Origin of the sequence: Micromonospora sp. C41, assembly GCF_018070485.1 — a bacterium.
In the GTDB taxonomy this organism is placed as follows: domain Bacteria; phylum Actinomycetota; class Actinomycetes; order Mycobacteriales; family Micromonosporaceae; genus Micromonospora; species Micromonospora chalcea.
Window position 1 is genome coordinate 1 of record NZ_JAGPXP010000018.1, and the last position, 54,785, is coordinate 54,785.

At 74.0% G+C, this 54,785-nt stretch carries 57 protein-coding genes (1 of these 57 running past the window's edge); 33 read left to right on the forward strand and 24 right to left on the reverse strand.

Annotation, left to right across the window (positions count from 1 at the left end; translation table 11 throughout):
* Positions 1-561: 561 nt before the first annotated feature.
* Positions 562-2,154: an NAD(P)/FAD-dependent oxidoreductase gene (locus KBX43_RS19605; RefSeq protein WP_210886350.1), complete on the reverse strand. Its 1,593-nt coding sequence runs from the start codon at positions 2,152-2,154 to the stop codon at positions 562-564.
* A 72-nt stretch (positions 2,155-2,226) separates the two neighbouring features.
* Here KBX43_RS19605 and KBX43_RS19610 point away from each other — a divergent pair, with 72 nt between their 5' ends.
* The gene (locus tag KBX43_RS19610; RefSeq protein WP_064448757.1) at positions 2,227-3,660 is read left to right on the forward strand and encodes an aldehyde dehydrogenase; all 1,434 of its coding nucleotides are present in this window, start codon (positions 2,227-2,229) and stop codon (positions 3,658-3,660) included.
* A gap of 60 nt (positions 3,661-3,720) precedes the next feature.
* On the opposite strand, the gene KBX43_RS19615 is transcribed toward KBX43_RS19610, so the two are convergent.
* Positions 3,721-4,125 (reverse strand): ChaB family protein, encoded by a 405-nt coding sequence (locus KBX43_RS19615; RefSeq protein ID WP_210869986.1) that lies wholly within the window; start codon positions 4,123-4,125, stop codon positions 3,721-3,723.
* A 142-nt stretch (positions 4,126-4,267) separates the two neighbouring features.
* Between KBX43_RS19615 and KBX43_RS19620 the strand changes: the two genes are divergently transcribed.
* The 3 genes from KBX43_RS19620 to KBX43_RS19630 are packed head-to-tail and all read left to right on the forward strand — an operon-like array spanning position 4,268 to position 6,284.
* Positions 4,268-5,290: a YihY/virulence factor BrkB family protein gene (locus KBX43_RS19620; RefSeq protein ID WP_113973173.1), complete on the forward strand. Its 1,023-nt coding sequence runs from the start codon at positions 4,268-4,270 to the stop codon at positions 5,288-5,290.
* Between the two features lie 57 nt (positions 5,291-5,347).
* A complete protein-coding gene (locus KBX43_RS19625; protein WP_043325035.1) occupies positions 5,348-5,764 on the forward strand; it encodes a DUF2795 domain-containing protein in 417 nt (138 codons plus the stop codon).
* Between the two features lie 58 nt (positions 5,765-5,822).
* Positions 5,823-6,284 carry an SRPBCC family protein gene (locus tag KBX43_RS19630; RefSeq protein WP_030499861.1) on the forward strand — a complete coding sequence of 154 codons (462 nt, stop codon included), beginning with the start codon at positions 5,823-5,825 and terminating at the stop codon, positions 6,282-6,284.
* Between the two features lie 17 nt (positions 6,285-6,301).
* On the opposite strand, the gene KBX43_RS19635 is transcribed toward KBX43_RS19630, so the two are convergent.
* Positions 6,302-6,973, reverse strand: coding sequence for an alpha/beta fold hydrolase (locus tag KBX43_RS19635; RefSeq protein WP_064448759.1), 672 nt, complete (start codon positions 6,971-6,973; stop codon positions 6,302-6,304).
* Between the two features lie 46 nt (positions 6,974-7,019).
* Here KBX43_RS19635 and KBX43_RS19640 point away from each other — a divergent pair, with 46 nt between their 5' ends.
* From KBX43_RS19640 to KBX43_RS19660, 5 genes are all read left to right on the forward strand, one after another.
* Positions 7,020-7,667, forward strand: a complete 648-nt coding sequence (locus tag KBX43_RS19640) for a helix-turn-helix domain-containing protein (protein WP_210869988.1) — start codon at positions 7,020-7,022, stop codon at positions 7,665-7,667.
* 164 nt (positions 7,668-7,831) lie between these two features.
* Positions 7,832-8,842: a sporulation protein gene (locus KBX43_RS19645; RefSeq protein ID WP_210886354.1), complete on the forward strand. Its 1,011-nt coding sequence runs from the start codon at positions 7,832-7,834 to the stop codon at positions 8,840-8,842.
* Positions 8,843-8,946: 104 nt separating this feature from the next.
* Positions 8,947-9,168 carry a hypothetical protein gene (locus KBX43_RS19650; RefSeq protein ID WP_018788305.1) on the forward strand — a complete coding sequence of 74 codons (222 nt, stop codon included), beginning with the start codon at positions 8,947-8,949 and terminating at the stop codon, positions 9,166-9,168.
* Between the two features lie 130 nt (positions 9,169-9,298).
* Positions 9,299-9,562 (forward strand): hypothetical protein, encoded by a 264-nt coding sequence (locus KBX43_RS19655; RefSeq protein ID WP_030270328.1) that lies wholly within the window; start codon positions 9,299-9,301, stop codon positions 9,560-9,562.
* Positions 9,563-9,727: 165 nt separating this feature from the next.
* Positions 9,728-9,940: a hypothetical protein gene (locus KBX43_RS19660; protein ID WP_030499856.1), complete on the forward strand. Its 213-nt coding sequence runs from the start codon at positions 9,728-9,730 to the stop codon at positions 9,938-9,940.
* 1 nt (position 9,941) lies between these two features.
* On the opposite strand, the gene KBX43_RS19665 is transcribed toward KBX43_RS19660, so the two are convergent.
* Complete coding sequence (locus KBX43_RS19665) at positions 9,942-10,388, reverse strand: hypothetical protein (RefSeq protein ID WP_030499855.1); 447 nt, start codon at positions 10,386-10,388, stop codon at positions 9,942-9,944.
* 162 nt (positions 10,389-10,550) lie between these two features.
* Between KBX43_RS19665 and KBX43_RS19670 the strand changes: the two genes are divergently transcribed.
* Positions 10,551-10,913 carry a DUF6401 family natural product biosynthesis protein gene (locus tag KBX43_RS19670; RefSeq protein ID WP_064448772.1) on the forward strand — a complete coding sequence of 121 codons (363 nt, stop codon included), beginning with the start codon at positions 10,551-10,553 and terminating at the stop codon, positions 10,911-10,913.
* A 76-nt stretch (positions 10,914-10,989) separates the two neighbouring features.
* On the opposite strand, the gene KBX43_RS19675 is transcribed toward KBX43_RS19670, so the two are convergent.
* A complete protein-coding gene (locus tag KBX43_RS19675) occupies positions 10,990-11,850 on the reverse strand; it encodes a hypothetical protein (RefSeq protein ID WP_043325037.1) in 861 nt (286 codons plus the stop codon).
* A gap of 200 nt (positions 11,851-12,050) precedes the next feature.
* On the opposite strand from KBX43_RS19675, the gene KBX43_RS19680 reads away from it, so the two are divergent.
* The 3 genes from KBX43_RS19680 to KBX43_RS19690 all read left to right on the forward strand — a co-directional run bounded on the left by KBX43_RS19680 (position 12,051) and on the right by KBX43_RS19690 (position 16,281).
* Positions 12,051-14,204: a SpoIIE family protein phosphatase gene (locus KBX43_RS19680; RefSeq protein WP_210886358.1), complete on the forward strand. Its 2,154-nt coding sequence runs from the start codon at positions 12,051-12,053 to the stop codon at positions 14,202-14,204.
* 9 nt (positions 14,205-14,213) lie between these two features.
* Positions 14,214-14,891, forward strand: coding sequence for an HAD family hydrolase (locus KBX43_RS19685; protein WP_166456366.1), 678 nt, complete (start codon positions 14,214-14,216; stop codon positions 14,889-14,891).
* 100 nt (positions 14,892-14,991) lie between these two features.
* Positions 14,992-16,281 carry a cation:proton antiporter gene (locus KBX43_RS19690; protein ID WP_210886374.1) on the forward strand — a complete coding sequence of 430 codons (1,290 nt, stop codon included), beginning with the start codon at positions 14,992-14,994 and terminating at the stop codon, positions 16,279-16,281.
* A 12-nt stretch (positions 16,282-16,293) separates the two neighbouring features.
* On the opposite strand, the gene KBX43_RS19695 is transcribed toward KBX43_RS19690, so the two are convergent.
* Positions 16,294-17,232, reverse strand: coding sequence for an NAD(P)/FAD-dependent oxidoreductase (locus tag KBX43_RS19695; protein WP_043330356.1), 939 nt, complete (start codon positions 17,230-17,232; stop codon positions 16,294-16,296).
* A gap of 101 nt (positions 17,233-17,333) precedes the next feature.
* Here KBX43_RS19695 and KBX43_RS19700 point away from each other — a divergent pair, with 101 nt between their 5' ends.
* Complete coding sequence (locus KBX43_RS19700) at positions 17,334-17,558, forward strand: DUF3072 domain-containing protein (protein WP_043330357.1); 225 nt, start codon at positions 17,334-17,336, stop codon at positions 17,556-17,558.
* A gap of 4 nt (positions 17,559-17,562) precedes the next feature.
* Here the strand turns inward: KBX43_RS19700 and KBX43_RS19705 are convergent, their stop codons facing one another.
* Positions 17,563-18,063: a metallophosphoesterase gene (locus tag KBX43_RS19705; protein ID WP_210886377.1), complete on the reverse strand. Its 501-nt coding sequence runs from the start codon at positions 18,061-18,063 to the stop codon at positions 17,563-17,565.
* An 89-nt stretch (positions 18,064-18,152) separates the two neighbouring features.
* Positions 18,153-19,967, reverse strand: coding sequence for a glycoside hydrolase family 15 protein (locus KBX43_RS19710; RefSeq protein WP_210886380.1), 1,815 nt, complete (start codon positions 19,965-19,967; stop codon positions 18,153-18,155).
* A gap of 112 nt (positions 19,968-20,079) precedes the next feature.
* Here KBX43_RS19710 and KBX43_RS19715 point away from each other — a divergent pair, with 112 nt between their 5' ends.
* On the forward strand, positions 20,080-20,667 hold the full coding sequence (locus KBX43_RS19715) for a general stress protein (protein ID WP_113973176.1): 588 nt from the start codon (positions 20,080-20,082) through the stop codon (positions 20,665-20,667).
* Positions 20,668-20,706: 39 nt separating this feature from the next.
* Here the strand turns inward: KBX43_RS19715 and KBX43_RS19720 are convergent, their stop codons facing one another.
* Positions 20,707-21,294, reverse strand: coding sequence for a DUF1684 domain-containing protein (locus KBX43_RS19720; RefSeq protein ID WP_210886383.1), 588 nt, complete (start codon positions 21,292-21,294; stop codon positions 20,707-20,709).
* 114 nt (positions 21,295-21,408) lie between these two features.
* On the opposite strand from KBX43_RS19720, the gene KBX43_RS19725 reads away from it, so the two are divergent.
* Positions 21,409-21,891: a MarR family winged helix-turn-helix transcriptional regulator gene (locus KBX43_RS19725; RefSeq protein ID WP_043325045.1), complete on the forward strand. Its 483-nt coding sequence runs from the start codon at positions 21,409-21,411 to the stop codon at positions 21,889-21,891.
* Positions 21,892-21,902: 11 nt separating this feature from the next.
* On the forward strand, positions 21,903-22,889 hold the full coding sequence (locus KBX43_RS19730; RefSeq protein ID WP_069089910.1) for a pirin family protein: 987 nt from the start codon (positions 21,903-21,905) through the stop codon (positions 22,887-22,889).
* Positions 22,890-22,933: 44 nt separating this feature from the next.
* On the opposite strand, the gene KBX43_RS31935 is transcribed toward KBX43_RS19730, so the two are convergent.
* Positions 22,934-23,062 (reverse strand): hypothetical protein, encoded by a 129-nt coding sequence (locus tag KBX43_RS31935; protein ID WP_255292629.1) that lies wholly within the window; start codon positions 23,060-23,062, stop codon positions 22,934-22,936.
* A gap of 139 nt (positions 23,063-23,201) precedes the next feature.
* Between KBX43_RS31935 and KBX43_RS19735 the strand changes: the two genes are divergently transcribed.
* On the forward strand, positions 23,202-24,791 hold the full coding sequence (locus KBX43_RS19735; protein WP_064448763.1) for a phospholipase D-like domain-containing protein: 1,590 nt from the start codon (positions 23,202-23,204) through the stop codon (positions 24,789-24,791).
* On the opposite strand, the gene KBX43_RS19740 is transcribed toward KBX43_RS19735, so the two are convergent.
* Positions 24,740-25,477, reverse strand: a complete 738-nt coding sequence (locus KBX43_RS19740) for a hypothetical protein (RefSeq protein ID WP_166456371.1) — start codon at positions 25,475-25,477, stop codon at positions 24,740-24,742. The genes KBX43_RS19735 and KBX43_RS19740 overlap by 52 nt on opposite strands.
* Positions 25,478-25,765: 288 nt before the next feature.
* On the opposite strand from KBX43_RS19740, the gene KBX43_RS19745 reads away from it, so the two are divergent.
* Together KBX43_RS19745 and hrpB are read left to right on the forward strand one after the other, a co-directional pair.
* Positions 25,766-26,587, forward strand: a complete 822-nt coding sequence (locus tag KBX43_RS19745; RefSeq protein ID WP_043325049.1) for a SigB/SigF/SigG family RNA polymerase sigma factor — start codon at positions 25,766-25,768, stop codon at positions 26,585-26,587.
* Positions 26,588-26,726: 139 nt separating this feature from the next.
* Positions 26,727-29,231, forward strand: coding sequence for an ATP-dependent helicase HrpB (gene hrpB, locus KBX43_RS19750; RefSeq protein ID WP_210886386.1), 2,505 nt, complete (start codon positions 26,727-26,729; stop codon positions 29,229-29,231).
* Between the two features lie 3 nt (positions 29,232-29,234).
* Here the strand turns inward: hrpB and KBX43_RS19755 are convergent, their stop codons facing one another.
* The gene (locus KBX43_RS19755) at positions 29,235-29,960 is read right to left on the reverse strand and encodes a PP2C family serine/threonine-protein phosphatase (RefSeq protein WP_043325052.1); all 726 of its coding nucleotides are present in this window, start codon (positions 29,958-29,960) and stop codon (positions 29,235-29,237) included.
* Between the two features lie 214 nt (positions 29,961-30,174).
* Between KBX43_RS19755 and KBX43_RS19760 the strand changes: the two genes are divergently transcribed.
* Positions 30,175-32,781 carry a glycoside hydrolase family 9 protein gene (locus KBX43_RS19760; RefSeq protein ID WP_210886389.1) on the forward strand — a complete coding sequence of 869 codons (2,607 nt, stop codon included), beginning with the start codon at positions 30,175-30,177 and terminating at the stop codon, positions 32,779-32,781.
* A gap of 44 nt (positions 32,782-32,825) precedes the next feature.
* Positions 32,826-33,146, forward strand: a complete 321-nt coding sequence (locus KBX43_RS19765) for a multidrug efflux SMR transporter (RefSeq protein WP_043325054.1) — start codon at positions 32,826-32,828, stop codon at positions 33,144-33,146.
* 12 nt (positions 33,147-33,158) lie between these two features.
* On the opposite strand, the gene KBX43_RS19770 is transcribed toward KBX43_RS19765, so the two are convergent.
* The gene (locus tag KBX43_RS19770; RefSeq protein ID WP_210886392.1) at positions 33,159-33,680 is read right to left on the reverse strand and encodes a DinB family protein; all 522 of its coding nucleotides are present in this window, start codon (positions 33,678-33,680) and stop codon (positions 33,159-33,161) included.
* Between the two features lie 338 nt (positions 33,681-34,018).
* On the opposite strand from KBX43_RS19770, the gene KBX43_RS19775 reads away from it, so the two are divergent.
* The gene (locus KBX43_RS19775) at positions 34,019-35,275 is read left to right on the forward strand and encodes an MFS transporter (RefSeq protein WP_210886395.1); all 1,257 of its coding nucleotides are present in this window, start codon (positions 34,019-34,021) and stop codon (positions 35,273-35,275) included.
* A 23-nt stretch (positions 35,276-35,298) separates the two neighbouring features.
* Positions 35,299-35,832 (forward strand): GNAT family N-acetyltransferase, encoded by a 534-nt coding sequence (locus tag KBX43_RS19780; RefSeq protein ID WP_210886398.1) that lies wholly within the window; start codon positions 35,299-35,301, stop codon positions 35,830-35,832.
* Position 35,833: 1 nt separating this feature from the next.
* On the opposite strand, the gene KBX43_RS19785 is transcribed toward KBX43_RS19780, so the two are convergent.
* The 5 genes from KBX43_RS19785 to KBX43_RS19805 are packed head-to-tail and all read right to left on the reverse strand — an operon-like array spanning position 35,834 to position 40,401.
* Entirely contained in the window at positions 35,834-36,091 is a 258-nt protein-coding gene (locus KBX43_RS19785; protein WP_043325056.1) for a UBP-type zinc finger domain-containing protein, read from the reverse strand.
* On the reverse strand, positions 36,088-37,668 hold the full coding sequence (locus KBX43_RS19790; RefSeq protein WP_210886401.1) for a Na+/H+ antiporter: 1,581 nt from the start codon (positions 37,666-37,668) through the stop codon (positions 36,088-36,090). Before KBX43_RS19790 ends, KBX43_RS19785 begins: the two co-directional genes overlap by 4 nt.
* Before the next feature lie 37 nt (positions 37,669-37,705).
* A complete protein-coding gene (locus tag KBX43_RS19795) occupies positions 37,706-38,680 on the reverse strand; it encodes a TIGR03885 family FMN-dependent LLM class oxidoreductase (RefSeq protein ID WP_255423753.1) in 975 nt (324 codons plus the stop codon).
* Between the two features lie 32 nt (positions 38,681-38,712).
* Positions 38,713-40,125, reverse strand: coding sequence for an NADP-dependent succinic semialdehyde dehydrogenase (locus tag KBX43_RS19800; protein ID WP_210886404.1), 1,413 nt, complete (start codon positions 40,123-40,125; stop codon positions 38,713-38,715).
* Between the two features lie 12 nt (positions 40,126-40,137).
* On the reverse strand, positions 40,138-40,401 hold the full coding sequence (locus KBX43_RS19805; RefSeq protein ID WP_043325060.1) for a DUF6343 family protein: 264 nt from the start codon (positions 40,399-40,401) through the stop codon (positions 40,138-40,140).
* 164 nt (positions 40,402-40,565) lie between these two features.
* Here KBX43_RS19805 and KBX43_RS19810 point away from each other — a divergent pair, with 164 nt between their 5' ends.
* Both KBX43_RS19810 and KBX43_RS19815 read left to right on the forward strand, forming a co-directional pair.
* Positions 40,566-41,159, forward strand: a complete 594-nt coding sequence (locus KBX43_RS19810; RefSeq protein WP_043325061.1) for an antibiotic biosynthesis monooxygenase — start codon at positions 40,566-40,568, stop codon at positions 41,157-41,159.
* Between the two features lie 100 nt (positions 41,160-41,259).
* Positions 41,260-42,102, forward strand: a complete 843-nt coding sequence (locus tag KBX43_RS19815) for a GDSL-type esterase/lipase family protein (RefSeq protein ID WP_210886408.1) — start codon at positions 41,260-41,262, stop codon at positions 42,100-42,102.
* A gap of 44 nt (positions 42,103-42,146) precedes the next feature.
* Here the strand turns inward: KBX43_RS19815 and KBX43_RS19820 are convergent, their stop codons facing one another.
* From KBX43_RS19820 to KBX43_RS19830, 3 genes are all read right to left on the reverse strand, one after another.
* The gene (locus tag KBX43_RS19820; protein ID WP_210886410.1) at positions 42,147-42,887 is read right to left on the reverse strand and encodes an EcsC family protein; all 741 of its coding nucleotides are present in this window, start codon (positions 42,885-42,887) and stop codon (positions 42,147-42,149) included.
* 39 nt (positions 42,888-42,926) lie between these two features.
* Positions 42,927-43,073: a hypothetical protein gene (locus KBX43_RS19825; RefSeq protein WP_166456378.1), complete on the reverse strand. Its 147-nt coding sequence runs from the start codon at positions 43,071-43,073 to the stop codon at positions 42,927-42,929.
* A gap of 93 nt (positions 43,074-43,166) precedes the next feature.
* Entirely contained in the window at positions 43,167-44,012 is an 846-nt protein-coding gene (locus KBX43_RS19830) for a peptidase M23 (RefSeq protein WP_210886414.1), read from the reverse strand.
* A 393-nt stretch (positions 44,013-44,405) separates the two neighbouring features.
* Here KBX43_RS19830 and KBX43_RS19835 point away from each other — a divergent pair, with 393 nt between their 5' ends.
* The 3 genes from KBX43_RS19835 to KBX43_RS19845 are packed head-to-tail and all read left to right on the forward strand — an operon-like array spanning position 44,406 to position 46,501.
* Positions 44,406-45,326, forward strand: coding sequence for a proteasome assembly chaperone family protein (locus tag KBX43_RS19835; RefSeq protein WP_043325065.1), 921 nt, complete (start codon positions 44,406-44,408; stop codon positions 45,324-45,326).
* Between the two features lie 37 nt (positions 45,327-45,363).
* Positions 45,364-46,161: an exodeoxyribonuclease III gene (locus KBX43_RS19840; protein WP_043325066.1), complete on the forward strand. Its 798-nt coding sequence runs from the start codon at positions 45,364-45,366 to the stop codon at positions 46,159-46,161.
* 25 nt (positions 46,162-46,186) lie between these two features.
* Positions 46,187-46,501, forward strand: a complete 315-nt coding sequence (locus KBX43_RS19845; protein ID WP_043325067.1) for an antibiotic biosynthesis monooxygenase — start codon at positions 46,187-46,189, stop codon at positions 46,499-46,501.
* 110 nt (positions 46,502-46,611) lie between these two features.
* On the opposite strand, the gene KBX43_RS19850 is transcribed toward KBX43_RS19845, so the two are convergent.
* Entirely contained in the window at positions 46,612-47,319 is a 708-nt protein-coding gene (locus tag KBX43_RS19850) for a class F sortase (protein WP_247677566.1), read from the reverse strand.
* 332 nt (positions 47,320-47,651) lie between these two features.
* Positions 47,652-48,233: a hypothetical protein gene (locus KBX43_RS19855; RefSeq protein ID WP_043325069.1), complete on the reverse strand. Its 582-nt coding sequence runs from the start codon at positions 48,231-48,233 to the stop codon at positions 47,652-47,654.
* Between the two features lie 79 nt (positions 48,234-48,312).
* Between KBX43_RS19855 and trmB the strand changes: the two genes are divergently transcribed.
* From trmB to KBX43_RS19875, 4 genes are all read left to right on the forward strand, one after another.
* Complete coding sequence (gene trmB, locus KBX43_RS19860) at positions 48,313-48,999, forward strand: tRNA (guanosine(46)-N7)-methyltransferase TrmB (protein WP_210886417.1); 687 nt, start codon at positions 48,313-48,315, stop codon at positions 48,997-48,999.
* Between the two features lie 61 nt (positions 49,000-49,060).
* Positions 49,061-51,565: an RNA helicase gene (locus KBX43_RS19865; RefSeq protein WP_043325071.1), complete on the forward strand. Its 2,505-nt coding sequence runs from the start codon at positions 49,061-49,063 to the stop codon at positions 51,563-51,565.
* A 119-nt stretch (positions 51,566-51,684) separates the two neighbouring features.
* Positions 51,685-52,332, forward strand: coding sequence for a hypothetical protein (locus tag KBX43_RS19870; protein ID WP_043325072.1), 648 nt, complete (start codon positions 51,685-51,687; stop codon positions 52,330-52,332).
* A gap of 266 nt (positions 52,333-52,598) precedes the next feature.
* Positions 52,599-53,858, forward strand: coding sequence for an Nramp family divalent metal transporter (locus KBX43_RS19875; RefSeq protein ID WP_210886431.1), 1,260 nt, complete (start codon positions 52,599-52,601; stop codon positions 53,856-53,858).
* A 56-nt stretch (positions 53,859-53,914) separates the two neighbouring features.
* On the opposite strand, the gene KBX43_RS19880 is transcribed toward KBX43_RS19875, so the two are convergent.
* A protein-coding gene (locus tag KBX43_RS19880) for an ABC transporter substrate-binding protein (RefSeq protein ID WP_043325074.1) crosses the window boundary here: on the reverse strand, positions 53,915-54,785 show its 3' portion. 74 nt of this gene lie beyond the right edge of the window; 871 of the gene's 945 nt are visible here — the last part of the coding sequence; its start codon lies beyond the right edge, outside the window; the stop codon is at positions 53,915-53,917.

Consider the following 54,785-nt stretch of genomic DNA (forward strand, 5'->3'; position numbering starts at 1 on the left):
CCCCGCCACCCCGCCACAGGCGCGATCTTGCAGTTTGGTGCCCGGCAAAGCCTGGCAAAACCGGCACCCCTCGGGCGCCAACTGCAAGATCGCGCGGGACGTGGGCGTGCGGCGCGGCGGCTGGCGAGGAGCGGGCTGGCCGAACACTCCCGTGACACACCCGCGCGACGATCAGGCACCTAACCGCAGTCAGTACGTCAGCGGGCACGAGACCGCGGCCACGCCAGGCGCGGCCCGCAGATCTTGGTACGAAAAGGCCCCCATGAGGGCCCTTTCGTACCAAGATCTACACCAGTTCCCGGGATGCGGGCTGCTGATTTCACTTGGCGAGATTGGGGCGGGAAGCGGTACCCCGCCTGTCGGTGGGCGAGCTTCCGGTGCCAGGCGTCCTGCGGTTGGCGGGGTCAGGCGGTCAGCCGCAATGGGTGCGACCGGAGGTCAGCCAGGGCGAGCGGACGTCGGCGGAGGTCAGCCGCAGCGGGTGCGCTGACGCGGGCCGGACCCCACTCCCGCGAGGGCGCGGAGGACGGCAGCGGCGAGGGTGGTGCCGCGCAGGCGCGGTCAGCGGTAGACGGCGCGGTGGGCGGCGGCGATCGTGCGGGCGTACACCGCGCCGGTGACGGCCCGGTCGCGGGCCAGCGCGGCCCGCGCCGCGTTCGCCCCCGGCGCGCCGTGCACACCGCCGCCGGGGTGGGCGGAGGCGCTGGCCAGGTAGAGCCGGTCCACCGGGGTGTCGGCGCGGCCCAGGCCGGGGATCGGCCGCAGGAACAACTGCTGGTACGCGGCGGCAGTGCCACCGCCGAGCGCGCCGCCCACCAGGCTCGGCTCGGCGGCCTCCAGGTCGGCCGGGGCGGCCACGTGCCGCCCGACGACCGAGGCCCGGAAGCCCGGCGCCGCCTCCTCCAGCACCTCCTCCATCCGCTCCACGTGCCCCGCGACGTCCTCGGCCCGCCAGTCCCGGCGGAACGGCAGGTGCGTGTAGGACCAGAGCGACTCGGTGCCCGGCGGCGAGTGGCTCGGGTCGGCCACCGACATCTGCCCGACCAGCAGGAACGGGTCCCGGGGCAGTTCTCCGCGGGCCAGTTCGGCCGCGTACGTGGTGAGCCCGTCGAGGTCCGCGCCCAGGTGCACGGTGCCGGCGCCGGCCAGTTCCCGGTTCTTCCACGGCACCGGCGCGGACAGCGCCCAGTCGACCTTGAGCGTGGAGCCGTCCCACTTGAAGTGCGCCAGGTCCTCGACCATCCGGGGCGGCAGCGCCGCCGCGCCGACCAGGTCGAGGAAGAGCGCCGGCGCGGGCACGTCGGCGAGCACCGCGCGGCGGGCCCGCCAGTCGGTTCCCCCGGCGGTACGGACGCCCATCGCGCGGCCCCGGGCGGTGAGCACCCGCTCGACCCGGGCGCCGTACTCGATCCGCCCGCCCCGCTCGACCAGCCGGGCCACCAGCGCGTCGGTGATCCGCTGGGCGCCGCCGACCGGCACCGGCCAGCCCACCTGCTGGCCGAGCATGGCGAGCAGCCAGCCGTACACGCCGGAGCCGGCCTCCTCCGGGGACAGGTCGGTGTGCAGGGCGCAGCCGGCCAGCAGGACCGTGCCGCCCTCGCCCTCAAACAGTTCCGCGCCGAGCTTGCGGACGGGCAGCAGGAGGCGGCGGGCCAGGCGGAGCGCGCCGCCGACCCGGAGTTGCCGCAGCAGGCCCAGCCCGCCGCGTACCGGCGGGAACGGGGTGGTGATGGTCTGCAGCATCGGCTCGGCCACCTGGCGCCAGTCGGCGTACGCGTGCCGCCAGCGCTCCCCGTCGCCGGGCGCGAACGCCTCCAGCGAGGCCGCTGTGGTGTCCAGGTCGCGGTTGACCACGGCGGCCCGGCCGTCTGGAAGCAGGTGCGCCAGCACGTCCGGGGCGTGCGTCCAGGACAGGCCGTGCCGTTCCAGGCTCAGCCCGTCCAGGACCGGAGATGCGTACCCGAGCGGGTAGAAGGAGCTGTAGAGGTCGCTGAGGTAACCGGGCGCTGTCACGTACGCGGAGCGGACGGCCCCACCGGGCGCCTCGGTGGCCTCCAGGACGGTGACGTCCCAGCCGGCGTCCACCAGCAGGTTCGCGGCCACCAGCCCGTTGTGCCCGGCTCCGATGACGACGGCGTCGGCGGTCGAGGTCATCGGATCCGCCTACCCGGCCGGTCACCGGGCGAAACGCGTTTGCCCGGCCCAGGCCGGGGCAAGCAGGGCCGCATGTACACGGTTGCGCAGCTCATAGGTGGAGTGTGGGGTGCCGGCGGCGAGGGCGGCGAGCTTGTCGTCCACGATCCGGCGGACGGGTCGCCGGTGACCCGGACGCCGGTGGCGACCGCCGACGAGGTGGCCAAGGCGGTGGAGGCGGCCCGGGGCGTGGCGGCGGAATGGGCCGCGACCCCGACCGCGGAGCGGGCCGCGGCGCTGCACCGGGCCGCGGACGCGGTCGAGGCGGCGGCCGGAGAGCTGGCCGAGGCGACCACCGCGGAGATGGGCAAGCCCCTGGAGGACGCGCGGGGCGGGGTGGCGGCGGGCATCGGCACGCTGCGACAGTACGCCGAACTGGCGCCGGTCCGGGGCGGCCGGACGCTGCACGGCGCGCACGACGCGCTGGACTTCATGGCCCCCGAGCCACGCGGCGTGGTCGCCGCGATCACCCCGTGGAACGACCCGGTGGCGGTGTCGTGCGGCCTGCTCGGCGCGGCCCTGGTCACCGGCAACGTGGTGGTCCACAAGCCGAGCGAGCGCACCCCGGCCACCGGCTGGCTGCTCGCCCGCGCGCTGGACTCGGCGTTGCCGGCCGGGGTGCTGTCGCTGCTCAGCGGCGGCGGCGAGGTGGGGGCCGCGCTGTCCGGGCAGGACGTCGACGTCGTCGCCCACGTCGGTTCCACTGCGACCGGCCGGGCGATCGCCGCCGCGGGCGCCCGTACCGGCGCGAAGGTGCTGCTGGAGAACGGCGGCAGCGACCCGCTGGTGGTGGACGCGGACGTCGACCCGGTCTGGGCGGCCGAGCAGGCGGCGCTCGGGTGCTTCGCCAACGCCGGTCAGATCTGCGTGGCGGTGGAACGCGTCTACGTGCACCGGGACGTCGCCGAGGGCTTCCTGGACGCGCTCGTGGCGCGCGCCGAGGCGCTCACCGTGGGCCCCGGCCGTGACCCGGAAACGCAGCTCGGCCCGCTGGTGGACCGGCGGCACCGGGACCACGTGCACGGGCAGGTGACGGCCGCGCTCGCCGACGGCGCCCGGGTACGCGCCGGCGGTGTGCTGCCGGAGGGGCCGGGCGCGTTCTACCCGGCGACAGTGGTCGAGGGGTGCCGGCACGACATGGCGCTGGTCCGCGAGGAGACGTTCGGGCCGGTCGCCGCGGTGGTGGTGGTCGACTCGTTCAGCGAGGGGCTGCGCTGCGCGGCCGACTCCCCGTACGGTCTGGCCGCCACCGTGCTGACCGGCTCGATGAGCCACGCCCAGCGCGCCTGGCGGGAACTGCCGGTCGGCACCGTGAAGATCAATTCGGTGTTCGGCGGGGCACCGGGGGGCGCGGCCCAGCCGCGCCGGGGCAGCGGTCAGGGCTTCGGGTACGGCCCGGAACTGCTGGACGAGTTCAGCACCGTCAAGGCGGTGCACCTTCAGGCGCCGGGCGGCGGCCACTGGTGAGACGGCACGACACGAGCCCGGGACCGAGGCGGTCCCGGGCTCGACGCGTACCCCCAGGGGTCAGCGACCCCCGCGGGCCTTGCGGGTCGCGTTGTTGTTTGCCTTCTCGATCGCCTTGACCAGTTCCGGCTTGGTCATCCGGGACCGGCCGCGCACGTCCAGTTTCTTCGCCACCTCCATGAGGTGGCCCTTGCTGGCGTTGGCGTCCACCCCGCCGGCCGTCGGCGCGCGCCGGGCCGGGCCGCCGCCTTCGGCCTGCTTGTCGCTGGGCCCCTTGCGGCCCTTGGGCTCCCAGTGGTCGCCCACCTTCTCGAACTCGTGCTTGACCGCGGCGTAGGCGGTGCGGTGCGCCCGCTCCCCCTCGCCGTACGTCTCGACCGCCGAGTCGTGCGTCTTCTCCCAGGTCCGCTGCGCCTTCGCCGGGGAGCGCCGCAGCGTGCTGGGCAGTACCTCGCGCCCGGGCATCTCGTCCTCCTCCTGGAGTCTCGATCGGCTGCCTGGTGTGGTTCCCTCCCGTCCGGCGGGCAAACCGGCGCCCCGGTTTGTCGATTTCCCCCCGGGGGTACCGCCCGGCCACGCCCGGTGGCGGAGCCTGGAGGAGGCGGACATGACCGTGACGACACCACAGACGGTCGGCGGCCGGACGCGGTCCCGTCTCCCCCGCCGGATCCGCCAGCTCAACTGGCGTACCTGGCGCGGCGTGCTGGTGCGCAGCGGCAAGGGTTTCGTCACCGACAACTGCGCCGACTGGGCGGCGGCGCTCACCTACTACGGGGTGCTGGCGCTGTTCCCGTCCACGATCGTGGTGGTGGCGCTGGTCGGCCTGGTCTCCGACGGCCCGCGCACCGTCGACACCGTGATCGACCTGGCCGGGGAGATCGGCGCCGGCTCGGTGGTCGGCAACGACGCGTTCGTGGGTGTGGTGCGCAACGTGGTCGAGCAGCAGGGCTCGGCGAAGGTGCTGCTCAGCTTCGGTCTGCTCGGCGCGCTCTGGTCCGCGTCCGGGTTCATCGGCGCGTTCACCCGCGCCTCCAACGCGATCTACGGGGTGCGGGAGGGCCGGCCGTTCTACCGCCTGCGCCCGTTGCAGATCGGCATGGCCGCGGTGACGATCGTGCTGCTCGCGGTGGTGGCTACCGGGTTGATCGTCAGCGGCCCGGTCACCGACGCGGTGGGTGACCTGCTGCACGCCGGCGCGGTGGCCCGCACCACGTGGTCGGTGGCGAAGTGGCCGCTGCTCGCCGTGGTCGCCATGACGCTGCTGTCGCTGCTGTTCTGGATCGCGCCGAACGTGCAGCAGCCGCGGTTCCGCTGGCTCACCCCGGGCGGCGCGCTGGCGCTCGTGGCCTGGGTGCTCGCGTCCTTCGGCTTCGGCCTGTACGTGGCCAACTTCGGCTCGTACGACGTCACCTACGGCAGTCTCGGCGCGGTCATCGCGTTCCTGGTGTGGCTCTACCTGTCCAACTGCGCGTTGATGCTCGGCGTGCAGGTCAACGCCGAGCTGCAGCGCGGGCGGGCGATGCAGGCCGGCGTCGAGGACCCGGACGACCCGGTGCTGCCGCCGCGCGCCCCGGCCGACGACGAGAAGGCGGACGGGCAGCGGCCGGCCGACCGGTTGCCGCCCGGATGACCGGCTCTCCCGGCCGGCGCCGGTTTACCGGCGGTCCCCCGGGGCATCTCCCAAGGCATGGAACGTGGCAGCAGCAAGCACTCGCCCAGGGTCGACGACCAGATGAGCAGCGAGGTCAGCGGTCTCGTCCAGAGCGCCGGCACCGGCGGTTCGCGGGCCGAGGAGTTCCGGATCCCGGAGCCCGCCGGCGAGGACCAGCCGGAGGCCACCACGGCGCCGGCCGGGGAGCTGCGCAGCGGCACGCCGCAGGGCATGAGCTCCGAGGACGTCGAGGCGCGCAGCCGTCTGGGGCGGTTCATCACGATGACCGCCCTGCCCGGCGACCGGGAGGCGCTGCTGGCGAACGCGCGGGAGAACGAGGCGCCGACGGACATCGTCGCCGCCCTGGAGACCCTGCCCGCGGACGCCCACTACCAGACGATCTCCGAGGTGTGGGCCGCACTCGGGCACAGGAACGAGACGACGCGCTGGTGAGCGGGCCGGCCCACGGCCCGTACGAGACACACACCGGCGGAACAGGAGGAACCCCGACATGAGTGGCGTTACCGAGCACGTGGACGTGGACGTCCCGATCCGGACCGCGTACGACCAGTGGACCCAGTTCGAGGAGTTCCCCCACTTCATGGACGGCGTGCAGGAGGTGCGGCAGCTCTCCGACACGATGACCCACTGGACCGTCGAGATCGCGGGCGTGAAGCGCGAGTTCGACGCCGAGATCACCGAGCAGCTGCCGGACGAGCGGGTGGCCTGGCGCTCCACCGGGGGCACCCAGCAGGCGGGCGTGGTGACCTTCCACCGCCTCGACGAGGGGCACACCCGGGTCACGCTGCAGATGGAGTTCGAGCCGCACGGCGCGGTCGAGCAGGCCGGCGACAAGCTCGGCGTGGTCGACCGGCGCGCCAAGGGCGACCTGGAGCGGTTCAAGCAGTTCATCGAGCGGCGCGGTCAGGAGACGGGCGCCTGGCGCGGTGCGGTCGACCGGCCCATCCCCTGAGGCAACCTCCCCCGCCCTCAGCGGTCCAACGCGGCAGCCAGCGCCTCGGGCCGGCTGAGGGCCAGCAGATGCCCGCCGGGCAGGCGCTCGGGCGTGACGCCGAGCCGCTGCTGGGCCACCCGGGTCTGGAACTCGGCCGGGAAGAACCTGTCCGCGCCGCCGCTCAGGACCTCGGTCGGCACGTCGGGCCACGCATCAAGCGGCCAGGGCTGCGCGAACGGCGTGCCCGACTGCGGTGACCCACCCGCCATGGCCTGGTCGGTGATGTCCTGCGGCACGTCGTGGAAGAAGTACACCAGCGGATCGAACGGCCCGTCGGGAGAGCGGCCCTCGCGCCTGTCGCACTCCCGGCGGGCCTGGTCCTGCCCGGTGTTGGTCCACCAGTCGCCGCCGGTCTCACCGGGCGCCGGGATCATCGCGTTGACCAGGACCAGCCGTGAGACCGGCAGCCGACTGCAGACCAGTGGCGCGGTCAGGCCGCCCATCGACTGGGCCACCACCACCAGGTCCCCGCGGTCACCGGCCGCCTCGACCACTGTTTCCGCGTACTCCGGCAGTCCCGCGCTGTCGTCCGCGGCCGGGAGGTCGACGGCGATCGCCTCGTGGCCGCGCTGCTCCAGCAGGGGAACCAGGCGGTGCCAGTACCAGGCGTCGCCGCCGGCTCCCGGGATCAGGATGTACGTCGTCACGGTGCGAATTTAGCACCAGAGAGTGCTGTAGCGATACCATCAGCGGATGGCGCGCGCATACGACGATCCCTGCGGTCTGGCCCGGGCGCTCAACCTGGTCGGCGACAGATGGGCGTTGCTGATCGTCCGTGAGTTGCTGCTCGGACCGAAGCGCTTCACCGACCTGCGGCGCGGCCTGCCCGGCGCCAGTCAGAGCATGCTCACCGCCCGGCTCGCCGAGTTGGAGGAGACGGGAGTGGTGCGCCGGCGGCGTCTCGGGCCACCGGCGGGCGTCCGGGCGTACGAGCTGACCGAATGGGGGCGGGACCTCGAACCCGCCCTGCTGGGGCTGGCCAGGTGGGGCAGCCGGGGTCCGCTGACCTCGTCGGCGCAGCTGAGCGTCGACGCGCTGGCCCTCGCCATGAAGACCACCTTCGACCCGGCCGCGGCGCGCGACTTCGCCGTACGGTGTCAGCTTCTTCTCGACGGCGACAGCCTGCTCGTCACCGTCGAGGACGGACGCGTCGACGTGGTACGCGCCGACGCCGCCGATCCCGACCTGGTGATCCGGGCCGGCGCCGGGACCTTCCGCTCGCTCATCTTCGGTGGCGTGCCGTTGCATGCCGCCGACGTCGTCGTCCGGGGCGACGGCGAGGTCGCGGCCCGCCTGCTGCGGCTGTTCCGGCGCCCCACGCCGGCCGATGGCCCACAGTGACGAAGCGAATGCTTTCAGCTACCTCTCAGGTGGCGTTGGTAGTCTCCCCGCGCGGCGTGATCCATTATGGACGCCGTTGATCTCGTTGCGGCACAAGGGTTCCAGGTGAATCTCTCCCCGGATCCCGGGTGCCGCACGTCCGGTGGCCGTCAAGGGAGATGTTCGTGGTGTTCAAGAGGATGCTGGGCGCGTTCGGGGTGGGCGGCCCCGCTGTCGACACGGTCCTGGCCAATCCGGGTACCCGCCCGGGGCTGATGCTGGGCGGGCAGGTGAACCTGACCGGCGGCAGCCACGACGTGGAGATCGACCACATCACCGTCGGGCTGGTCACCCGGGTGGAGATGGAGGGCGCCGAGCAGGAGTACGACGCCCTCGTGGAGTTCCACCGGGTCCAGGTCGCCGGCGGTCTGCGCCTGTCCGAGGGACAGCAGATGTCGCTGCCGTTCCAGGTGGCGATGCCGTGGGAGACGCCGGTGACCGACCTGTACGGGCAGCGCCTGCACGGCATGACGATGGGACTGCGCACCGAGGTGGCGATCCGCGGCGCCGTGGACAAGGGCGACCTCGACCCGGTGTACGTGCACCCGCTGCCGGTGCAGGAACGCATCCTGGAGGGCTTCGGCCGGCTCGGATTCCAGTTCAAGGGCGCCGACCTGGAACGCGGGCACATCTCGGGCCTGCGCCAGAGCCTGCCGTTCTACCAGGAGATCGAGTACTACGCCGCCCCGCAGTACGCCCACGCCGTCAACGAGGTCGAGCTGACCTTCGTCGCGAACGAGTACGGCGTCGACGTGGTGCTGGAGTTCGACAAGCGCGGTGGCCTGTTCTCCGGCGGCCATGACTCCTTCGGCCGCTACCACGTCGCGCACACCGACGCCGACCAGGTCGACTGGGCCGCTCAGGTCGACGCGTGGGTCCGCCAGGCCCTCGACGGCTACCAGAGCATGCACGCCGGCCACGGCTACGGACAGCCCGCCTACGGCCCACCCGGCTACGGGCACGCCGCGTACGGCCACCACAAGGAGGAGCACCACGAGCGGCACGGCGGCCCGGGCATGGGTGCCGTCGCCGCGGGCGTGGTCGGCGGCGCCGCGCTCGGCTTCGCCGGCGGGATGCTCGCCGACGAGGTGTTCGACTCCTTCGGCGACGACGAGGGCGGCGACGAGGAGGAGTGAGCCCGGGGATCCACAGTGGATCTCTGGTACCGCTTCATGATCTAATTCCGTCAGGTTTGTCCGCAACCGGTCGGATTGCCCGACCGGAAGTCGAAGGAGTGTGCATGCCCGTCACCGCCGACCTCACCAAGCTGGTCGACAAGGCCTACCAGGACAAGACCCTCACCGAGATCGTCGACGCCCCGGTGTCCGCCCTCGCCGGGGTCAGCGACGGCGACGCCAAGCTGCTCAAGGACGCCTTCAACATCACCACCGTCGGCGACCTCGGCCGCAACCCGTACTTCCGCACCGCCAACGCCCTGGTGGCCCTCACCGGCGCCAAGTAGCGCCATCGCCGATGCCCGGTGGCCCGGGAAGCGTTCCGGGCCACCGGGCATCGGGATCGAAACGAGCCGGGACCGCGGCTGTCGCCGTGCCCGGCCGTTTGCGATCATCCGGTCCGGGTACCGCAGGGGAATGACCGACAACGACCGCCACGTGTGGCGCGACGAGGACCGCACTCCCCTGCACGAGCTGGACCAGGCCATCGCCCGGTCGGCCACGGACGGCCAGGGCGACGACGTCACCGCCAACGACGCCGGCGAGGAGGCCGCGTTCGGGCACGGCCCGGAGGCGGTGGACCGGGGCGCCGGCCCGGAGGCCGAGCGGCGCGAGATGACCGATGCGGACCGGGCCTACCGGCCGTCGACGATCGGGCGGACCGGCCCGGACAGCATGTGATCCCCGGACGGCTGCGGGCACCCGCGCCGATGCCCGTGGCCGCCGGATTCATGCTCGGCCGATACGACAAAAAGTGCGGTACGGACAGCCAGGAAAACGGACAGCCCATCCAGAATCGGCCGAACGGCTGACGGCACTCCCCCTGTCGCGCGCAAGACTTTCGGGATGCAACAGGGCTCCGGTTTCCTCTCCAACCGTCAGCGCAAGCTCGCTTGGCTGGGCTTCCTGCTCGCCGCGATCCAGGCTCCGGTCTCCGCCCGGTTCACCGAGGACAGCTCCTGGCTGTTCAGCCTGGTGGTCGCGCTGATGGTCGCGACCGTGATCATCGCCGACGACGGCGCGCGCCGCCGTCCGGCCGACGCCCGCTCCTCCGACTGAGTCAGCGTGTGCCGGGGCGCGCCTCGTGCCCCGGCATCCCCCGGCTGCGGCGGCGTTCCTTCATCTCGGCCTCGTAGAGGTGCCGCCGGCCCTCGACCAGCTCGTCGCGGGCCTGCCGGTCCAGCTCCCGGAAGAGCGCGTAGTACCCGTCGTCGAAGTCCTCGACGATCTGGAACGTCCACCGCCCGGCGATGACGTTGCGCCCGAGCAGCTCCCGGTCGATCCGCTCGGCCAGGCCCGGGTGCCCGGCGCGGCGGAACATCTCCACGGCGTCGTCGAGCATCAGATCGGCGTGGCCGATCAGCTGATGCAGCTCGTAGAGGTGCCCGCGTGCCCGCTCGACGCACTCCAGGGCCTCGCTGAGCCTGCCCAGCGCCTCGACCGTGGCGTCACTCACCCCGTCGGGGCGGCGGTGCGCCCGGTCCGGTCCGTCGGCCAGATGTCCCATGGTGTCCCTCCGTGGGGCTGCTGCGTGCTCCTCGTGCCGGACTTCTGCCCCCGCACGGGCGACTCAATCCCCGCGGACGACGTGGCCGCTCTCCCGGACGACCCCGCAGTCCGCCGGTCGGCCGAGGTCGGTCCGCACCGGGCGGCGTTAGCCTCGGACACCATGCGCGTGCCGAACAACCGGGTCGCGACCCGCTCCGCGGCAGTGGCCGCGCGGTCGACCCTCACCACGCTGACCGCCGCCGTCGGCACCGCCGGCCTCGCCGCGGCCCACGCGAACCCCGGGCTGCTCGCCGAGGTCGACCAGCACGCCGCCGGGGTACGCGACAGCCTCCACGGCGACCGCCACCCGCTCACCGTGGCGGCGCTCGCCGGATACGCCGAGGGGCTGCGCGACGCGGCGGCGGAGCACGGCTGGACGCCGCCGGCCGAGCCGGTGGACTGGTCCGCGCCGGACTGGGTGCTCACCCGCCTGCTGGCGGTCTGCCTGCTGGCCCGCGGACTCGACCCGCGTCACCTGGCCTGACCGGCAGCCGGCCGGACCCGGACACGGTTTCGGGGCGCCCGCCACCATCCCGCGGACACCCCGTCACCCGTTGCCGTCAGCCTCCCGGCCGGCGGAACTGCTGCGTCTCGTCGCCCATCTCGCCGGAGCGGTACGTACCCGCGCCCGACATCGACGACTGCGGCGCGGCCGGCGTCGGCTGCCCGCCCCGGTCGGCCATCTTGCGTTCGTAGTCGCCCCGGCCGGCCTGCTGCGCCTGCCGCTGCTGCCGGATCGCCCGGGACTCCTCGGCGGCCCGGTGCAGCCAGCCGTCCCAGCGGTCCTGCATCGGCTTGACCAGACCACCACCGACACCGACGATCAGGATGCCGGCCACGGTGGCGAGGAAGGCCACGAGCACCGGTGTGGTCACCGTGGTGGCGATACCCACCTGGTTCAGCGCGGCGATGATGCCGAGCGCCAGGATGAAGATCGCTGTCACGTCGGCCAGCACCCGGCCGTACGAGAGCCCGCCGAGCGCGCCGGAGACCAGGTCCCGGACGGCGTTGGCGATGGCGGCGGCGATCACCACGATCACGATCGCCACGAAGGCTCGCGGCAGCCAGGACACCACCCCGCGGATCAGGTCGCTGATCGCGTTCGGCCCCCACACCCCGAAGGCGAACTGCAGGGTGAACAGCAGGACCGCGTAGTAGGCCAGTTTGGCCAGGATGTCGCTGGCGTCGTACTTGGTGCGTTCCAGGGCCCGTTTGATACCGCCCCGTTCCACGGCGCGGTCGAACCCGACCCGTTCCAGTGCCGCGTCCACGATTTTGAGTACGGCTCTAGCGATGAGCCAACCCACGACGAGAATCGCGATGAACGCGATCGCCCGCGGTACGAAGAGCAGCACCGACCTCCAGAAGTCGGTCCAGGCCGCACCGATGTCGACCTGCCCGACCGCGAGGGTTTTCGGCATGATGTCCCTCCTGTCGCGTGAACTGCGCCGCCCGCATACCCGGTGACCTGGGCAGCACTCCGAGCCGGACCGGGCCAATTTCCCGACATGGGTGATCGAACCGGCCGTGACCTGCCCGAACGTCCGCGCCGCCGGAAGCCGGGACCCGCCACGAACGCATGATCGGAACCAGCCCGCCACGCTCCGGTTAGGCTGCGGTCATGCCAGGCACCGTCGGTCGGGTTCCCACACCGCCCGCCCCCGCACCGGGAGCGCCCGCCGATCCCGTCGTCCACGGGCCGCCCGCGCAGACCGGTCATCCGTGGGCCGGCACGCCGCTGGGCGCACCGCAGGGCTGGGATCCGGCGGTACGCGCCGTGATGGACGTGGTGCTCGCCTCCCCGGTGCCGATGGCGCTGCTCCTCGGCGACGACCTCGTCGTCTTCTACAACGACGGGTACGCCGAGCTGATCGGCGACCGGCACCCGCACGCGCTGGGCCGGCCGGCGGCCGAGGCGTTCGCCGAGGTGTGGCGTGATCCCGGCGCCGGCGAGGCGCTGGAGCGCGTCTACCGGCACGGTGAACCGTTCCTGCAGCGGGAGGCGGTGCTGCCCGCCGACCGGCAGGGTCCGGCCGAGCCGGCCGTGTTCACCCGCGGGCACTGCGCGGTACGCGACTCCACCGGCCGGATCGTCGGCGTGCTCACCGTCTCGGCGCAGACCACCCAGCTGACCCAGCAGTTGCAGAGCCTGAGCGACTTCGCGGCGGCGCTGTCCGGCACGCTCACCCTGGACGACGTGGCCCGGGTGACGCTGCGCTACTGCCTGCACTCCTTCGACGCGGACCGGGTGTCGTTCGCGGTGGACGAGGGCAGCGCCTGGCGGTTGGTCCGCCGCATCCGCGGCGAACTGCTCGACGAGGCCGACGAGCGGCTGCCCCCGCTGTGGCGGCGGATGTCCGCCGAGTCGGCGCTGCCGGCGGTGGTGTCCGCGCGCAGCGGCGTGGCCTCGTTCACCGCCGACGGCCAGCCGCTGCGCGGCGTCGCGGCGGACCGGCACGACGAGAAGATCCGCGCGCTGGCGGCGCTGCCGCTGCGCACGAGTGTGGTCCGTGGCTCGCTCACCATCGGTTACCGGGAGCCGCGTCCGTGGTCCCCCGCGGAACGGGCGCTGCTCGCCGCGTCGGCGGAGCTGGTCGGCCAGGCCGCCGAGCGGGCCCGCCGCTTCGAGACCCAGCACGGCACCGCCCAGATGCTGCAACGCAGCATGCTGCCGGAGCGGCTGCCGGACCTGCCCCGGCTGCGTATCGCCGCCCGGTACGACCCGGGCGTGGACGGCAACGCCGCCGGCGGCGACTTCTACGACGCGTTCCTGCTGCCCACCGGCGCGCTCGGGGTGGTGCTGGGCGACGTGGCCGGGCACGACGTGCAGGCCGCCGCCCGGATGGGCCAGGTGCGCGCCGCGCTGCGCGCGCTCGCCCTGGTCGACCCTCGCCCGGACGCGGTGCTCGACGGCCTGGACCGGCTGGTCGCCAGCCTCGGCGTCGAGGGCGGCACCCAGGAGCTGTTCGTCACAGTGGTGTTCGGCGTGGTCGATGCGGACCGGGAACTGGTCACGCTGGCCAGCGCCGGGCATCCCGCGCCGCTGATCCGGCGCGCCGGACCCGACGCGGCGGTGGCCGAGTTCGTCGACGTGCCGCCCGCTCCTCCGCTGGGCCTGGGCGGGCGGGCGCGTACCGCCACCGTGCCGTTCCGCCCCGGTGACACCCTGCTGCTCTACAGCGACGGCGTGGTGGAGCGCCGCTGGCAGGACGTGGCCGCCGGGATGGCGGGGCTGGGCGCGGCGGTGACCGGAGCGGCCGGCGGGGACCCGCGCGCGCTGTGCGCTGTCGCGACCGCCGCGGTGCCGGGCGCCACCGAGGACGACGTGGCGGTGCTCGCGGTGGAGTACGCGGTCCGGCCGAGCCGGTCGGCGAGCATGGAGGTGCCGGCCGAGCCGACCGCCCCGAGCCGGGTCCGGCACTGGATGACCGCGCAGCTCACCGAGTGGCAGGTGCCCGAGGCGGTGATCGGCGCGGCGGTGCTGTGCACGAGCGAGCTGACCACGAACGCGCTGCTGCACGCCGGCACCGCCGCCCGGGTCGAGGTCGACCTGTCCGCGGAGCGGCTGCTGGTGTCGGTGGCCGACTCGGGCACCCGGGGTCAGGTGACCCGCGCCCAGACCGACACGCTCAGCAGCCGGGGGCGTGGGCTCGGCCTGATCGAGGAGCTGAGCGACGCCTGGGGGACCGACCCGACCGTACGCGGATCGACTGTGTGGTTCGAGATCCTCATCCCGGCGGACGGACCGCGCGTCGGCGACGCCCCGGCCGGGTAGGAGCCGGACATGACCGACGACAAGCGCCGCGGTGTCCTCTTCGACGTGGACGGCACCCTGGTCGACACCACGTACCTGCACACGGTGAGCTGGTGGGAGGCGCTGCGCCAGGGCGACCACCGGGTGCCGATGGCGCGGATCCACAGGTCCATCGGCATGGGCTCGGACAAGCTCCTCGACCACCTGCTCGGCGCGGAGCGCGACCGGGACGCCGACGGCCGGCTGCGCGACGCGCACGACGCGCTCTACGGCGAGTACTGGGAGCGCCTCACGCCACTGCCCGGGGCGCGGGAGCTGCTGCGCGCCTGCGCGGAGCGCGGGCTGCGGGTGGTGCTCGCGACCTCGGCCGCCGAGCACGAGGTGACCGCGCTACGGGCCGCGCTGGACGCCGACGACGTGATCGACTCGGTCACCTCGTCGGCTGACGCGCGGGAGAGCAAGCCGGCGCCGGACATTCTGGTCGCCGCGCTGGAGCAGTCGGGGCTGGCCGCCGAGCGGGTGGTGTTCGTCGGCGACTCGGTCTGGGACGTCGCCGCCGCCGGCAAGCTCGACATCCCCTGCATCGGGCTGACCTGCGGCGGCACCGGCCGCGCGGAGCTGGCCGGCGCGGGCGCGGTCGCGGTGTACGACGACCCGGCCGCGCTGCTGGACGCCCTGTCCGACAGCGCCATCGCCTCGCTCGGCTGAGCGGCGGTCAACCGGCGGGCGCGCGCAGGCTTAGCCGGGTCCGCTTCGGGGCACTGCTGGACTCCACCGCCCGGCCGCCGGGCGTCGGAAGGGTGGTGCCGTGGAACCGGTCGATGTCGCGTTCGCTCTGCTGGGCGTCGGTGCGCTGCTGGCCGGGGTGCTGCCCCGGGTGCTGGAGCGACGGCCGCTGTCGATGCCGATCGCGTTCCTCGGGCTCGGCATGCTCGTCTTCGTGCTGCCCACCGGTCTGCCCACACCGGATCCGCTGCGTTGGCCGGAGCTGACCACCCACCTCACCGAGGTCGGCGTGATCGTCGCGCTGATGGGCGCCGGCCTGAAGATCGACCGTCCGTTGAGCTGGGCCCGCTGGTCGTCGACGTGGCGGCTGCTGGCGATCGCCATGCCGCTGTGCATCGCCGCGGTGGCGCTGCTCGGCTGGTGGTGGGCCGGGCTGGTGCCGGCCGCGGCGCTGCTGCTCGGCGCGGCGCTCGCGCCCACCGACCCGGTGCTCGCCTCCGACGTGCAGGTGGGCGAACCGACCGATGTGGAGGACTCCGAGGACGAGGTGCGCTTCGCGCTCACCTCGGAGGCGGGCCTGAACGACGGGCTCGCCTTCCCGTTCGTGTACGCGGCCATCGCGATCGCCACCACCGGGCTCGCGCCGTCCGGCTGGCTCGGCGAGTGGTTCGCGGTGGACGTGCTCTACAAGCTCGCCGCCGGGGTGGGCGGCGGGTTGCTCGTCGGCTGGCTGCTCGGCAAGCTGTTCTTCCGCGCCCCGAGCAAGCTGCGGCTGGCCCGGCACTCCGAGGGGTTCCTCGCGCTGGCCGCGACGTTCCTCGCGTACGGGCTGGTCGAGGTGATCGGCGGGTACGGCTTCCTGGCCGTGTTCGTGGCCGCCCGGGCGATCCGGGCCGCCGAGCGCACCCACGAGTTCCACTCCGTGCTGCACGACTTCGCCGAGCAGGTGGAGCGGCTGCTCACCGTGCTGTTGCTGCTGCTGTTCGGCGGCGCGGTGATCGGCGGGCTGCTCGCGCCGCTGACCTGGCCGGCCGCGCTGGCCGGGTTGGCCCTGGTGCTGGTGATCCGGCCGCTGGCCGGGTGGCTGTCGCTGCGCGGCGCGCCCGGCAAGCCGGCCGAGCACTGGGTGATCTCGCTGTTCGGCATCCGCGGCGTCGGCTCGTTCTACTACCTGGCGTACGCCACCAGCAAGACCGACTTCCCGCAGGCGGAGCTGGTCTGGGCCACAGTCGGTCTCGTGGTGGTGGTCTCGGTGGTGGCGCACGGGATCGCCGCGACACCGGTCATGCAGTTGCTGGACCGGGGGGGTGAACGCACCGGCGAGGACACGCGGGCCGGGTCGGCGGCGCAGCCGGTGGGCGCCACCGGCTGAGCGCGCCCCGGTTCAGCCCAGCCGGGCGGCGAGCGCGCGGCCGAGGTCCCGGCCGGAGCGCCAGGCGGTCTGCACGCGCGGGCGGCCGAACGCGTCGCCGGCCAGGCCGATGCCGTCGTCGTCCAGGTGGAACGTGGCATCCCCGGCGTGCGCGGCCGGGGTCGCGTACGTCCAGCGGTGCACGTGGGTCGACAGCGCCGGCTCGGGCAGCCCGAGCAGGTCGCGTACCGCCTGCTCGATCGCCTCGCGGGCGGCGGTGGGCTGGAGCAGGTGCCGGGCGGCGAACCCGGCGGTGGTGTGCGCTACGAGCACCGGCGCGCCGTCGCCGCGCCGGTCGCCGTCGTCGCAGACCAGGCTGAGCACCGGGTGGTCGTTGACGAACGCGCCCCGGAAGTCCGCCCAGCGGCGGGCCGGGAAGTGCAGCACCCCGGTCAACGCGGACGACCACCGCTGCGCGGCCACCGCCCGGGTCGCCTCGGCCAGCGCCGGGTCCAGCAGCAGCGCGGCCTGCGGGCCGGGCATGGCGAGCACCACCGCCTCGGCCTCGGCGCCGTCGGCCCGGGGGCCCGGCTCGACTGTCATCACCAGCCGGTTGTGGGTCACCGGAAGGTCGCCGGCCAGGTGTTCGACGAGCGAGCGCAGCCCGCGTGGGGCGGCCCACCGCATCGGGCCGGTGACCTGCTCGCGTCCGCCCGGCCCGTACGCGGCGAGCGTGTCGGTCCACTCCCGCGCCAGCCCGGCCGCCCGCCACCGGTCCACCACGGCGGCGAAGTCCGGGTCGTCGACGGTGAAGTACGCGGCGCCCAGGTCGGCCGGGCGGCCGTCGAAACGCTTGCTGGCCATCCGCCCGCCGGTGACCCGGGCGCGCTCGCGCAGCCGTACCGGGATCCCGGCCCGCGCCAACTCGGTCGCGCACGCCACTCCGGCGATGCCCGCGCCGACCACCACCACGCCCGCCCGGTCCGTCGTCACCAGGTGATCGTAGGCGGCGGCCGGCATGAACCCGGCGGCCCGGGGGTAGTGGAACACCTGTTCGAGGAGAGGTGATGAGCATGGCCGACCGCGCCAGCACCAACGGCAGGAACGTGAACCCGGACGCCGCCGTCAAGGACCCGGACGACTGGGTCACCGGCGACGAGCCGCCCACCGCCGCGCAGGAGTCGTACCTGCACACGCTGGCGCAGGAGGCGGGCGAGCCGGTGCCGGAGGGCCTGACCAAGGCCGAGGCGTCCCGGCGGATCGACGAGTTGCAGGCGGAGACCGGCCGGGGCCGCTGAGCGGTCAGCGCGGGGGCAGGCGGTGCAGCTCGACCCGGTCGAGCCGCCCCGCCGCCACCCGCGCGGTCAGGTACGTGGCGTGCGGCTGCGCCCGCCGGTCGGTCGGCGAGCCGGGGTTGAGCAGCCGCAGGCCGCCCGGGGCGACGCTGTCCCAGGGGATGTGCGAGTGCCCGAAGACGAGCAGGTCGCAGTCGCCGTACGCGGCGGCGCAGCGCTCCTCGCGGCGGGTCTTCGGGCCGGTCTCGTGCACCACGGCGACGCGCAGGCCGTCCAGCTCGACCCGGGCCACCTCGGGCAGCCGGGCGCGCAGCTCCGGCCCGTCGTTGTTGCCGTACACGCCGACCAGCCGGCGCGACCGCGCCTCCAGCGCGTCCAGCAGCGCCACGTCCACCCAGTCCCCGGCGTGCACCACGACATCCGCGGCCTCCACGGCCGCCCACAGCGGCCCCGGAAGATCCCGCGCCCGCTTGGGCACGTGCGTGTCCGCCATGATCACCAGCTCCACCCCCTCATCCTCCCCCACCCCCCTCTTTCCCGCGCCGATCATGAGGTTGGCGGCACTCGGGGAGATCGACTACGCCGTCAACTTCATGATCAACGCGGAGAGGCGGCGCGGGCGGGGGCGGGGGCGGCGGCGCGGGCGGCGGCGTCGGTGATGCGGCCGGCGGCGGTGATCAGGCCGATGTGCGAGTACGCCTGCGGGAAGTTGCCCATCTGCTCGCCGGTGTCCGGGTCGACCTGCTCGGCGTACAGGCCGAGGTCGTTCGCGCGGGCGGCGAGCCGTTCGAACAGCCGCCGCGCCCGGTCCAGTTCCCCCGCCTCGGCCAGGCCGGCGGCCAGCCAGAACGAGCAGATCACGAACCCGGCCGGGTCGCCGTCGAAGCGGCGCAGCAGCCCGTCGCGCGACAGCCGCCGCTCCAGCAGGTCCATCGTGGCGCGCATCCGCTGGTCGCCCGCCGGCAGGAAGCCGACCAGCGGCATGACCAGCACCGAGGCGTCCAGGTCGTCGGAGCCGAACACCCCGGTGTACGCGCCGACCCGCTCGTTCCAGCCCCGGGCGAGCACCGCCGCCCGCACCTCGTCGCGCGTGGCGGCCCAGCGGGCCACGTCGGCCGGCTCGCCGATGCGGGAGCCGAACCGGACCGCCCGGTCCAGCGCGGTCCAGCACTCGACCTTGGAGGAGACGTAGTGCCGCTGCGGGCCGCGCGCCTCCCACATGCCGGCGTCGGGCCGGTGCCAGCCGCGTTCGGCCTGGTCGGCGAGCGTGCGCAGCAGGTCACGCACCTCCGGTGACATGGGGTCGAGGTAGTAGCGCATCAGCCAGGCCGCATCCAGCACCTCGCCCAGCACGTCGTTCTGCCGCTGCCGCCAGGCGTCGTTGCCGACGAGCACCGGCCGGCTGCCGGCGTACCCGGCGAGGTGGTCGAGGTCGTGCTCGGTCAGGTCCCGCTCCCCCTCGACGCCGTACATGATCGGCACCGGCTCGTCGCCGATCCGGCCCATCGCCCGCGCCACCCAGGTGAACTGCCGGTCCGCCTCGTCCGGGCAGGCGGCCCGCCACAGCGCCTGGAGGGTGAGGCTGAAGTCGCGCAGCCAGACGTAGCGGTAGTCGTAGTTGCGGTCGCCGCCGAGCCGCTCCGGCACCGAGGTGGTGGCCGCCGCGACGACCGCGCCGCTGGGCGCGTACGTCATGCCCTGCACCGCGAGCGCGCTGCGCCGCACCTCGTCGCGGTACTCGCCCTGGTAGTCGTGCAACGCCGACCAGGACCGCCACCCGGCCACCGTCTCGGCGATCACCTCGGCGGCGTCGGGCAGCGCCGGTTCGGCGCCGGCGTACGTCGGGGCGTACCCGAGGGTGAAGCGGTGCGTGCTGCCGGCGCGGGCGGTGAACCGCCCGGTGGCGGCGCCCCCGGCGATGGTGAGCGGGACGTCGGCGCGCAACTCCAGGCGGCAGGCGCCGGCGGTGGCGCGGATCACGCCGTCGCGTTCGGTCAGGTAGGCGCCGACGCGGCCGTACTCGAAGCGGGGCGCGTAGTCGACGCGCATCGCCACCTCGCCGGTAAGCCCTTCCACCAGCCGGGCCAGCACCCGCGGCGAGCGCATCCCGATGTCGTGACCGCGCGCGCCGGGCTCCAGCGCCAGCGCGTCGGTGACGGCCACCGTGCCGGTCGCGGTGGCGAAGACGGTACGCAGCACGAGCGCGTCGTCCAGGTAGGAGCGCGTGCTCGTCGACTCCCCCTCCGGGCGGATGCTCCAGTGCCCCGCGTCCTCGTCGAGCAGGCGGCCGAACACCGACGGCGCGTCGAACCGGGGCGGGCACCACCAGTCGACCGAGCCGTCGCGGTCGACCAGGGCCGCGCTGCGCCCGTCGGCGAGGAAGCCGTGCTCGCTGATGTGTCGGGTCGGCACGGGTGTGGCTACCCGGCGCGGGGCGTCGGCATGCCTCGCCACATCGGTCCGGGCCGGTGCGTTACCGCTGCCCGGCGACGGGAACGCGGCGGGTTGACGAAGGAGGATGCTCATGACCAGACCCTCGACTCCGACCACGGCCTGGCAACCCGGCATGCCGGGCAGCGACAACCTCCCGTCCGGCCCGGGCGGTCGCCCGACGCCGCCGAGCGGGGACGGGCACGGACCGCAGACCGGTTCGGCGACCGTCACAATCGGCTCGTACCCGGACTATCCGTCCGCCCAGCGGGTGGTGGACTATCTGGCCGACAACCGGTTCCCGGTGGAACGTACCTCGATCGTCGGTACGGACCTCACGCTCGTGGAGACCGTGATGGGACGGCTCACCACGGGCCGGGCGGCCCTGCTCGGGGCCGGCACCGGCGCCTGGTTCGGTTTGTTCATCGGGTTGCTCTTCGGCATCTTCACCGCCGGCAACTGGCTCGCGGTGATCCTGGTCGGCCTGGTGATCGGCGCGATCTGGGGTGCCGTGTTCGGCGCTGTCGCGCACGCGATGAGCGGCGGTCAGCGTGACTTCACGTCGGCCAGTTCGCTGCGGGCCGCCCAGTACGCGGTGACGGTGGACGCGGAGATGGCCGGGCAGGCCCAGCAGCTGCTCAGCCGGATGCACCTGACACCGACGGGCGCCACCGCCCGCTGACCGGCAGGGCGATGAGGGGAGGGCCGGGCGGCCCTCCCCTCATTCGTGGTACGCGCGCTCGCCGGCGCGCAGCGGCACGTCCACCCGGTTCTCCGGCGGGGCCAGCGGGCAGGCCCACCTGTCGTCGTAGGCGCAGCTGGGGTTGTAGAGGTAGTTCGCGTCCAGCCGGACCCGGTCGCCGGGCAGCACGGTCAGGCCGCGGCCGAACGTGCCCTTCACCGTGTCGGTGAGGTACCGGCCCCCGCCGTACGACCCGTCGCCGCAGGTGGCGTCACGCACGGGCAGGAAGAGCCCGCCCCCGTACGCCTCGATCCACCAGAGCGTGAGCGGTCCCCACGGCGTGTCGGCGACGGCCACCCGCCGGTACGCGACCACGCCGTCCGGGCCGCCGGTGTCGATGCGCAGCTCGCCGGAGGCGGCGCGCAGCGGCGCCTCGACCACTGCCGACGGGTCGGGCGGGTACCAGCGCAGCCCGGTGAAGCCGGGCCGGTCGGCGGGCGGCACCGGGCTGCTGGGGTGGGTGCGGAACAGCTCGTCGCGGGCGGCCCGGAAGCCGGCCAGGTCGAGGTCGGACAGGTAGAGCGCCGCCACCCGCTCCCGCCAGTCGAGCAGGTCGAGATCGTCCATTCCCCGACCCTAGCCGGGCGGCCCGTTCAGGTTTTAAGAAGCCCCCTAAGGCGCGCTGGTCCGCGCATGCCAGGGCCACTTGTTTAAATTTTAAATAGTGCTACTCTCGGAGCCATGACGGAGAGCCTGGACGCCGAGCGGATGGCCTGCTGGCGCGCGTACATCGAGTCGAGCCAGCGGCTGTTCACCCGGCTCGAGGACGACCTGCGCGCCGACAGCGACCTGAGCTTCGCCGACTACCACGTGCTGGTGCTGCTCTCCGAGGCGCCCGGCCAGCGGCTGCGCATGGGGGAGCTGGCCGACCGGCTGGTGTTCTCGCCGAGCCGGCTGACCTACCAGATCACCACGATGCGCAAGCGCGGACTGGTGGCGAAGGAGGCGTGTCCGGCCGACCGGCGCGGCAGCGAGGCAGTGCTCACCGCGGCCGGCCTGTTCGCCCTGCGCGAGGCCGCGCCGCACCACCTGCGCTCCGTGCGCGCCCACCTGATCGACGACCTCGACGACGCCGAGGTCGCCTGCCTCACCCGGGTCTTCGAGCGGCTCGGCCGGCGCCTGCGCGCCGACCGCACCGCGTCGTCCGTCCCGGCCGACAAGTAAGGAGCCCCGCGATGCCCGCGATCACCGTCGACGACGTCCTCGTCCTGCCCCGCCTGCCGAAGCTCGGCGAGGCCACCGAATACCGCTCCGTCCGCCGGGTCACCACTGCCCCCAGCGGGTACGAGGGCGAGGGCTTCCCGGTCCGCCGGGCCTTCGCCGGCGTGCCGATGACCGAGCTGGACCCGTTCATCCACCTCGACCAGATGGGCGAGGTCGACTACGCGCCGGGCGAGCCGAAGGGTACCTCCTGGCACCCGCACCGCGGCTTCGAGACGGTGACCTACATGATCGACGGGATCATGGACCACCAGGACTCGACCGGTGGCGGCGGCACCATCACCGACGGCGACACTCAATGGATGACGGCCGGAAGTGGCCTGCTTCACATCGAGGCGCCGCCGGAGCACCTGGTGATGAGCGGCGGGCTGTTCCACGGCCTGCAGCTCTGGGTCAACCTGCCCAGCATCGCCAAGATGAGCGCGCCCCGCTACCAGGACATCCGCGGCCGGGAGTCGGCGCTGCTCACCACGCCCGACGGCGGCGGCCTGATCCGGGTCATCGCCGGGGAGGTCGCCGGGCACCAGGGTCCCGGCTCGACGCACACGCCGATCACCATCGCGCACGTCACGTTGCAGCCCGGCGCCGAGCTGAGCCTGCCGTGGCGGTCGGACTTCAACGCGCTGGTGTACGTGCTGGCCGGCCGCGGCACCGTCGGCACCGACCGGCGGCCGATCCACCTCGGCCAGCTCGCCGTGCACGGGCCCGGCGAGGCGCTGCGGATCACCGCCGACCGGACGCAGGACTCCAACGCCCCGGCGCTGGAGCTGTACCTGATGGGCGGCCAGCCGATCCGCGAGCCGGTGGCGCACTACGGCCCGTTCGTGATGAACACCCGCGCCGAGCTGATCCAGGCGGTCGAGGACTTCCAGGCCGGCCGGCTCGGGGTGATCCCGACCGGGCGGGTGCCGCACAGCGACGGCCAGGGCGACCGGCCCTGACCTGCCACGGGCGCCCCGGTTCGCCGGGGCGCCCGGCCGCGGTCTCAGGAGACGGCGAAGATCCCGGCCACCCCGAGGATCACCATCAACAGGACCGCCACCAGCGCACCCCGCTCCCCCTCCACCGCCTGGTCGCGGTCGTCGGTCACGGTGTTCGTCGTCTCGGCGGGCATGTCGGTGCCTCCTCGGTGTCGCGATCCAGGGGTCCGGCGTCCCCCTGGCGCGCGGCACCCACGCGACCTGCTGCTCGCCGTGCGGGGTCCTGCCGGGGGTCCTACCGTGTGAGGACGTCGTCGACCTCGGGGGTGGAACGTGACTCTGCGGGACTGGTTCCTCACCGCACAGGAACGCGCCAACCCGGGGTCTGAGTTACCCGTCTGGACCGATGGAAACCTCGCCGAGCCGTTGATTCACGGAGCCGCGTACTTCGACCGCCTGGTCAGCGAGGTGGAATCGCTCACCGCGGGCGATCATCTGTTCTTCACCGACTGGCGCGGCGACCCGGACGAGCGGATGCGCCCGGACGGCCCGACCGTGGCGCAGTTGTTCGCGCGGGCCGCCCAGCGCGGGGTGATCGTCAAGGGCCTGATCTGGCGCTCCCACCTCGACACGCTGTCCTACAGCGAGGCGGAGAACCGCGACCTCAGCGAGGCGATCCGGGCGGCCGGCGGCGAGGTGCTGCTCGACCAGCGGGTCCGGCGCGGTGGCTCGCACCACCAGAAGCTGGTGGTGCTGCGCCATCCGGGCGACCCGAGCCGGGACATCGCGTTCGCCGGCGGCATCGACCTGTGCCACAGCCGCCGCGACGACGCCGGCCACGCCGGCGACCCGCAGCCGATCGGCATGTCCCCCCGGTACGGCCCCACGCCGCCCTGGCACGACGTGCAGCTCGCGGTGCGCGGGCCGGTCGTCGGCGCGCTCGACACCACGTTCCGGGAGCGGTGGACCGACCCGATGCCGCTGGACTCGGAGAACCCGATGGCCTACCTGCGGGACCGGCTGCGCGGCTCCGACCTGCGCCCGGACCCGCTGCCCGAACAGCCCGCCGACCCGCCGCCCTGCGGGCCGCACCACGTGCAGGTGCTGCGCACCTACCCGGCGGTGCGGCCCCGCTACTCGTTCGCCCCGGACGGCGAGCGCACCGTGGCCCGCGGCTACACCAAGGCGGTACGCCGGGCCCGGCGGCTGATCTACCTGGAGGACCAGTACCTCTGGTCGACCGAGGTGGCCGAGCTGTTCGCGCAGGCGCTGCACGAGCATCCGGACCTGCACCTGGTGGCGGTCGTGCCCCGGCACCCGGACGTGGACGGCCGGCTCGCGCTGCCGCCGAACATGGTGGGCCGGGAGCAGGCGCTGTCGCTGTGCCACCGGGCCGCGCCGGAGCGGGTGCACGTGTTCGACGTGGAGAACCGCGACGGCACGCCGGTCTACGTGCACGCGAAGGTCTGCGTGGTGGACGACGTGTGGGCCAGCGTGGGCAGCGACAACTTCAACCGCCGCTCCTGGACGCACGACAGCGAGTTGTCCTGCGCGGTGCTCGACGACACCCGGGACACCCGCGCGCCGGCCGACCCGGCCGGGATGGGCGACGGCGCCCGGGTGTTCGCCCGCGACCTGCGGCTGCGGCTGTGGCGCGAGCACCTGGACCGTGATCCCGGCGGCACGCAGGACGACGACCTGCTGGACCCGGCGGACGCGGTGGCCGCGATCACCACGGCGGCGGAGGAACTGGACCGCTGGCACGCCGGGGGCCGGGCCGGTCCCCGTCCGCCGGGCCGGTTGCGGCCGCACCGCCCGGAGCGGCTGCCCTGGCGTACGCGGCTCTGGGCGCTGCCCGCGTACCGGCTGGTCTACGACCCGGACGGCAGGCCGCTGCGCGCCCGGCGGGCCGGCACCTGGTGACGGTCGCTCACCTCGTCGGGCACGTTCGGACGGGCCGGATAGGCGAACGAGACCCGGGGCGAGTAGAACCCCCAGCACACGTGCAGCGGGTTGGCCGGCCGCAGCGCGTGGACCGGATGGTCCGGCGCCGGGAACTCCACCGACTCGACCTCGAACGGTGACACCGGCTCGGCCACGTACGGATAGTCGGTGACGATCAGCTCGCCGTCGCGGCCGGTGAGGTAGCGGTGGTGGCCGTTGTGGACCTCGGTGCCGGTGTGCCCGACCCGGGCGGTGACCCGGATCAGCAGCGTGCCGTCGCCGGCCCGGGTCTCGGCGGTGAGCCGGTCGCCCCGCAGGTCCAGGCGCGTCTCCCCGGCGGCGGCGGGCGCGCCCCGTGCGGCGGCGTACCGCCGGACCCGCTCGCTGGAGGAGAAGTAGTGGGTCCACCAGCCACCCGGCGTCCCGCCGTCGGGCGGATCCATGTCCGTCAGTGAGACACCCAGGTAGGTGAGCGAGTACGCGCCGAAGCCGGAGGTCTGTGTCTCGTCGTCGACCACGTACTGGTTGACGAAGACCTGACGCTGCGGGTGCGGACGCAGACCGGCGGGCAGCAGGGTCTCGACCACGCCGGGATCCGCCGGGAGCCAGCTGAACAGCAGCGTCCGGGCGTTGATGACGAGTTGCGGCGCGGCGGGATCCAGCACGGTGCCTCCGTTGACGTGTCGCTACGGACGGTACGGGCGGTCCCGTCGGCGGGACAACGACAGAAAGGCGACACTTCGCCCACCTGTCGGATTCCGCGTTGACCGATCAGGGCGCGCTATGCCCGGAAAAACGAGGTCCATACCCCGCCACACCTTAAGTACATCGTACTTTCGGCTAGATTTCGGCAGCACGATCGGGCTATGGTGGCTCCCGAACGTACTACCGTCACCTAAACCTGAGCGTCACGTCTTTTTTCTTCCGCGGACGAGGTGCAGGGAGGACCACCCATGACCGCCCACACGATCAGCGCCCCGGCGACCACGCCGGCCGGCTCCGCGAAGCTCGACCCCCGCTCGCTCACCGACAGCGCCGCCGACCTGCTCGCCGCCATGGCCGCGCTGCCGGCCGGCCACCCCTCGCGGCCCGCGCTGCGCGACCGCGCCATCGAGGCGTGGCTGCCGCTGGCGAACCACCTGGCCCACCGCTACAGCGGCCGCGGCGAACCGAACGACGACCTGGCGCAGACCGCCGCGATCGGCCTGATCAAGGCGATCGACAAGTTCGACCCGTCGCGCGGCGTCGACTTCGCCGGCTACGCGATCCCCACCATCATCGGTGAGCTCAAGCGCCACTTCCGCGACCGCACCTGGGACATCCGCGTCCCCCGCCGGTTGCAGGAGCTGCGCCTGGCGATCTCCGACGCCAACAGCACGCTGCTCCAGACGCTCGGCCGCTCGCCGACGGTCGCCGACATCGCCGCCCACCTCAAGCTCACCGAGGAAGAGGTCCTCGAAGGCCTGGAGGGCGCCCGCGCCTACAACGCGGTGTCGCTGTCCACGCCGACCGGCGACGGCGAGCGGGCCACCGAGCTGGGCGACCTGCTCGGCGGCGAGGACGGCGAGTTCGAGCTGGCCGAGACGCGCGTCGCCCTCGGCCCGGCGCTGGCCACGCTCGACCAGCGCGAGCAGAAGATCCTCACGCTGCGCTTCTACGGCAACCTGACCCAGTCGCAGATCGCCGAGCAGATCGGCGTCTCGCAGATGCACGTGTCCCGGCTGCTGGCCCGGGCCCTGACCAAGCTGCGCGGTCAGCTCGACGGAACGTACTAGCAGGTGGCGGCGGCCGGGTCGGCGGACCCGGCGCAGCGGTCCACCCGGCCCGGTCGGCGGTGCGCCGGCCGGGCCGTTCCGTGTCCGCCCACCGGGGCCGGTGCGACAGCCCGCCGGGGGCGGGTGCGAGAGTGGGTCGGTGCTCGCCGACGTCGCCCTCGACCTGCCGGTCCGGCCGGTGCTGCCGGCACTCGTTGAAGCGCTGCGCGACCGGGGCGCCGCCGTGCTGGTGGCGCCGCCGGGCACCGGCAAGACCACCACCGCGCCACTCGCGGTCGCCGACGCCGTCGCCGGACGGGTGGTGATCGCCCAGCCCCGGCGGGTCGCCGCACGCGCCGCCGCGCACCGGATGGCCGCGCTGCTCGGCGACCGGGTCGGCGACCGGATCGGCTACGCGGTGCGCGGCGAGCGCCGGGCCGGGCCGCGTACCCGGATCGAGGTGGTCACCACCGGTCTGCTGGTGCGCCGTCTGCACCACGACCCGGAGCTGCCCGGCGTGGACGCGGTGCTGCTCGACGAATGCCACGAACGGCAGCTCGACGCCGACCTGGCGCTGGCGTTCAGCGTCGAGGCGCGCGGCACGCTGCGCCCGGACCTCTGGCTGCTGGCCATGTCGGCCACCCCGCAGGCGGACCGCTTCGCCGCGCTGCTCGGCGCGGGCGACCCCGCCCCCGTGGTACGCGCCGAGGCCGCCCTGCACCCGGTCGAGCGGGTGTGGGCGCCGCCGCCGCGCCCGGTGACGCCACCCGGCGGTGGCCGGGTCGATCCCGCGCTGCTGGACCACGTGGCCGCCACGGTCCGCCGGGCGCTGCGCGAACGCGACGGCGACGTGCTGGTCTTCCTGCCCGGCGCGGGTGAGATCGGCGCCGTCGCGCGCCGCCTGGCCGACCTACGCGACGTCACGGTGCTGCCGTTGCACGGACGGCTGCCCGGCCCGGCCCAGGACGCGGCGCTCACCCCCGCCGCCGGGCGGCGCGTGGTTCTCGCGACGGCGGTGGCGGAGAGCAGCCTGACCGTGCCGGGCGTCCGGGTCGTGGTGGACGCCGGCCTGAGCCGGGTGCCCCGCACCGACCTGGCCCGAGGGCTGGGTTCGCTGGTGACGGTGCCGGTGTCCCGGGCGGCGGCGACGCAGCGGGCGGGCCGGGCCGGGCGGGAGGCGCCGGGCGCGGTCTACCGCTGCTGGTCCGAGGCGGCACACGAGCGGCTCGCCCCGCAGCCCGAGCCGGAGATCGCCACCGCCGACCTGACCGGGTTCGCGCTGGAGCTGGCGGCCTGGGGCACCCCGGACGGCGCCGGCCTGGCGCTGCCCGATCCGCCGCCACCGGCCGCGCTGGCCGTGGCGCGGGAGACCCTGGGCACGCTCGGCGCGGTGGACGACGACGGCCGGATCACCGCGCGCGGCCGGGCGGTCGCGGCGGCAGGCACGCATCCCCGGCTGGCGCGGGCCCTGCTGGACGGCGCGCCCCGGGTCGGCGCGGACCGGGCCGCCGAGGTGGTGGCGATCCTCGGCGAGGACACGCTGGGCGGGACGGGGGACGACCTGCCCGCCCGCTGGCGGCGGCTGCGCGACGGCGTCGACCCGGCCGCCACCGCGCGCTGGCGCACCGAGGTACGCCGCCTGCGCGCCGCTCTGCCCGCCGACGACGCCGAACGGAAGCGCCTGCCCGACGATCTGGCCGCCGGGCTGATCGCCGGACTCGCGTACCCGGAACGGCTGGCCCGGACGCGGCGGCCGGGCGGGTCCGCGTACCTGATGGCCGGCGGGACCGCCGCGGAGCTGACGCCCGGGTCGGGGCTGGCCGGAGCGGCGTGGCTGGCCGTCGCGGTGGCCGACCGCTCCCCCGGCGCGCCGGCCGCGCGGGTCCGGCTGGCCGCGCCGATCGACGAGGCGACCGCCCGGGAGGCCGGGGCGGCGCTGCTGCGCTCCGGGCGGGAGGTGGCCTGGACCGGCGGCGACGTGGTGGCCCGGGAGGTGGACCGGCTCGGCGCGATCGAGCTGCGCGAGCGGCAACTGACCGCGCCGGAACCGGAGCTGGTCGCGGCGGCGCTGCTGGACGGGCTGCGGCAGGAGGGGCCGGGACTGCTGCGCTGGACGCCGGAGGCGACCGGGCTGCGCCGCCGGATGGCGTTCTGCCGCCAGGCGCTCGGCGGGGACTGGCCGGACGTCTCCGACGCGGCGCTACTCGACCGCGCCCCCGACTGGCTCGGGCCGGAGCTGGTCCGCGCCCGCCGCCGGGCCGACCTGAGCCGGGTGGACGTGGTGGCGGCGCTGCGCCGGCTGCTGGACTGGCGGCAGGCCGCCCGGCTGGACGAGCTGGCCCCGGAACGACTCGCGGTGCCCAGCGGGTCGCGGGTACGTGTCGACTACGCCGATCCGGCCGCGCCGGTGCTGGCGGTGAAGCTCCAGGAGACGTTCGGCTGGCGGGACGTGCCGCGCATCGCCGACGGGCGGGTGCCGGTGCTGCTGCACCTGCTCTCCCCCGCCGGGCGGCCGGTGGCGGTCACCGCCGACCTGGCGTCGTTCTGGCGCACCGGCTATCCGCAGGTGCGGGCGGAGCTGCGGGGCCGCTACCCGCGTCACCCGTGGCCGGAGGACCCGACCACCGCCGAGCCGACCCGCCGGGCCGCTCCGCGCCGCCGGTGAGGGCTACTCCTCGACGACGTCGGCGATCACGACGGTGATGTTGTCCGGGCCGCCGGCCCGCAGCGCCAGGTCGATCAGCCGGGCCGCGCAGGCGTCCCGCTCCATCTGCTCGTTGAGGACCTCGGTGAGCGTGTCCGCGCGGACGACGTTGGAGAGGCCGTCGCTGCACAGCAGCCAGCGGTCGCCCGCGCGGGGCACCATCGTCGCGTACGACGGGGAGACCTGGTCGCCCTGCAACGCCTGGGTGACCACGGCCCGCCGGGGGTGGCTGCTGGCCTGCTCGGCGGTGATCACGCCCTGGTCGACGAGCATCTGCACGAACGTGTCGTCGCGGGTGACCTGCTTGAGCACGCCCTCGCGGAACAGGTAGGCGCGGGAGTCGCCCACGTGCGCCAGCGCCAGGCAACTGCCGGTACGGGCGAACAGCAGCGCGGTGAGCGTGGTCCCCATGCCCTGACGTTCCGGGTCCTCCTCCACCGCCTGGCGGATCCGCGCGGTGGCCAGCTCGATCGCGCCCTGGAGCGCGGCGACGAGCGCGTCCTCCGGCGTCTCCACGTCCAGCGGGGCGATCGCGTCGATCGCGATACGGCTGGCCAGGTCGCCGGCCGCCATGCCGCCCATGCCGTCGGCCACCGCGACCAGCCAGGGGCCCGCGTGCTGGGCGTCCTGGTTGCCGCTGCGAATCAGCCCACGGTCGCTCGCTCCGACGGAACGAAGCTTCAGGGTCATGGGTCGCAGCCTGCCAGGTCGAGGGCTCGGTTGTCTGTAGGAGATCACCGACATCGTACGTGGCGCGCCGGACCCCTCCGCGAGCGGGCGCTCGGCCGAGCATCGGGCCGGATCGATTGACAGCGACGGAACGCGGTGGAAACATCGGCCTGATATTGGGAGCGCTCCCAGTTCCCGGTCTCCCCCACCACCCCCGAGCACGGAAGGAACCTCCGTGACCCGATCCCGACGTCGGCTCGCCGCGCTCGCGGCCACCACGCTGGCGCTCACCGGCCTCACCGCCGGCCCGGCCCTTGCCGAGGTGCCGCCGGACGCCCCCGAACAACTCCGCAACGGCGACTTCAGCGCCGGTGTCTCCCCCTGGTTCTCCTACGGCACCGGCGACCTCGCTGTCGTCGACGGCCGGCTCTGCACCACCGTCGCGGCCGGCACCGCCAACCCGTGGGACGCCGGCATCGGCCAGGACGCGGTGCCGCTGATGCAGGGCGCCGAGTACGAGCTGTCCTTCGACGTCTCCGCCACCCCGGGCGCGGCCGTCAAGGCGGTGCTCCAGCTCGGCAGCGCCCCCTACACCACGTACGCGAGCGTCGACGCCACCGCCACCGGCACCTCGAAGCGCGTCACCACCACGTTCACCTCCCCGGCCGAGAACCCCACCGCCCAGCTGATCTTCCAGGTCGGCGGCAGCGCCGAGGCGCAGACGTTCTGCCTGGACAACGTGTCGCTGCGCGGCGGGGAGCCGGCGCCGCCGTACGAGCCGGACACCGGGCCCCGGGTCCGGGTCAACCAGGTCGGCTACCTGCCCGGCGGGCCGAAGCACGCCACTGTGGTCACCGAGGCCACCGACGCGCTGCCCTGGCAGCTGAAGTCGGGCAGCGGCGCGGTGGTCGCCAGCGGCCGGACCACGCCGCGCGGCACCGACGCCGCCTCCGGGCAGAACGTGCAGACCGTCGACTTCTCCGCGTACCGCAAGCCGGGCACCGGCTACACGCTCACCGTGGACGGCGAGACCAGCCACCCGTTCGACATCTCCGGCACGCTCTACGACCGGCTGCGCGCCGACTCGCTGCAGTTCTTCTACGCCCAGCGCAGCGGCATCGAGATCGACGGCGATCTGATCGGCGAGGAGTACGCCCGCCCGGCCGGCCACCTCGGCGTCGCGCCGAACCAGGGCGACACCGACGTGCCGTGCCAGGCCGGCGTCTGCGACTACTCGCTGGACGTGCGCGGCGGCTGGTACGACGCGGGCGACCACGGCAAGTACGTGGTCAACGGCGGCATCGCCACCTACCAGCTCCTGAGCACCTTCGAGCGGACCAAGACCGCCGAGACCGCCGACGGCGGCGCCGCCCTGGGCGACTCCACGCTGCGGCTGCCCGAGCGCGGCAACGACGTGCCGGACGTGCTCGACGAGGCCCGCTGGGAGCTGGAGTTCCTGCTGCGCATGCAGGTGCCGGCCGGCAAGCCGCTGGCCGGGATGGTCCACCACAAGATCCACGACCGGAACTGGACCGGCCTGCCGCTGCAGCCCCAGGACGACCCGGAGCCGCGTGAGCTGCACGCGCCGTCCACCGCCGCCACGCTGAACCTGGCCGCCGTCGCCGCGCAGTGCCAGCGGCTGTACGCCCCGTACGACGCCGCCTTCGCCACGCGCTGCGGCACCGCCGCGAAGACCGCGTACGCCGCGGCCAAGGCGCACCCGGCGATCTACGCCTCGGCCAGCGACGGCACCGGCGGCGGCGCGTACGACGATTCCAACGTCAGCGACGAGTTCTACTGGGCCGCTGTCGAGCTGTGGCTGACCACCGGCGACAAGGCGTACCTGGCCGACGTCACCGGCTCGCCGCTGCACACCGCCGACGTGTTCGCCCCGAACGGCGCGTTCGGCTGGCAGAGCGTCGCCGCGCTGGGCCGCCTGGACCTGGCCACCGTGCCGAACACGCTGCCCGCCGCGGAGAAGACCCGGATCCGCGAGTCGATCACCGCCGCCGCCGACAGCTACCTGGCCACGATCGCCGGCCAGGCGTACGGGCTGCCGTTCCCGGGCAGCGCCGACGCGTACGTCTGGGGCAGCAACAGCAACCTGGTGAACAACGCGATCGTGCTGGCCACCGCGTTCGACCTGAGCCGGGACGCGAAGTACCGGGACGGCGCGGTGCAGGCCGCCGACTACCTGTTCGGCCGCAACGCGCTGAACATGTCGTACGTGACCGGGTGGGGCGAGCAGCACGCCCGCAACCAGCACAGTCGGATCTTCGGCCACCAGCTGAACCCGGACCTGCCGCGCCCGCCGGCCGGCTCGCTCGCCGGTGGCCCGAACGCCGCGCTGCAGGACCCGTTCGCGGCGAACCTGCTCGCCGGGTGCGCGCCGATGTTCTGCTACGTCGACGACATCAACTCGTACGCGACGAACGAGGTGGCGATCAACTGGAACTCGGCGCTGGCGTGGCTCGCGTCGTTCCTGGCCGACCAGGGTGACGCCGGCGCGGTGCCGGCGCCGTCCTGCGCGGTCACCTACACCACGCACGGGAGCTGGCCGTCCGGCTTCACCACCCAGGTGACGGTGCGCAACACCGGCACGACGGCGGTGAACGGGTGGAGCCTGCGGTGGGCGTTCCTCGGCGACCAGAAGGTGGACCACGCCTGGTCGGCGCAGCTCGGCCAGAGCGGCGCCACGGTCACCGCGAAGAACCTGTCCTGGAACGCGAAGCTGGCGCCGGGCGCGTCCACCACGTTCGGCTTCAACGGCACCGCGTCCCGGTTCCCGAACCCGGATCCGGGGCTGGTCACCCTGAACGGGAAGGCCTGCACGGTCTCCTGACCGAGCTGACCGGACGCCATCGCAGGACCGGGTACGGTCCTGCGATGGCGTACCTCTTCCTGCTCGGCGCGATCACCGCCGAGGTGATCGGCACCAGCCTGCTCAAGGCCACAGACGGTTTCACCCGGCTCTGGCCCACACTGGGCCTGGCGGTGGCGTACCTGTCCGCGTTCGGGCTGCTCTCGCTGGCGGTGAAGGACATCCCGGTCGGCGTCGCGTACGCCGTCTGGTCCGGCCTCGGCACCGCCGCCATCATGGCGATCGGCGCGGCGTTCCTGGGCGAGCCGCTGAGCGTGGCGAAGGTGATCGGAGCGGGGCTGGTGATCGCCGGGGTGGTGGTGCTCAACCTCGGCGGCGCGCACTGAGCGCCACCCGGCTCAGGCCGCCGCGCGCAGCAGCCGGAGCTGCCCGATCTCGGCCACGTTCTTCATCAGCTCGGCGTTCACCCAGGCGGCCAGGTCCGCGACGGTGAGCCTGGCGTCGGCGGGCCATGGGTACGCGGACGGCCGGTCCAGGCCGGCCTCGGTCAGCCCGTCCAGCGCTTCGGTCCACTCCGTCCGCAGCTCCCGCAGCCAGGTGACCGTCTCCGCGCCCGGTCCGGGCCAGCGGATGTCGTCGCGTTCCCGCGCCGGGCGCTGCCGCACGTGGTCGGTCGCGACCGACCACCACCAGCCGATGTGCCAGGTCAGCCACCCGATCGTGGGCGCCGGGACCGGGTCCGGCTCGGTGTCGGCCCAGTCGGGACGCCACCCACCGTCCGGGCCGGGGCGCATGGTCCAGCACAGCGCGGCCGGCTCCCAGAGGAAGTCCGCCGGCTCCAGCCGGCCGAGGTGGTACTCGGCGAGCGCCCAGGTCAGGTCGAACTGCCAGCGCAGCAGGCCGGTCACGGAGGCAGGCATCGCGCGATCGTGGCACGGCCCGCGCCCCCGGTCGACCGGTTAACGGCTCCCGGCCCGCCTCGCGACGACGCCCCTCGCGACGTGGCGGCCCGGCGTGTCGTGGCGAGAACAAGGAACATCCAAAAAGCGATATGACTGTGAGGCATAAATATTGCCTGAGAGTCATATCGCTCGAGGCCTCACCTTTCCGGAGGGCCACCGGCCGCCGTCGTGACACGCTCGGCCCGGGTCGAGGCCCAGCGCCGCCTCGCGGTGTGACGGGCGTCGCCCCTGGCGGGGCTCCGGGGGCGGGGGAACGGCCCTAGCGTCGATCACATGGCCCTCGCCGGACCCCGCTGATGGGGCGCGTCTCGCCGCTCCCGCCGCCCGGGCCGCTGCGCACGCTCGCGTACGCCACGCTGGTGAACACCGTCGGCGCGGGGCTGTGGCTGGCGGGTGGGGCGCTCTACCTGACCCGGGACGTGGGGCTCTCCGCCACCTCGGTGGGCGCCGGGCTCACCGTCGCCGGGCTGGTCGGGCTGACCGCGAGCGTGCCGCTTGGCGCGCTGGCCGACAGGTCGGATCCGCGTACGCTCCGGGCCGTCCTCCAGGTGGGCCAGGCGGTCGCCGCGCTCGCGTACCTGCTGGTCGGCTCGTTCCCGGCGTTCCTGGCGGTGGCGGTGCCGGAGGCGCTGCTCGCGACCGGCAACCTGGCGGTACGGGCGGCGCTCGTGGCGGCGGTGGGCGGCCCGGACGGCCGGGTGCACGCCTTCGCCACGCTGCGCGCGGTGGCGAACCTGGGCATCACCGTCGGTACCGCGCTGGCCGGGATCGCGCTCGCGGTGGACACGCACCGGGCCTACCAGGTGCTCGTGGTCGGCAACGCGGCCACCTACCTGCTCTCGGCGGCACTGCTGCTGCGCCTGCCGCCGCAGCCGGCCACCGACGGCGCGCGACGCACGCCGGGCGCGCCGCGGCGCGGCGGGCGTGGCGGGCCGCTGCGGGACGGACGATTCCTCGCGGTCAGCGGCGCGTCGGCGGTGCTGAGCACGCACGTGACGGTGCTCGTGCTCGTCGTACCGCTGTGGACCGTGGACCGGGCCGGCGCGCCGCCACCCGTGGTGTCGGCGGTGCTGCTGGCAAACACGGTGCTCACCGTGCTGCTCGCGGTCCGGCTGAGCCGGGGCGCGGAGCGGGCCGCGCCGGCCGCCCGGAAGCTGCGCCGGGCCGGGCTGGTACTCGCGGCGGCGACACCCCTGTACGCCGTGACCGGCGTCCTGCCGGTGCTGCCGGCGGTCGTCCTGCTGCTCGTCGCGACGGCGGTGTGGACGGTGGGCGACCTGTGGCACGGCGCGGCCGGCGCGGGCCTCGCCTACGACCTGGCCCCGCCCGGCGCGATCGGGGCCTACCAGGGCGCGGACGGCCTGCTCGCCGGGCTGGCCCAGGCGCTCGGCCGGGGCCTGCTCACGCTGCTGGTGCTCGGCAGCGGTCCGGTCGGCTGGCTGGTGCTCGGCGTGGTCTTCGCCGCCGCGGGGCTGGCCGCCCCGGCGCTGACCCGCCGGGCGGTGGCGCACCGGCCGGCGCCACGGGCGCGACCCGTCGGCGTGCCCGGCTGAGCGCGGTGTAGCAGCATGGCGGGATGACCGACCAGTCCTCCCTCACCATCCGCCCCGGCGGACCCGGCGACGCGCCCACGCTGTTGCGGCTGCTCGACAGCGCCACCGCCTGGCTGGCCGAACTCGGGCGTACCGACCAGTGGGGCACCGAGCCGGCGTCGATCGACCCGCGCCGGATCGCCCAGGCCGAAGCGTGGGCGGCCGGGGACGGCCTGTACCTGGCCGAGATCGACGCGACGGTGGCGGGCGCGCTGGTGGTGGGCGCGGCCACGAACTACGTGCCGCCGGCCACCGAACCCGAGCTGTACGTGAACCTGCTGGTCACCGACCGGGCGTACGCGGGGCGCGGGGTCGGTGCGGCGCTGCTGGCGTACGCGGCGGAGCTGGCCCGTGAACGCGGCGTCGGCCTGCTGCGGGTGGACTGCTTCCGCAGCCCCGACCGGGCGCTCGTGCGGTTCTACGAGAGCTGCGGGTTCACCGCCACCGAGCCGTTCACCGTGGAGCGGCCGGGCCGCCCGACGTGGACCGGGCAGGTGCTGGAGCGCCGGGTCGGCTGAGTCAGCCGATCTCCTCGTCCACGAAGCACCAGCGCCACGACTCCCCCGGCTGGACCGACCGCATCACCGGATGCCCGGCCGACTCGAAGTGCTTCGTGGCGTGCTGGTACGGCGACGAGTCGCAGCAGCCCACGTGCCCGCAGGTCAGGCAGGCGCGCAGGTGCACCCAGTCGGGGTTGCCGATCGCCACGCAGTCCGGGCACTCGGTGGTGGTGGCGGGCTCGGCCGTGCCCGCCTCGGCCAGGTGCCGGCAGCTCATTCGACGACCTCCTGTCGCAGCAGTGACTCCTCCAGATCCAGGTCACGGTAGGCGCGGGTGAGCACCTCCTCCGGGATCTGGCCGGAGTCGCGGGCGGCCCGGAACACCTCCCGCTCGGCGTCGATCATCTCCTGTCGCAGGCGCGCGTACGCCTGGGAGGGGGTTTCCCGTTCGGTGCCGCCGAGCCGTTCCCAGGCCAGGTTGGCCCGGGTGGTGGTCAGCCCACGCAGGCGCTCCACCACCGCTTCCGGCGCGCCCCCGGCCAGTTCGTCGAGGCGTTCCCGGGCCGCCCGGCTGGCCCGCTGCTGCACCCCGGCGGCGGACAGCGCGTCCTGCACCGGGTCGTCCGGCGGCAGCCGCAGCCGCCGGGCCAGCCACGGCAGCGTCGCGCCCTGCCCGACCAGCGTCGCCACGATCACCGCGAACGCCAGCCAGATCAGCAGCGCGCGCGGGTACGGCGTGTCGCCGGCGAGGGTGAGCGGCAGACCCAGCGCGGCGGCCAGCGTCACCACGCCCCGCATGCCGGCCCAGCCGATGACGACCGGGTACTGCACCGGCGGCGCCGGGTCACGGTGACGGATCCGGGGCACGAGCCGGGCCAGGTAGGTCGCCGGGAAGACCCAGACGAACCGGGCCAGGAAGACGGCGGCCAGCACCGCGGCGGTGATCGCGGCGAGCGAGCCGAGCGGCTCCTCCAGGTCGCGTACCACCTCCGGCAGCTGCAGGCCCACCAGCAGGAACACCAGTCCTTCGAGGAGGAACCGGATCAGCCGCCAGAACGCCGTCACCTGCAGGCGGGAGGCGGCCGACATGAGCGTGGGCAGCTTGTGCCCGATGCCGAGGCCGGTCACCACCACCGCGACCACCCCGGAGGCGTGGATCTCCTCGGCGGCGAACACCACGGCGAACGGCACGATCAGCGACAGCGCGTTGTCCAGCACCGGGTCGGTGGCGCGTTTGTGCAGGAAGCCGAAGACCACCACGCCGAGCAGGCCGACCAGGACGCCGCCGCCGGCCGCGACCACCACCTCCCGGGCCACGTCGCCGAACCCGACGCCGCCGGTGGTGGCGGTCGCCGCGACGATCGCGACCCGCAGCAGCACCAGCGCGGTGGCGTCGTTGACCAGGCTCTCGCCCTCCAGGATGGTGACGATCCGCCGGGGCAGGCCGACCCGGCGGGCCACCGCGGTGGCGGCGACCGCGTCCGGCGGCGCCACCACCGCGCCCAGCGCCAGGCAGATCGCGTACGGCAGGTGGGGCAGGAACCAGTGCACGACGGTGCCCACCACGAACGCGGTGAAGATGACCAGCCCGACGGCGAGCAGCAGGATCGGCCGCAGGTTGAGCCGGAACGCCGGCACCGACGTCTCCACCGCCGCCACGTACAGCAGCGGCGGCAGGATGCCCACCAGCACCAGGTCCGGGTCCAGCCGCACGTGCGGGAAGAACGGCAGGAAGGACAGCGCGAGACCGAGCACCACGAGCAGGATCGGCGCGAGCAGGCCGAGCTTGCGGGCCAGCGCCGCGCCGAACGTGGCGATGGCCAGGAAGACCACTACCTCGAACAGAGCATCCACGAGCGTCGAGCCTATGCGCCGCGGCGTCGATGTGTGATCAGGCGGCGGAGCGCAGCTTCGGCAGCACCTCCGCGCCGAACGTGTCGATGAACGCGCGCTGCTCCTGCCCGACGTGGTGCAGCGCGATCTGGTCGAAGCCCAGCGCCACGTACTCCTCCAGCCAGCCGATGTGCCGGCCCAGGTCGGCGGAGACGTTCACGGTCTCGGCGACCGTCGACATCGGCACGTCGGCGCTCGCCACGTCGAAGTGCTCGGGGGTCTCCAGGTCCCAGCAGACCGGCGGGGCGAACACGTTGCTGCGCCACTGGTCGTACGCGATCGCCTCGGCCTCGGCCTGCTCGGGCGCCCAGCTCACGTGCACCTGCAGGTGCAGCGGGCCGCGTCCGCCCGCGCCCCGGTAGGCGTCGATCATCCGGCGCAGGTGCTCGACCGGCGCGTTGACGGTGATCAGCCCGTCCGCCCACTCGGCGCACCAGCGTGCGGTGGCGACGCTGACCGCGGCGCCGACCAGCGCGGGCGGCTCCTCCGGCCGGGTCCACAGCTTCGCCCGGTCCACTGTGACGAGGCCGTCGTGGCTGACCTCCTCGCCGGCCAGCAGCGCCCGGATCACGTCGACGCACTCGCGCAGCCGCGCGGAGCGGACGTCCTTGCGCGGCCAGACCTCGCCGGTGATGTGCTCGTTCGCCGCCTCGCCGGTGCCCAGCGCGGCCCAGAACCGGCCCGGGTACATGGCGCCGAGCGTGCCGATGGCCTGCGCGATGATCGCCGGGTGGTAGCGCTGGCCCGGCGCGTTCACCACGCCGAAGGACAGGTTCGTGGCCTGGAGCGCGGACCCGAGCCAGGACCAGGCGAACCCGGACTGGCCCTGCCGCTCGCTCCACGGCGAGAAGTGGTCGGAGCACATGGCCGCGTCGAAGCCGGCGCGCTCGGCGTGGATCACCGCCTCCAGCAGCCGGGCCGGGTGGATCTGCTCGTGGGATGCGTGGAAGCCGAACGCCGTCATGGTGGGCACTCCTACCCGTGACGGCGTCCGGCCAATCGCGTCTACTCGGAGTGCGCGCCGGCGCCCGCGCCGGCCTGGCCCTCGCCGATCCACACGGTCTTGGTGTTGCAGAACTCGCGCATGCCGGCGGCGGACAGCTCGCGGCCGTACCCGGAGTTCTTCACGCCGCCGAACGGCAGCTCCGGATAGGACGTGGTCATCCCGTTGATGAACACGTTGCCGGCGTCCAGGTCGACGGCGAAGCGCTCCTGCTCGGCCGGGTCGTTGGTCCAGGCGTTGGAGCCGAGGCCGAAGCTGGTGCCGTTGGCCACTTCGATCGCCTCGTCGTACGAGCCGACCCGGTAGAGCCCGGCGACCGGCCCGAACACCTCCTCGGACCACATCCGCATCTCCGGGCGCAGGTCGGTGACCACAGTCGGCGGGTAGTACCAGCCGTCCCCGGCCGGCTTCTCACCGCCGCAGAGCACCGTCGCGCCCTGGTCCACCGCGTCGGTGACCTGGGCGTGCACCTCGTCGCGGCCACGCTCGCTGGCCAGCGGGCCGACGTCGGTGCCGTCGTCCATCGGGTCGCCGACGCGCAGCGCCGCCATCCGGGCGGCGAACTTCTCGGCGAACGCGTCGAACACGTCGGTGTGCACGATGAACCGCTTCGCTGCGATGCAGGACTGACCGTTGTTCTGGCAGCGGGCGGTGGTGGCCACCTCGGCGGCGGTGTCCAGGTCGGCCGAGGGCATCACCACGAACGGGTCGCTGCCGCCCAGCTCCAGCACCGTCTTCTTGATCTCCCGGCCGGCGATCTGGGCGATGGACCGGCCGGCCGGCTCGCTGCCGGTGAGCGTGGCGGCGCGGACGCGGGGGTCGCTGAGGATCCGGTCGACCGCGTCGGAGCCGACCAGCAGCGTGGTGAACGCGCCCTCGGGGAACCCGGCCCGCCGGAACAGGTCCTCCAGGTAGAGCGCGGTCTGCGGCACGTTCGAGGCGTGCTTGAGCAGGCCGGTGTTGCCCGCCATCAGGGCCGGGGCGGCGAAGCGCATGACCTGCCACAGCGGGAAGTTCCACGGCATCACCGCGAGCACCGGGCCGATCGGCTGGTAGCGCACGTACGCCCGCTTCGCCTTGACCGCGGCGGCGTCGGCGGGCTCGTCGGCGAGCATCGCCGGCGCGTTGTCGGCGTAGAAGCGGCAGGCGGTGGCGCACTTGGTGACCTCCGCCTTGGCGGCGGCGTACGTCTTGCCCATCTCGGTGGTCATCAGCCGGGCCGTCTCGTCGCGCTCGGCGTCGAGCCGGTCGGCGGCGGCGGTGAGCCACCGGGCCCGCTGCGCGATGGTGGTCTCACGCAACTGCCGGAAGGCCAGGTCGGCCCGCTCGATCGCGGCGTCGATCTGCTCGTCCGACATCGCGTCGTACGTCTTGAGCACCTGTCCGGTGGCGGGATTGGTGGTGGCGATGGGCATGTCGTCCTCCTGTCACTCGAACAGCGAGTGCCGCACGCCCGGCTCCTCCCGGCGGCGCGCGGCGCGGCGGCGCTGGATCACGACCAGGTCGACCACCGCCACCACGGCGAGCAGCGCGCAGACCACGCCCAGCCAGGCGATGCCGGCGGCGAACGCGAGCACCGCGAAGACGGTCATCACGACCAGACCGAACGTCGCCAGCACGAGCCGCAGGTTCAGGGCGCTGTTCGCGTGGCCGACCGTGCCGCGGGCGCGCCGGGGTTGTGATCGGGTCATTCCTGGGGCCTACCCCGGCACGGGCGGGGATAACCGGCCGGGGCGGGAACGCCGGTGATCCGGGACACCCGGCGGGCGGTCGCCGGATGCGCGCTGCGGGCGGGTGCGTTACTTCGGGGTGCCGGTTTCCGGCGGAGATCCCGCGGGCCGGTGGAGAGGATGGCATGACCACGACGCAGGCCGTACCCGTGACCGTCGCCGTGTCCCGGCGCGCCGACCCCGCGCGTACCGACGAGGTGGTGGCGTGGATGCGGGCCGGTACGGCGCTCGCGGAGAGCTTCCCGGGCTTCCTCGGCGCCGGTTTCGTCCGCAGCGCCCCCGGTTCCGGCGAGTGGCACGTGATGTACCGCTTCGCCGACGCGGACACGCTGCGCGGGTGGGAGGACTCGCCGCAGCGGCGCTGGTGGCTCAGCTCGGCGCAGGGCATCGTCGAGCACACCCGGGTCGAGCGGCGCACCGGCATCGAGGGCTGGTTCGACCCGCCGGTGGACCACGTGGTCGAGACGTTCGGCGAGCCGGAGCCGGCCGCGCCGCCGCGCTGGAAGCAGGCGGTCACGATCTGGCTGGCGTTCTTCCCGCTGAGCCTGGCCGCCACGCTGCTGACCGCCCGGTTCCTCGCCGACGTGCCGCTGGCCGGGCGGACGCTGCTGATGACGCTCGTGCTCACCCCGCTGATGACCTACCTGGTGCTGCCCCGGATCACCCGCCTGCTGCACCGGTGGCTGCACGGCCGGCCTGCGCCGACACGACAGATGTGAACGACAGTGGTCTATGCCTGATAGCCGACAGAACCACTTCCGGGACCCCGCCGGGGCATAGGGTCGACGCGCCCGTTGCCGCCGCCCGACGGGGGAACCCATGCCTCGACGCTGGATCGCCGCGCTGGCCTGCCTGGCGGCGCTCGTCGCGCTCGCCTGTGACGGCTCCGGCGAGGCGTCGCCCCGGCCCTCCGGCACGCCCCGCCCCGGCGAGCCCCGGGTGCTGGTCGCGCTCGGCGACTCGGTCACCACCGGCTACGGCTCCTGCCTGGTGCTGGTGAGCTGCGAACGCAACTCCTGGTCGACCGGGGACGGCCTGCGGGTGGAGAGCATCTACCGGCGGCTGCGCGCCGACGCGCCGGGCCTGCGGGCGTACAACCGGGCCGTGCCCGGGGCCCGCGCGTCCGCGCTGACCGGCCAGGCCCGGTCCGCGGTACGCGACAAGGCCGACCTGGTCACCGTGCTGATCGGCGCGAACGACGCCTGCCGGGGCGACGTCGACGACATGACGCCCGTCGCCACGTTCCGCGACCAGGTCGACGCGGCGCTGGGCGTGTTGCGCGAGGGCCGGCCGAAGGCCCGGGTGCTGATGGTCAGCATCCCGGACCTGCACCGGCTCTGGCAGATCGGGCACACCGAGCCCCGCGCCGTGCGGGCCTGGTCGCGTGGCGTCTGCCCGGCGCTGCTCGCAGACGCCACGTCGACCGCGCCCGCCGCGGTGGCCCGCCGGGCCCGCGTCCGGGACCGGATCGAGGCGTACGACGGTCAGCTCCGTGCCGCCTGCCGGGCGTACGGGTCACGCTGCCGCTGGGACGGCGGCGCGGTGCACCGTCACCGCTTCACGCTGGACCAGGTGAACGCGCTGGACTGGTTCCACCCGAACGCGGCCGGGCAGGGCCGGCTGGCCGAGGTGGCCTGGAACGCGTCCGGCTGGGCGGGCTGACCGGCGCGGGCCGCCCGGACGGACGGGCCCGGGGCCGAGGAGGGTCAGGGCTGACGCGGGCCGGGAAGCGGCCGGGGACCACCGGCCCGGTAGAGGGCGCGCGTACGGTCGGCCAGTTCCTTCGTGGCCGACGAGTTGGCCCAGGTGCCGAGCACGATCGCGGCGCCCGGCACGACCTTGGCGAACATCCGCTTGGCGGCGCGTACCCCGGCCATCCGGGCCAGCCGGACACCGAGCTGGAGCATCACCCGGCCCAGCGCCCGATCGGCGGCGGAGCCGAACAACGCGCCGGCCCGCTCCCGGCCGGCGGCCACCCCGAGCGCCAGGCGGGCGGTCTGGGCGGCCTTGTGCACCCGCTGGAGCACCAGTAGATCGGTGGCCCGGTCGACGTGCGTCGGGACGGCGCCGGACGCGGCCGCCACGTGCAGCACCAGCCGGGCCTGGGTCCAGGCCAGCACGCCCACGTCGATCACCGCGCCGGGCAGCCCGGCGGCGCCGGAGACCGCGCCGGAGAGCCGGGCGTGGTTGACGAACTTGCGGACCGCCTGGTCCGCCAGCTGTTCGGGCGGCGCGTCCGGCCGCAGGGCACGTTCCCGGGCCGCCCACTGCGCGGCCTCCGGCCCGAGCCGGCGAACCGCCTCCAGGGCCAGGTGCTCCGGGGCGTACTGCGGGTCCTCCCGCATCCGGTCCCAGAGCTTGGCCGGTGGCGCCTCGGGCGCGTCCACCGGCGGGGCGGGGGCGGCGGGGACGGCGTCGGGCTCCCCGACGGGGGCGGGGTCGGTCACGAAGGGCTCCGGGGGCTCGTGCGGCGGGGGTGACGCGGGTCAGCGCCGGCGCGACTGCAGCCGGGTCGCGATCTGCCGCAGCCGGGCCTGGTTCTCCGGCTTGGACATCTCACGCCGGCCGCGGTCGACCAACTGCTGGCCCCGCGGCGACCGCAGGAAGGCGGTGATCCGTTGCATCAGCGACATGGTGTCCTCCGTCCCGCGGTCCCCTTCATGTGTACCTGGGACCGGCAAGCCCCGTGATACCCGAATCGACCCTTCGGCAACCACTCGTCCGGCTCAGCCCAGGATCTCGGCCACCACCTCGCCGGCCCGCCACTCGTGCTGGGCGTACGCGTCCGGGAACGCGGAGATCTGCACCGCCTGGGCGGCCACCGACAGCGGCAGGTCCTGCCAGCCGGGGATCTCCTCCAACGCGGACAGGAAGGCCTTCGTCGCGTACTCCGGGTCCATGAGCTGCTCGACGGTGCCCCAGCCGCTGCTCGGCCGCTGCTGGAACAGCCCGACCGAGTCGTGGTCCCAGCCGATGGCCTGGTGCGGGTAGTTCTGCGACTCGGGCAGCACGCCGCTGGCGTAGTTGAGCAGCGTGCTCTCCTGCATCGCGGTCGCCACCGCGATGACCAGGGCCCGGCGCGGCACGCCCATCTCCTTGCCGGCCTGCACGATCTTCTTGGCGTTGTTCATCTGGGTCCGGTCCAGGCCGGCGACCGGGACGATCTGCCGGACCGTCTTCGTGGGCTTCGGCTTGGGCTTGGCGGTCGCCTTCGGGCTCGCCGTCGCGGACGGGGCGGCGGTGGTCGGCGCGGTGGTCGGGCGGGCGCTCGCGCGGGAGGCGACGTCGGCCTCCGCGCGCTCGGCGACCTCCGCCGAGGGCGCCGGGGCGGCGGCGCGCTCCGGCGCGCCGAAGCCGGCCTGGCTGACGCCGACCAGGCCGAGGCAGCAGGCCGCGCCGGTGGCGACCGCGAGCCTGGTCCGGCCGGGCCGGGGGTTCATGGGGGCCCAGAAGCGGGTACGCCGGAAGAGTCCCTGGAGCCTCGCCGAACGGTTGGTGGAGGGGGTATCGTCCGAACGGTCAGCCGGGCGGCCGGGGCCGAACGGGTCGTCGAGGGTGCCGTCGCTACGCATCCGACGAGGCTAGGCAGGGCAAACCGGGATCACCCAGGCCTGTCGAGTGGCCCTCGCCACACTTCGGCCGACCCGGGCCGGACACTCGCGGCCTGCCGCGCCCAGCCGACGACAGACCTCGGGAACCCGGCGAATCACCCGCCGGCCACGCGCCGAAACTCTCCCGGCACGAACCTCGTAGATGTCCCGCTCCCGCCCGATGATCGACTAACTCGTCCGTTCGGACGATCCGGATGTCGGCCGCCGGACCGGGGCGTAGCCGAATCGTGATCACCATCCGGGCATCAGAGGTGTCCGTAACGGAATGGACCACACCCCCCGGTACGTTTGCCGAACCGGGGAGACCGCACGTTCGGCGCTCCCCCGTACGCGTCGACAGGGAGGACCCCACCGGTGCTCGATCCACACGAGCTCTACGAACTCACCGACGAGCTGCCCGAGCTCGGCCAGCCGGTGCTGATCCAGGCGCTCACCGGCTTCGTCGACGCCGGCAACGCCACCCGGCTCGCCCGGGAACAGCTGCTCACCTCGCTCGACGCCCGGACGATCGCCCGCTTCGACGTCGACCAGATCTTCGACTACCGTTCGCGCCGCCCGGTGATGACGTTCGTCGAGGACCACTGGGCCGACTACGACGCCCCGGCGCTGGAGCTGCACCTCCTGCGCGACGACGACGAGACCCCGTTCCTGCTGCTCACCGGCCCCGAGCCGGACCTGCAGTGGGAGCGTTTCGTGGCCGCCGTCGCCGGCCTCTGCGCCCGCCTCGACGTCCGGCTCACCGTCGGGCTCAACTCGATCCCGATGGCGGTGCCGCACACCCGGCCCAGCGGCGTCACCGCGCACGCCACGCGCAAGGACCTGATCGCCGGCCACGAGCCGTGGCTGCAGAAGGTGCAGGTGCCGGCCAGCGTCGGTCACCTGCTGGAGTACCGCCTCGGCGAGCAGGGCCGCGACGCCCTCGGGTTCGCCGCACACGTGCCGCACTACGTGGCCCAGGCCGAGTACCCGGCCGCCGCCGAGGCGCTGCTGTCCGCCGTGTCCCGCAGCACCGGCCTGCTGCTGCCGGTCGAGGACCTGCGCACCGCCGCCGAGGCGGTCCGGGTGGAGATCGACCGCCAGGTCACCCAGACCGAGGAGGCGGCCACGCTGGTGCAGGCGCTGGAGGAGCAGTACGACGCGTTCGCCCGCGGCCGGGGCGAGAAGAGCCTGCTCGCCGGCGAGACCGGTCCGCTGCCCACCGCCGACGAGCTCGGCGCCGAGCTGGAGCGCTTCCTGGCCGAGCAGACCCGCCCCGGCGACACCCCGGAGCGCTGAGGCGGCGGGACGGGCGGCGATGCGGCAGGCTGGGGCCATGCGCCTGGCGACCTGGAACGTCAACTCGGTGAAGGCCCGCCTGCCCCGGCTGCTCGACTGGCTGGCCACCACGAAACCCGACGTCGTGTGCCTGCAGGAGACCAAGTGCCCGGACGGGGCGTTCCCGGTCGCCGAGGTGGGCGAGCTGGGCTACGAGGTGGCCAGCCACAGCGACGGCCGGTGGAACGGCGTCGCCGTCCTGTCCCGGGTCGGGCTCGCCGACGTGGCGGTCGGCTTCCCGGGCGAGCCCGGCTTCCCCGAACCCGAGGCCCGCGCCATCTCGGCCACCTGCGACGGGCTGCGGGTCTGGTCGGTGTACGTGCCGAACGGCCGCACGCCGGACGACCCGCACTACGCGTACAAGCTGGCCTGGTTCGCGGCGCTGCGCGACGCCCTGGAACCGGAGGTCGCCGGGCCCCTGCCGGTGGCCGTCTGCGGCGACTTCAACGTCGCGCCCACCGACGCCGACGTCTGGGACCCCGCGCTGTTCGCCACCTCCACCCACGTCACCCCGGCCGAACGGGCCGCCCTGGCCGCGCTGCGTGACCTCGGGCTGGAGGACGTGGTGCCGACGCCGATGAAGGGGCCGCACCCGTTCACGTACTGGGACTACCGGGCCGGGATGTTCCACCAGAACAAGGGCATGCGGATCGACCTGGTGTACGCGAGCGCGCCGTTCGCCCGCGCGGTCCGCTCCGCGTACGTGGATCGGGAGGCCCGCAAGGGCAAGGGTCCCTCGGACCACGCCCCGGTGGTGGTCGACGCCGACCTGACGCCGGCCGTCGAGACGTTCTGAGTCCGAGGCTCGTTAGGGTGGACGTATGGCAGTCGTGAAGATCAACGCGATCGACGTCCCGCCCGGCGCCGGCGAGGAGCTGGAGAAGCGGTTCGCGGCCCGGGCCGGCGCGGTGGAGAACTCCCCCGGCTTCCTCGGCTTCGAGCTGCTGCGCCCGGTCGCCGGGGAGAGCCGCTACTTCGTGTACACCCGCTGGGAGAGCGAGGAGGCGTACCAGGCGTGGGCGCAGGGCCCGTCCCGGGCCGCGCACGCCGAGGGCGGCGAGCCGCGCAAGCCGGTCGCCACCGGCGCGAACCTGCTGGAGTTCGAGGTCGTCCAGCAGGTCCCCGCCAAGCCCTGACCCCTCCCCATCCCCATCCCCATCCCCCTTCTCCGTCGATCATGAAGTTAGCGGCGCTCGACGTCCGTTTTGTCACCGCCAACCTCATGATCGACCGGGGCGGTGGCCCGTCAGGATGCCAGGGACGCGAAGACGATCACGTTGTCCTGGTACCCGGTGCGGCCGCCGACCCACTCGCCGCCGCAGGTGATCAGGCGCAGCTCGGCCGGACCTGAGTCGCCGTAGACCCGCGCGGCGGGCAGGTTCGACTTGTCGAAGTACTCGACGCTGTCCACCTTGAACGTCACCACGCTGCGGTCCGCGCGGGTCACCTGGATCCGGGCGCCCGGTTTGAGCGAGCGCAGCCGGTAGAACACGGCCGGGCCGCTCTTGGTGTCGACGTGGCCCACGATGATCGCCCGACCCGGGTCGCCGGGCACCGCTCCCCTGTCGTACCAGCCGGTCTGGTCGTGCTCGGTCAGCGGCGGCACGTCCACCGAGCCGTCCTTCGCCTGCCCCACCGGGGTGACCGGCGCGTTGACCTTGATGGCCGGCACCGCCAGGCGTACCGGCCGGCTCGCCGGCTTCCGGGCCGGAGCGGCAGCGCTCGCCGGGGCCGCCGCCGCGCCCGAACCGCCCGATCCGCTCGACTCGGTCGACGCGTCGGCGAAGTCGAACGGCCCGGCTGTGCGCCCCAGCCCGGCCCCGGTGGCGAACACACCGACCAGCACCAGAACCACTGCCAGCGGCTTCGACCAGGAGCCCCGGCCCCGGCCCCGCCCGCCCGGCGATGCCGGTGGCGGCTCGACAGGCGGCGGCCCGGCGGGGCGTGGGCGCAGGGCCGGCGGATCGGCCGACGGCGGATACCACGGTCGCGACGCGGCGGGCGGCGGCATCCACGGCCGCGCCCCGGAGACCGGCACGGCAGACGACCCGGTCCCGGCGGACGGACCTGTTTCGGCGGCAGACCCACTCCCCGAGCGCGGGCCGGTCCGGGGCGCGGCGGCCGGATCAGCCCTGGAGAACCGGGCGGCGTCGGCGGGCGGCCCGGCCCGGGACGGCCGGGCCGAGCCCGTGGGCGGCGCGGCGGGCGGGGGCAGAGCCACGAACGGCCAGCCGGAGCGCCGGGAACCGGCGGGCGGCGGGACGAAGTGCTCGGCCATGGCGGGCCTCAGCGTCCGGCGGCGCCACGGGCGTGGCGGCGGGACGCGGCCACACCGAGCCCGGCGCCGACCATGGTCACTGCCAGTCCGACCGGCACCAGCAGGCCGCCGAGGCCGGGACCGGCGGTGCCGCCGAAGCCGGTCGCCGGGCCGCGGCTGGGCAGGTGACTGGGCGGGTGGGTCGGCTGCCGGGTGGGCTGCCCCTGCTTGACCACCTGGAGCATGGTGGAGGCGGTCTCCCCGCCCGGGCACTCCAGCTTGACCCGGTAGTTGCCGGGCCGGGTGCGCTCGTGGACCATCGGCGTGGCGGTGAGCAGGCCGCGCTGCGGCTGCACCTGGATCTTGCCGAACGCGTCCGAGGTGACGATCGCCGGCACGGTGTTGTTCCGGCAGCTCGCCCGGATGCCGACCAGGTAGCCGGGCGACACGGTGCCCGGGGTGACCTCCACGAAGATCACGTCGGCCGGGGGCTGTTCCGGCACCGGCTCGGCGGCGCGCGGCGCGGCCTGGGCGGGCAGCGCGCCGACCAGCGGGGCGGCGCACGCGGCGACCGCGACCAGCAGCGCCTCACGTACCCTGAACGACCCCATGACCCCTCCCGGCGTACGGGATGAATCCTCTCACCCCCGGCCGCACATCACATCCGATCCGGGCTAGGCTCGGCTCGTTGTGACCCTCACCGACCTTCCCGCCGCCCGCATCCGCACCTTCCATCCGCGTCGCGGGCGGATGAGCGACCGGCAGCGCGACGCGCTGGACCGGCTCTGGCCCGCGTACGGCCTCAGGATCGCCGCCCTCGACGGGCCGTGCGATCCGGCGGCGCTGTTCGGACGGCGGGCGCCGCTGGTGCTGGAGATCGGCTCCGGCATGGGCGACGCCACCGCCGCCATGGCGGCGGCCGACCGGGACCGACACTATCTGGCGGTCGAGGTCCATACGCCGGGAATCGCCAACCTGCTCGACCTGGTGGAACGCCACGGTCTGGACAACGTACGGGTGGCCGAGGGCGACGCGCTGGACCTGGTCCGGGCCATGCCGGAGGGCTGCCTGGACGCGGTGCACGTCTTCTTCCCGGACCCGTGGCCGAAGACGCGCCACCACAAGCGGCGGATCATCGCGCCGGCGCACGTGGCGCTGCTGCGGTCCCGGCTGGCCCCGGGCGGCACGTTGCACTGCGCGACGGACTGGGCGCAGTACGCCGAGTCGATGCGCGAGACGCTCACCGCCGACCCGGAGCTGGTCGACGTACACGGCGGCTACGCGCCGCGTCCGGCGCACCGGCCGGTGACGAAGTTCGAGCGCCGCGCGCTGACCGCGGGCCGGGAGGTCTTCGACCTGATCCACCGGCGGCGCTGAACCCGTTGCGCTGAACCCGGTTGGCGCGGCGCGGTGTGATCCAGGCACGATGGGAGCCGCCATGACTCTCACCGCCGCGCTGCCGAAGACCGCCGATCCCGACACCCTCTACGACGCGTTCGCCTCCTGGGCGTCCGAGCGCGGCCTGAATCTCTATCCCCATCAGGAGGAGGCGGTCATCGAGATCGTCTCCGGCGCGAACGTGATCATGAATACGCCGACCGGCTCGGGCAAGAGCCTGGTGGCGATCGCGGCGCACTTCGCCGCGCTGGCCGACGATCGCACGACCTTCTACACCGCGCCGATCAAGGCGCTGGTCTCGGAGAAGTTCTTCGCGCTCTGCGAGGTCTTCGGCGCGGAGAACGTCGGCATGCTCACCGGCGACGCCAGCGTCAACGCGGACGCGCCGATCATCTGCTGCACCGCGGAGATCCTGGCCAACCTGGCGCTGCGCGAGGGCCGCCGCGCCGACGTCGGCCAGGTGGTCATGGACGAGTTCCACTTCTACGCCGAGCCGGACCGGGGCTGGGCGTGGCAGGTGCCGCTGATCGAGCTGCCGCAGGCCCAGTTCGTGCTGATGTCCGCCACGCTCGGCGACACCACCCGCTTCGTCGACGACCTGAGCCGGCGTACCGGGCGGCCGACCGCCGTCGTCCGCTCGGCCGAGCGGCCGGTCCCGCTCCTCTTCTCGTACGCGACCACGCCGCTGCACGAGACGCTGGAGGAGCTGCTGGAGACCAAGCAGGCCCCGGTGTACGTGGTGCACTTCACCCAGGCCGCCGCGCTGGAACGCGCCCAGGCGCTGATGAGCGTGAACGTCTGCACCCGCGCCGAGAAGGACATGATCGCCCAGGCGATCGGGAACTTCCGGTTCACCTCCGGCTTCGGCAAGACGCTGTCCCGGCTGGTCCGGCACGGCATCGGCGTGCACCACGCCGGCATGCTCCCGAAGTACCGCCGCCTGGTCGAGACGCTCGCCCAGGCCGGCCTGCTCAAGGTCATCTGCGGTACGGACACGCTCGGCGTCGGCATCAACGTGCCGATCCGCACCGTGCTGTTCACCGGCCTCTCGAAGTACGACGGGGTGCGGACGCGCCTGCTGAAGGCCCGCGAGTTCCACCAGATCGCCGGCCGGGCCGGGCGGGCCGGATTCGACACGCTGGGCCGGGTCGTGGTGCAGGCCCCCGAGCACGTGATCGAGAACGAGAAGGCCCTCGCGAAGGCCGGTGACGACCCGAAGAAGCGCCGCAAGGTGGTGAAGAAGAAGCCGCCGGAGGGCTCGATCGGCTGGGGTGAGCCGACGTTCCAGCGCCTGGTCGAGGCCGAGCCGGAGCCGCTCACGTCCAGCTTCCAGGTCAGCCACTCGATGCTGCTCAACGTGATCGGCCGCCCCGGCGACGCGTTCGCCTCGATGCGGCACCTGCTCACCGACAACCACGAGGACCCGGCCGCGCAGCGCCGGCACATCCGCCGGGCCATCGCCATCTACCGCGCGCTGCGCGCCGGCGGCGTGGTCGAGGAGCTGCCCGAGCCGGACGAGACCGGCCGCCGGGTACGCCTCACCGTCGACCTCCAGCTCGACTTCGCGCTCAACCAGCCGCTGTCACCGCTGGCGCTGGCCACCGTGGAACTGCTCGACCGGGAGTCACCGTCGTACGCGCTCGACGTGCTCAGTGTGATCGAGTCGATCCTGGACGACCCGCGCCAGGTGCTGTCCGCGCAGCAGTTCAAGGCCCGCGGCGAGGCGGTCGCCGCGATGAAGGCCGAAGGCATCGAGTACGAGGCACGCCTCGAACTGCTCGACGAGGTGACCTGGCCCAAGCCGCTGGCGGAGCTGCTGGAGTCCGCGTACGAGATGTACCGGCAGGGCCACCCCTGGGTCGCCGACCACCAGCTCTCCCCCAAGTCGGTGGTCCGCGACATGTACGAGCGGGCCATGACGTTCCCCGAGTACGTCCAGTTCTACGGGCTGTCCCGCTCCGAGGGGCTGGTGCTGCGGTACCTCGCCGACGCGTACAAGACGCTGCGGCAGACCGTCCCCGAGGACGCGAAGACCGAGGAGCTGGTCGACCTCATCGAGTGGCTGGGCGAGCTGGTCCGCCAGGTCGACTCCAGCCTGATCGACGAGTGGGAGCGGCTGCGCAACCCGTCCGACGTGGCCGAGGTGGCCGCCTCGCTGGACGACCGGCCGCCGGCTGTCACCCGCAACGCGCGGGCGTTCCGGGTGCTGGTGCGCAACGCGATGTTCCGCCGCGTCGAGCTGGCCGCGCTGCGCCGCTGGGACCTGCTCGGCGAGCTGGACGCCGGCGACGGCTGGAACGCCGACGCCTGGGCCGACGCGCTGGAGCCGTACTTCGAGACGTACGACGCGATCGGGGTGGGGCCGGACGCGCGCGGACCGGCGCTGCTGATGATCGAACAGGGCCGCGAGAAGTGGACCGTACGGCAGATCCTGGACGACCCGGACGGCGACCACGACTGGGGCATCAGCGCCGAGATCGACCTCGCCGCCTCCGACGAGACCGGCGCGGCGGCGGTCCGGATCACCGACGTCGGCCAGCTGTAGGACTACGCGAAAAAGGGCCGCCCGGGATGTCCGGGCGGCCCTTTTCGTGCCCTGGGCGATGTCAGACCCGTCGATTAGAATGTATGTACTAATCGAGCTGTTGACCTGGGAGGATGCTCGTGACTGCGCCCACCTCCGCGACCCCTGTCACCCCCTACGCCACCCTCCTCGGATTCACCCGGTACGTCGACCGCACCGGGCCCACCAAGGCCACCTTCGTCGGCGGGCTGCGCCGCCAGCGGGCCAGCCGGCACGGCTTCAACCCGCACGGCCAGTTCGTCAAGGCGCTCAAGGCCGACGTCGCGTTCCACACCGGCGGCACCCACCTCGCGCAGGTCGCCGACCTGGTCAAGCCGCGCTGGCGCCCGCTCTACGAGGCGCTGGTGCCGGGCGCGACCCGCTGGCTGCAGTCGCTGGGCGAGCCGGCCGGCGTCGACCTGGCGCAGACCCGCGACGCCCTCGCGATGCTGGGTGACCTGCCCGTGAAGATCAACCCGCAGTTCGGCGTCCGGTACGCCGACGGCCGGGCCGAGGCGATCCGGCTGCACTTCGACGAGGCGCCGCCGAGCGAGGAGGCGACCCTGGCCACGCTGCACCTGATGGCCCGGCACATGGACGCGGTGCTGCCGCACGCCGAGCCGGTCCTGGTCGACGTGCGGCGCGGCGAGGCGCACCGGATGCCCGCCGACGTCAAGCCCGAGCAGATCGAGCAGTGGCTGGCCGGTGAGGCGGCCGCGTTCCGGGCCATCTGGTCCACCGCCGCCTGACCGACCGATCCGATCCGGCTCACCGCCGCCCCACCGAACGGCCGTCCCGCACCCGGGACGGCCGTTCGGCGTGCTGTGCCCGGGGCGACCGACCGGGCCGGAGCAGCCGCTGCGGCGGGGCGACACCGTCCCTCGTATGCGCTTTCCCCTCCGTGCTCAGGTTAGTGGCATATGTGAGTAGTAGTCGGGAACAACCCGCCTGACTCCGCCTCGCCCCCGCCGGTCGTCGTCTCGTCCCGCCGCCCGTCGTCCGTCGAGGAGCACCAGTGGTAACAAACGACTCGCCTGTCGTACCCCCACTGCGGACCGCCCCCGCCCCGCGCCCGGTACGCGGACGCCTCATCCTGCTCGGGCCCGCGTTCGTAGCGGCGGTCGCCTACGTCGACCCCGGCAACTTCGCCACCAACTCCACGGCCGGGGCCCGGTACGGCTATCTGCTGGTCTGGGTGGTGGTGGCGGCGAACCTGGCCGCCATGCTGGTGCAGACGCTCACCGCCAAGCTCGGCCTGGCCACCGGGCGCAGCCTGCCCGAACTGTGCCGGGAGCACCTGCCCCGGCCGCTGAACCGGGTCATGTGGGCGCAGGCCGAACTGGTCGCCATGGCCACCGACCTGGCCGAGGTGATCGGCGGGGCGGTCGCGCTGTACCTGCTGTTCGGCGTCCCGCTGCTGTCCGGCGGCCTGATCGTCGGCGCCGCCTCGTTCTCCATCCTGGCGCTGCGCGCCAGGGGTTTCCGGACGTTCGAGATCGCCATCGCGGTGCTGCTCGGGGTGATCGTGCTGGCGTTCGCGGTCAACCTGGTCACCGCGCAGCCGGACGTGTCCGACGCCGCGGCCGGCCTGCTGCCCCGGATGCAGGGCACCGACAGCATGCTGCTCGCCGCCGGCATCCTGGGCGCGACGGTGATGCCGCACGTCATCTACGTGCACTCGGCGCTGACGCCGAACCGCCTGCCCGCCGAGGGCGAGGCGCAGCGGCGGGTGATCGCCAAGGGCCTGCGGGTCGACGTGCTGATCGCGCTCGGCGTCGCCGGGGCGGTCAACCTGGCCATGCTGCTGGTGGCGGCGAGCAGCTTCCACGGCACGTCGATCCCGGGCACCGACACCCTGGAAGGCGTGCACGCCGGGCTCGCCACCACGCTCGGTACGGCCGCGGCGGTCGGCTTCGCGGTCGCGCTGCTCCTGTCCGGCCTCGCCTCCACGAGCGTCGGCACGTACGCCGGCGAGATCATCATGCAGGGCTTCCTGCGCCGCCGGATCCCGCTGCTGATCCGCCGGATGATCACGCTGCTGCCCGCGCTGGCGGTGCTCGCGATCGGCGTCGACCCGACCCGCGCGCTGGTGCTGTCGCAGGTGGTGCTGAGCTTCGGCATCCCGTTCGCGCTGATCCCGGTGGTGATGTTCACCCGACGCCGGGACCTGATGGGCAGCCTGGTCAACCGGCGGGCCACCACCGCCGCGGCGGTGGCGATCACGGCGTTCGTGGTGGCGCTCAACGCGTTCCTGCTCTGGCAGCTGGCCGCCTGAAACACGCCAGCGCCCGTCCGGCCCCGTGCGGCTGGACGGGCGCTGGTGATCGGGACTCAGGCGGCCAGGTACTTCTCCAGGTCGTCCAGGATCTTGTTGGCGGCGCCCACGCCGATGCCGGTCATCCAGATCTCGTCGGAGACCACGTGCGCCTTGCCGGCCTTGACCGCGGACAGGCCCTTCCACAGCGTGCCGCCGGTGACCTTGGCCTGCTCGGCGGCGGCCTTCTCGCCGTACGCGGTCACGAACACCACGTCGCCGTCGGCCTCGGCGATGCGCTCCGGGCTGACCCGGTCCATCCGCTTGTCCTCCTTGCCGGCGAGCATCTGCCGCTCGGGGCGGCCCAGGCCGGTGTCGCCGACGACGATGCCGGAGAAGGAGTCCGGCCCGTACAGGCGGATCTCGGTCGGCATGAAGCGCACGATGGAGACCTTGCGGGACGCGGCGTCGCCGAGCTTCGCGCCGAAGTCCTTCGCCCGCTTCTCGTACTCGGCCAGCAGGTCCTTGGCCTGCTGCTCCTTGCCCAGCGCCGCGCCGTCGAGGAGGAAGTTCTCCTTCCAGGTGATGCCGACCTTCTCGGTGAACACGGTCGGGGCGATCTTGGACAGCTCGTCGTAGAACTTCTCCTGGCGGAACTTGCTGCCCAGGATGAGGTCCGGGTTGAGCGCGTTGATCGCCTCCAGGTCCGGCTCGGTGAGCACGCCGACCTCGGTGATGCCGGCGAGCTTGTCCGCGCCGAAGTAGGTGGGCCAGCTCTTCGCCTCACCGGCGGTGGCCGCGCCGACCGGGGTGACGCCGAGCGACAGCGCGGTGTCGATCTTGTCGGTGTCGAGCACGACCACGCGCTTCGGCTCGGCCGGCACCTTCGTGGTGCCCATGGCGTGGGTGATCTCCCGGGTCTCCCCGGTGCCGGCGCCGCCGACGGGA

Excerpts from the sequence above, each read along its gene's own strand:
- KBX43_RS19605 (WP_210886350.1), bottom strand. The coding sequence starts at position 2,154 with ATGACCTCGACCGCCGACGCCGTCGTCATCGGAGCCGGGCACAACGGG.
- KBX43_RS19610 (WP_064448757.1), top strand. The coding sequence starts at position 2,227 with ATGTACACGGTTGCGCAGCTCATAGGTGGAGTGTGGGGTGCCGGCGGC.
- KBX43_RS19615 (WP_210869986.1), bottom strand. The coding sequence starts at position 4,125 with ATGCCCGGGCGCGAGGTACTGCCCAGCACGCTGCGGCGCTCCCCGGCG.
- KBX43_RS19620 (WP_113973173.1), top strand. The coding sequence starts at position 4,268 with ATGACCGTGACGACACCACAGACGGTCGGCGGCCGGACGCGGTCCCGT.
- KBX43_RS19625 (WP_043325035.1), top strand. The coding sequence starts at position 5,348 with ATGGAACGTGGCAGCAGCAAGCACTCGCCCAGGGTCGACGACCAGATG.
- KBX43_RS19630 (WP_030499861.1), top strand. The coding sequence starts at position 5,823 with ATGAGTGGCGTTACCGAGCACGTGGACGTGGACGTCCCGATCCGGACC.
- KBX43_RS19640 (WP_210869988.1), top strand. The coding sequence starts at position 7,020 with ATGGCGCGCGCATACGACGATCCCTGCGGTCTGGCCCGGGCGCTCAAC.
- KBX43_RS19650 (WP_018788305.1), top strand. The coding sequence starts at position 8,947 with ATGCCCGTCACCGCCGACCTCACCAAGCTGGTCGACAAGGCCTACCAG.
- KBX43_RS19655 (WP_030270328.1), top strand. The coding sequence starts at position 9,299 with ATGACCGACAACGACCGCCACGTGTGGCGCGACGAGGACCGCACTCCC.
- KBX43_RS19660 (WP_030499856.1), top strand. The coding sequence starts at position 9,728 with ATGCAACAGGGCTCCGGTTTCCTCTCCAACCGTCAGCGCAAGCTCGCT.
- KBX43_RS19665 (WP_030499855.1), bottom strand. The coding sequence starts at position 10,388 with ATGGGACATCTGGCCGACGGACCGGACCGGGCGCACCGCCGCCCCGAC.
- KBX43_RS19670 (WP_064448772.1), top strand. The coding sequence starts at position 10,551 with ATGCGCGTGCCGAACAACCGGGTCGCGACCCGCTCCGCGGCAGTGGCC.
- KBX43_RS19675 (WP_043325037.1), bottom strand. The coding sequence starts at position 11,850 with ATGCCGAAAACCCTCGCGGTCGGGCAGGTCGACATCGGTGCGGCCTGG.
- KBX43_RS19680 (WP_210886358.1), top strand. The coding sequence starts at position 12,051 with ATGCCAGGCACCGTCGGTCGGGTTCCCACACCGCCCGCCCCCGCACCG.
- KBX43_RS19685 (WP_166456366.1), top strand. The coding sequence starts at position 14,214 with ATGACCGACGACAAGCGCCGCGGTGTCCTCTTCGACGTGGACGGCACC.
- KBX43_RS19700 (WP_043330357.1), top strand. The coding sequence starts at position 17,334 with ATGGCCGACCGCGCCAGCACCAACGGCAGGAACGTGAACCCGGACGCC.
- KBX43_RS19715 (WP_113973176.1), top strand. The coding sequence starts at position 20,080 with ATGACCAGACCCTCGACTCCGACCACGGCCTGGCAACCCGGCATGCCG.
- KBX43_RS19720 (WP_210886383.1), bottom strand. The coding sequence starts at position 21,294 with ATGGACGATCTCGACCTGCTCGACTGGCGGGAGCGGGTGGCGGCGCTC.
- KBX43_RS19725 (WP_043325045.1), top strand. The coding sequence starts at position 21,409 with ATGACGGAGAGCCTGGACGCCGAGCGGATGGCCTGCTGGCGCGCGTAC.
- KBX43_RS19730 (WP_069089910.1), top strand. The coding sequence starts at position 21,903 with ATGCCCGCGATCACCGTCGACGACGTCCTCGTCCTGCCCCGCCTGCCG.
- KBX43_RS31935 (WP_255292629.1), bottom strand. The coding sequence starts at position 23,062 with ATGCCCGCCGAGACGACGAACACCGTGACCGACGACCGCGACCAGGCG.
- KBX43_RS19745 (WP_043325049.1), top strand. The coding sequence starts at position 25,766 with ATGACCGCCCACACGATCAGCGCCCCGGCGACCACGCCGGCCGGCTCC.
- KBX43_RS19755 (WP_043325052.1), bottom strand. The coding sequence starts at position 29,960 with ATGACCCTGAAGCTTCGTTCCGTCGGAGCGAGCGACCGTGGGCTGATT.
- KBX43_RS19765 (WP_043325054.1), top strand. The coding sequence starts at position 32,826 with ATGGCGTACCTCTTCCTGCTCGGCGCGATCACCGCCGAGGTGATCGGC.
- KBX43_RS19770 (WP_210886392.1), bottom strand. The coding sequence starts at position 33,680 with ATGCCTGCCTCCGTGACCGGCCTGCTGCGCTGGCAGTTCGACCTGACC.
- KBX43_RS19775 (WP_210886395.1), top strand. The coding sequence starts at position 34,019 with ATGGGGCGCGTCTCGCCGCTCCCGCCGCCCGGGCCGCTGCGCACGCTC.
- KBX43_RS19780 (WP_210886398.1), top strand. The coding sequence starts at position 35,299 with ATGACCGACCAGTCCTCCCTCACCATCCGCCCCGGCGGACCCGGCGAC.
- KBX43_RS19785 (WP_043325056.1), bottom strand. The coding sequence starts at position 36,091 with ATGAGCTGCCGGCACCTGGCCGAGGCGGGCACGGCCGAGCCCGCCACC.
- KBX43_RS19800 (WP_210886404.1), bottom strand. The coding sequence starts at position 40,125 with ATGCCCATCGCCACCACCAATCCCGCCACCGGACAGGTGCTCAAGACG.
- KBX43_RS19805 (WP_043325060.1), bottom strand. The coding sequence starts at position 40,401 with ATGACCCGATCACAACCCCGGCGCGCCCGCGGCACGGTCGGCCACGCG.
- KBX43_RS19810 (WP_043325061.1), top strand. The coding sequence starts at position 40,566 with ATGACCACGACGCAGGCCGTACCCGTGACCGTCGCCGTGTCCCGGCGC.
- KBX43_RS19815 (WP_210886408.1), top strand. The coding sequence starts at position 41,260 with ATGCCTCGACGCTGGATCGCCGCGCTGGCCTGCCTGGCGGCGCTCGTC.
- KBX43_RS19825 (WP_166456378.1), bottom strand. The coding sequence starts at position 43,073 with ATGTCGCTGATGCAACGGATCACCGCCTTCCTGCGGTCGCCGCGGGGC.
- KBX43_RS19830 (WP_210886414.1), bottom strand. The coding sequence starts at position 44,012 with ATGCGTAGCGACGGCACCCTCGACGACCCGTTCGGCCCCGGCCGCCCG.
- KBX43_RS19840 (WP_043325066.1), top strand. The coding sequence starts at position 45,364 with ATGCGCCTGGCGACCTGGAACGTCAACTCGGTGAAGGCCCGCCTGCCC.
- KBX43_RS19845 (WP_043325067.1), top strand. The coding sequence starts at position 46,187 with ATGGCAGTCGTGAAGATCAACGCGATCGACGTCCCGCCCGGCGCCGGC.
- KBX43_RS19855 (WP_043325069.1), bottom strand. The coding sequence starts at position 48,233 with ATGGGGTCGTTCAGGGTACGTGAGGCGCTGCTGGTCGCGGTCGCCGCG.
- KBX43_RS19865 (WP_043325071.1), top strand. The coding sequence starts at position 49,061 with ATGACTCTCACCGCCGCGCTGCCGAAGACCGCCGATCCCGACACCCTC.